The sequence below is a fragment of the Pararhodonellum marinum genome (assembly GCF_015354735.1).
Classification (GTDB): Bacteria; Bacteroidota; Bacteroidia; order Cytophagales; family Cyclobacteriaceae; genus Pararhodonellum; species Pararhodonellum marinum.
In genome coordinates this window covers 1-57,671 of sequence record NZ_JACEFJ010000001.1, presented here as the reverse complement: position 1 = coordinate 57,671, position 57,671 = coordinate 1, and the positions used below count along the sequence as shown (strand labels likewise).

Genomic DNA, 57,671 nt, shown 5'->3' with positions numbered 1-57,671 from the left:
ATAAATTCGGTTCTGGACCGGGTTTGGAAGACAGAGCTCATGCCTCTTAGTGTCAACAACCATTGATCATTGGGCCTGAATTGCAGGGTTGGATTCAGATTGAAGTCCCTTCGGTTTCCCTCCATGCGACCTGTTTGGATCAAGCCATCCTGCATGATACCGAGGGTATTTTCAGCATCTTCTGTATACGTTCTGGTGAAAATCCTGGCATCCCAGTGGTCACTGAATTTTTTGCCCATCTTCAATTGACCGGTATGAGCGGTGTAGGGGGTCTGGGTCCTGCCGATAACCTCCGGATTCAGGTCATACCCAGCAGTGGAAAACCGGTTGTAGTAAGCCAGTGCCTGCCAGTCATTTTCATTAAATCCTACTTCTGTACTGAGATCAAAGGTTTGGAAAGACCGGAACCTGCTTTCAATGGTAGCCGAACGTTTTTCCGTACTGTTTTTGGTGATGATGTTGATGATTCCTGCCATGGCTTCACTACCGTAAATGGCGCTGGATGGACCTCTTAGAATCTCAATTCTTTCAATATTGGATACCGCCAGTCTATCCAGGTCAAAGGTGCCTGCCGTTCTGCCGATCAGCGGCTCTCCATCCAAAAGGATCAAAATGTAATCCGAGGATAAGCCTTGCATCTGCAAACCTGCCCCATGGTTGGCGACCACCTGAAGTCCGGTTTGTTCCCGCAACACATCAGACAGTCTCATACCACCTGTTTCCCTGATTTTTTCCTGACTGATCACCGTTACCGGCATGGGCAGATTCTCCACGCTTCTATCCGTACGGGTAGCCGCGACGACCACTTCTCCCAACTGACCGATTTTCTCCTGCAGCACCACCACGGATTTTTTGATCAGGTCTCGCACAATGACAGTCTGGCTGTCATATCCCATGGCATGGATCTCAATTTTGGTATTTTCGTCCCAAGCTTCACTCAGGTGAAAATATCCCGATCCATCAACTCCAATCGCCTGGTTTTCTCCCCAAATCACCAGGGCATGGATAATGGGTTTGCCTTTGCTGTCCAAGACATGAACTATATGATTTTCATTTCCGTAGAGTTCACAAGTGAAGAACATCAGCAATCCAGTAATGATGACACTTCCTTTATTTAGATTAAATCTAATCATGTGGTAAAAATTTTTAATCGATAGAGCAGATCAATGGCCTAAAGGTCATCGATCAAGCTTTTCCATCTTTCATTTTGGGGCAACCCCGGTTTTCTTAAGCCAAAGAATTGGGCGATCATCTCTCTGTCCGAATCGAATAGTTCCAAAGAAGAGACCAATCCATCTTCCGTGTGCTTGTGAACCACCCAGGCGGAATGGATGCAATCCTCATTCAAGTGCATGTTGAAATCAGGATCCATGACATTGAGCCAGTTCCCCATTTGCCGGATGGTCCTTACTTTACCCTGATGGATTTGGATATTGCCCCTGTTGCCCACAAATACCATGATAGCCATCTTTTCAGCAGCGGCCACTTCAAGGATCCTTCTTGCGGACAAGCGGTCCACTTCCCTGGCCCATTTGTCATCGATCCATTTGATGGCATCCAATCGGTGTACCTTGTATTTTCTGAGCATGCCAAAAAAGTCATGGGTATCTTTCATCTGCTCCCACTCAGCCGTAAAGGCCTGCATATCGATTTCTTGGGCATATTCCGGTTTATCATAAGTGGTGAGTTCAATTTCAGCACTTTGATCCGAATGCTCAAATTGTTGGATCAGTCTGGAAAAGGCATCCAGATTGCTTTTCTCCTGAAGGTAAATCTTCAAGACCGCTACTCCTTCCCCATCAAAAAACTGCAGGCTTTTCATGCTCCCTCTTGGCGTTTCCTGAATGACCGCAAAACCATGCGCCCAGTTTTGGAAAAACACCCTTTGCTCAATGGGACCAATCACGGTAGCCATCTGTCTGGGTGCGGTACCATGAACGCTGATCTTTTGAAAATTTCCTTTGTGTTCCAAAACACACCCATCATTTCGGGTAAGCGCCATCACTTTACCCAGTTCCTTACAAGACAAAAGGATTTCTGACCAATCTGCTTTTAGCCTGATGATATTGGGTCCCATACCCGTTGCCAAAAGTTCCAGTTCGGAGACTTCAAGGGCCTTAGCGGCATCTCTGATTCTAAGATGGGGCTGTTCGGCTTTCAATGCGTCCCAAGCTGCCTTTAGCATTGTATTGGAGGTTTGATTCAATGTACTTTCCATGATGATGCAATTTTTAATGTTGATTGATGATGATGAAATGAAGGAAGGCTTCCTATGACCATGCTGCCATGGCGCTCATCCCGCCAGATCCTGATGGGATAATCAAAAACTGCTTCCAGTAAATCTTCTGTCATGACTTCCTCTACTGTACCTTGCCGCAGGATCAAACCATTCTTCATCAGCACAATTTGATCTGCGTACTGACTGGCTAGGTTGAGGTCATGTAGGATGGCTAGTACGCCAATGTTTCTCTTTTTTAGCTGGCTTACGATTTCCAGTACATGGTGCTGCTGTGAAATGTCCATGCTGGAGGTAGGTTCATCCAGCAACAGATACCTGGGATAAGGTTTGATCTCCCAAATCTGGGTCAACACCCTTGCCAGTTGCACCCTTTGCTTTTCTCCCCCGGAAAGCTGTCCGTACAATTGGTTCCTCAGGTCCCAAGTATGGGTAGCTTTCATCACCCTTTCCAAAAGATCAGGACTATAAGTGTGCCCCAAGGGCATAAGACCCAAAGCCACTACCTCATGGGCTGTGAAAGGAAAGGTCAAGCTGCTGTGCTGCGGCATGACAGCCCTCACTTCTGCAAGCTGTCTGGGTTTAAACTGGCATAAAATGCGGTCATTGTATTTGACAGACCCATATTTACAGGGTATTTCCCCCGAAAGGATCTTAAACAAGGTAGATTTTCCTGCTCCATTGGGTCCAAGGATCACCGTCAGTTCCCCTGCTCTGAGACTGAGGTTTGCTTGGTCCAAAATAGGCCTGTTTTGGATACAGAAATGGATGTTTTGCGCTTCTAACATATCAAGTCCTGATTTTTTTTACGTTCATGATCAACCAAATGAAAAAGGGAGCCCCGATCATGGCCGTGATGATGCCGATCGGCATTTCGGCAGGCATCACTACAGTTCTGGCCAGCAAATCCGCCAAGGTCAATAAAATGGCACCCAGCAAGAAAGCGCCGGGTAAGACAAGCCTGTGGTCAGCTCCGTACAGCAAACGGATCAAATGGGGAACCACAAGACCCACAAAGCCAATGGTTCCGGTCATGGACACCCCTGTGCCCACAATCAGGGCACTCATCAACAGGAGGATGTATTTGACCTTCTGAACATCTACCCCCATATGGAAGGCCTCACTTTCGCCGATGGCCAGGGCATTTAGACTTTTAAATTGCCAACTGACCAAAACCGCAGGCCCAAGAATCAGGAGGGATGCCACCTGTACCTTTGCCCAAGTAGCCCCACCCACATCGCCTAAAGTCCAAAAGGTGAAATTCCGCAAAGCCGCATCATCCGCATAAAATATCGCCAGACCAATCAAGGCCCCACATAAGGCATTTAATGCAACACCAGCCAGGATCAACAAAGAAATATCAGTTTTACCGGATTTACTCGCCAGATGATAGACCAAAACGGTATTGATCAATCCACCCATAAAAGCAAAGAGCGGCAATCCAAAAACACCCATTATCGCTTCCAGCCAAACGAAGCTGCTTCCAAAAACAAGGAAAATTACCGCAAACAAAGCTCCTCCACTGCTCACCCCAATCAATCCCGGCTCTACCAAAGGATTGCGAAAGAGCCCCTGTAGTGCAGCACCTGCTATTCCCAGTCCCCCGCCCACCAGCATCGCCAAAACAATCCTCGGCAATCTGATTTGCAACAATACATTGGCTTCCTGTTGGGTAAATGTACCCAAGTCCCATCCAAATTGATGCATGAAAATGGATAAGGCATGGCTGAATGGAATCTGAAAGGCCCCAAGGCAAATGGAACAGAACCCCAAAATCAACAACCCCAGGAACAGAATTATCAAAAGCCTGTTCTGTTTTTTGGTTTTGGGTGCTACAAGGGTCTGCGTACTCATGATCCACTAATGGTCTTGGCAATTTCATAAGCTGCTTTCCCTACCCTGGGACCAAAGCCCGATAAATAAAGCCCATCATAAGCTAAAATCCGGTCTTTTTGAAAGGCCGACGTGCTTTCCAATCCCCTGATTTTTTTCAATCCTTCCTTACCACCCAAGGAAGCTATCCCTGAATCAAAAAACAAGAGGTACTCTGGATCCATGGAAACCAGGGATTCCGGGGTCAAGGGAATAAAATCCTTAAATCCTTTTCCTGTGGATTGGGCGCCAGCAAGCCGGATCAGCTCATCCGCAAAAGTATCTTCTCCGGCAAGAAATACAGTCTCCTGTCCCCTAGCCATGACAAAGGCCATGGACGGGCGAACAGAAAACCCAGCCGTAAAAGCCTCCAGCTTATCCATATCTGCCTTTAGCATTTCTGAAAGCTGATTGCCTATATCCGGCACATCCAGATATTTGGCCAGTGAATGGATCAGCTGATAGGTTTCGGATACGTTTTTGGGTTTGTCAAATAGGTGGATTTCCAGTCCGGTGGCGGTAAGTTGGGTCAGCACCTCATCGCTGAGATAACCGGTTTCTGCCAGGAGTAAATCCGGACCCAAGGCCAGAATGCCTTCAGCCTTGATCTGATTTCTATAGCCTATGGAAGGCAATTCCTGCATGGTCTTGGGATAGGTTGAAGTAATGTCCGTGGCAATAATTTGATCTCCAAAACCCAATTCATAGACAATTTCTGTAATCGTACCTCCTGCCGTAATCAACCGTCGCTGCCCTCCTTGCTGTTCTACTACCGCAGAATTGCACGCCCCCAACATTCCCAGAAAGATTAAAAGACCCTTGATTTTCATTATTTAGAATAATTATAAATAGATACGCAAATATCTACCTAATTAGATTTAATCCAAATAAAATTCAATTGATTTTTTCTACCTGAATAGGTTTTTGATTGAGGGAATAATGAATATGGTAAGGGATAGACAAAATCTATTACCAAAGCGATAAATAATACCGATTAAATTCCCAAACATCCTTTGGTATTCAGCTTTATTAATTAATTTTGCATCCGAATTAAAAAGCATAATTCCTTTTTACATCAACATAAAAAAATGGCAAATACTGGAAAGATAACGCAGGTCATTGGGCCTGTTATTGACATTTCCTTCGAAGGAGGTAATTTACCCAAGATTCTAGATGCATTGGAAGTGACCAAAGAAAACGGTCAGCGGGTAGTTTTGGAAGTGCAACAACACCTTGGCGAAGACCGGGTAAGGACCATCGCCATGGATTCCTCAGAAGGAATGGTCAGAGGCATGGAAGTCAGAAACTTGGGCGAACCCATCTCTGTTCCTACCGGTGAAGCCATCAAAGGCCGCTTGTTCAATGTGATCGGGGAAGCCATTGACGGATTACCGGAAGTTCCGGCAGGTAAAAGATTGCCGATTCACCGTTCTGCGCCTTTATTTGAAAATCTGTCTACTTCGACTGAAGTGCTTTATACCGGAATCAAAGTCATTGACCTGATAGAGCCCTACGCCAAAGGAGGTAAAATCGGTCTCTTCGGTGGAGCCGGAGTTGGCAAAACGGTATTGATTCAGGAATTGATCAACAACATCGCCAAAGCCTATGCCGGTCTTTCAGTGTTTGCAGGTGTAGGTGAAAGAACCCGTGAGGGTAACGACCTACTGAGAGAAATGATCGAATCAGGGATTGTTACTTACGGAGATGAATTTGTAGAAAGCCTGGAAAAAGAAGGAGGTTGGGATTTGTCCAAAGTGGACATCAAAAACCTGGAAGATTCTAAAGCTACTTTTGTATTCGGTCAAATGAACGAACCTCCGGGAGCCCGTGCAAGGGTGGCCCTTACCGGACTTACACTAGCGGAGTATTACCGTGATGGGGAAGGCGAAGGTGCTGGAAAAGACATCCTTTTCTTTATTGATAATATTTTCCGGTTTACACAGGCAGGTTCTGAAGTATCTGCCCTTTTGGGTCGTATGCCTTCTGCAGTGGGTTACCAGCCTACTTTGGCAACAGAAATGGGTGCCATGCAAGAACGAATTACATCTACCAAGAATGGATCCATCACCTCAGTACAGGCTGTTTATGTCCCTGCTGATGACTTGACGGATCCGGCACCGGCCACGACATTTGCTCACTTGGATGCCACTACCGTACTTTCCAGAAAAATCTCTGAACTGGGTATTTATCCTGCTGTGGATCCTTTGGATTCTACTTCCAGGATATTATCTCCGGATATTTTGGGTGACGAGCATTACAACTGTGCCCAGAGGGTTAAAGAGATCCTGCAACGGTACAAGGAACTTCAGGATATCATTGCCATCCTAGGTATGGAAGAACTTTCGGAAGAGGATAAATTGATCGTACATAGAGCAAGAAGGGTACAACGTTTCCTTTCTCAGCCTTTCCACGTAGCTGAGCAGTTTACAGGGCTTAAAGGTGTGCTTGTGGACATCAAAGACACCATCCGAGGATTTAACATGATCATGGACGGTGAATTGGATCACTTGCCCGAAGCAGCATTCAACTTGGTAGGGGGCATAGAAGATGCCATTGCCAAAGGGGAAAAAATGCTGGCGGAAGTAAAATAAGCCATCGCTTTCGGAGTGGCTTTCCTCCAAAATGAAAAACATACAAATCGCATAACATGCATTTAGAAATAGTAACTCCGGACAAAAAAGTGTTTCAAGGAGAAGTTACAGAAGCAAGTTTTCCTGGCGCAAATGGTTCCTTCCAGGTCTTAAAAAACCATGCCCCACTCGTTTCGGCACTTTCCAAAGGTGCCATTTCCTACACCACCAAAGATGGTAGATTCAATCTGGTTGTTGACGGTGGCGTGGTGGAAGTCAAAGATGACCACATCATCGTATTGGCAGAAAAAGTGGTGGGCTGAAAGCAGCAGAGCAGGATAATATGATAAGTCAAAAGTCGGACCTTTAAAAAGGTCCGACTTTTTTTATGGTTTGCTTATACCATTCCTCCAGCTCCCAGCAAGAGGTAAATCCCTGCAGCGAGGGAGGCACCCAATAATGGGCCCAATATAGGCACCCAACTGTAGCCCCAGTCACTACTCCCTTTGCCTTTGATGGGAAGAAGTTGATGCATGAGTCTAGGCCCGAAATCCCTGGCAGGATTGATGGCATAGCCTGTGGTACCACCCAAAGACAATCCGATCACCCAAACCAAAAAAGCCACCGGCAATGCCCCCAAAGACCCTAAACCGATCGGAGTTCCTATTCCGTCTTCGATGATCGGATCTGTGGAATAAAGGATCACAATGATCAATACAGAGGTTCCCACGATTTCCGAAATGAGGTTGGACGGAAGATTTCTGATGGCTGGAACCGTGCCAAACGGGGCAAATTTCAGGGCAGCATCATTGGTGGCATCAAAATGGTCTTTGTATACGAGCCAGGCAACAAAAGCGCCAAACATAGCACCCAAAACCTGTCCCAATACATACTTGGGTACCAAAGCCCAGGCAAAATCCCCAGTGATGGCCAAACCCACACTGACCGCGGGATTGAGGTGTGCCCCGCTGTGAGGACCTGCGACCACTACACCAATAAAAACGCCCAAGGCCCAAGCCGTGGTAATCACAATCCATCCGCTGTTAAATCCTTTGGTTTTGTTCAAAACCACATTGGCCACCACTCCGGAACCCATGGCCAAAAGCAAAGAAGTACCGACAAATTCTGCTACAAATGCATCCATATTATTCTTCTATCCAATTTTTTGCCCTGTCTACCGCTTTGTGCCAAAAATGAAGGTAATGCTCCACCTTGCTGTTGTCCATCTGAGGACCAAAGGTCTTGTCCGTTTCCCAAAGCTGTTGGATTTCCTCCACGCTCTCCCAATAACCCACAGCCAAACCTGCTAAATAGGCAGCTCCCAAGGCTGTAGTTTCGGTGATTTTGGGCCGTTTGATATTACACTGCAGAATATCAGATTGGAACTGCATCAAAAAATTATTGGCAGAGGCTCCTCCGTCAACCCGCATTTCTATGGTTTTGGCACCACTGTCCTTTTCCATTGCTTTGAGCACATCACAGACTTGATAGGCGATGGCTTCCAGGGCCGCCCGGGTCATGTGGGCAATGGAGGTGCCTCTTGTGATGCCAAAAAACGCCCCTCTTGCATTTTGATCCCAATGGGGTGCGCCTAATCCTGTTAGGGCAGGTACAAAATACACCCCTTCATTGTCTTCCAGTTGCATGGCCAACTTTTCACTTTCCTTGGCATGTCCAAAAAACTCAATCCCATCCCTCAACCACTGGATGGCGGCACCTCCGATAAAGACACTGCCCTCCAAGGCATAATTCACTTCCTCACCTATTTGCCATGCCACAGTAGTAAGCAATTGATTATTGGACTTTACCGGCTGTGTACCCGTATTCATCACCAGAAAGCACCCCGTCCCATAAGTGGTCTTGGCCATCCCGGGTTCGGTGCACATCTGTCCAAAAAGTGCTGCCTGTTGATCACCAGCAATGCCGGCAATGGGTATTTTGTCATTTAGAATATCACCTGCCGTTTGGCAATACACCTCACTGCAGGACTTCACTTCCGGTAAAATCGCTTTCGGAATATCAAACAGTTGCAGCAATTCATCATCCCACTTTTTTTCATGGATATTGAAAATCATCGTCCGGCTCGCATTGGTCATGTCAGTCAGGTGTTCTTCACCACCAGTCAATTTCCATATCAACCAAGTATCTATCGTCCCAAAACAGATTTCTCCCTTTTCGGCCTTTTCCCTAGCCCCTTCTACATGATCCAAAATCCATTTGATCTTGGTGGCAGAGAAATAGGCGTCGATGATCAGCCCGGTTTTGTCATTGATCTTTTCAGATAAACCTGCTTGCTCTTTCAACTGATTGCAAAAATTCGCCGTCCTCCTGTCTTGCCATACTATGGCTGGATAGATGGGTTTACCACTGCTTCTCTCCCAAAGAACGGTGGTTTCTCTCTGGTTGGTAATTCCGATGGCTGCCAGTTGGTTCGGATGGATATCCTGCTGGGTCATCACCTCAATCATTACCGCCGATTGGCTATCCCAGATTTCTTTGGGATCATGTTCCACCCAACCTGGTTTGGGGAAATGCTGCTTGAAATCTTTTTGGGAAATGCCAACGATCTTGCCATTCCGGTCAAAAATAATGGCCCTAGAGCTGGTGGTACCCTGATCTAAGGCCATGATGTATTGGTTATTTTGTGTCATGGGTCTATTTTTTGATCCTATACTTTTTGGTTAATCGCTCAAAATCCTCCAATTCAGCTTTCTTGGTGGCTGCATCCCATCCCAATTCCTCTGCCATAAGTTCTCCAACTTTAGGGGCCATTTGCAAGGCAGCTTCTGCGTCCAGCATCAGGATACGGATTCTTCGGGACAACACATCTTCGATCCTAAATGCCATTTCCTCCCGCACAGCCCAAACTGCTTCAGCGGCAGTATAAGGATACTTCGGATGAAGCAATTCTCCCAATTTAGCATTTTCACTGATCAATTGTTTGATTTTTGTTGCATCCGATCCGTAAACTGCCCAGTGACCTTTTATTTTTTCTTGGGTGTGACCATGGATTTTTTGTAGATGAGAGGTGCTTTTTTCTTTTTTTGCTCCGGTAAGTTGAAAATAATGATTGACGGTATCCTCACCCATTTTTCTAAATGTGGTCCACTTACCACCGGTCAAGGTAATCAGATTGCTGTCAGAAACGATGACTTTATGGCTCCTACTGATTTCTTTGGTTTTGGTAGAACCTTCCTTAGGTGCAGCCAAAGGCCTGAGTCCCGCGTAAACTGACAATACGTCGGCTCGTGTTGGTACTTTGCTAAGGTATCCTTTAGCGGTTTCCAAGATAAAGTCTATTTCTTTTTCCAAAGCCTCAGGCTCCAGTTTCGCCTTTTCCTTAAGGGTATCAGTGGTTCCCACGACCAATTTGTTGTGCCATGGAACAGCAAACAACACCCTGCCATCAGAGGTTTTGGGAATCATGAGGGCATCCTCCCCGCCCAAAAAAGACCGGTCCATCACCAAATGGATCCCCTGACTCGGCTGTATCATCTTAGGCGCCTCAGGATGGTCCATCTGAAGTATTTTGTCCGCAAATACCCCTGTTGCATTCACCACCATCTTCGCCTGTACCACATGCGTTTTTTTACCAACTGTATCCCTCACTTTCAATCCGGTCACCATGCCCTCCTGATCTTTGATCAAGCCGTTTACTTTCATGTAATTCAGCATACAGCCTCCAAGGCTATCACAGGTTTGCGCAATATTCAAAGCCAGTCGGGCATCATCAAACTGCCCATCATGATAGACCACTCCCCCCATCAAACCTTCCTGCCTGATAGCTGGTAACCTTTTGACAGTATCCTTTTTGGAAATGAACCGGGATCTTCCCAATCTCAACCTGCCTGCCATCCAATCGTATAATTTTAGACCCACCGTGTATTGAAGCCGGTCATATAGCCTGTAAATAGGGATGATAAATGGCTGATCATGGGCCAGATGAGGAGCATTTTTCAATAACCTCCCCCTTTCTTTCAAGGCCTCCAAAACCAGTCCCACATCACCCTGGGCCAGATACCTGACCCCTCCATGGACCAGTTTGGTACTCCGGCTGGATGTCCCCTTGGCAAAATCGGCTTTCTCAAACAATGCCACGCTCAGGCCCCTTGATAGGGCATCCAAAGCCACTCCCAAGCCCGAAGCCCCTCCACCGATCACCACAATGTCCCAGACTTTTTCCTTCTCAGAAAGTTGCTTTAAATTTTCTTTCCTATTCATACTTTACTTAATTAAACCCTAAAGTAAGACAAAAAGAAACAAAAGAGAACAAAAACAAATAAAAAAATAGATTTTACTTTCTTTTAATTTACTTTTTACCCAGATTTGCTTCATCATCATACCTTAGGGACCATGACCATTGCAGAAAGACATAAATTTATCTTAGACCGGTTGCAGGCAACAGGTTTTGTATCTGTAGCGGAATTGAGCCATGAAATGGATGTGACCATGGTTACCGTCAGAAAAGACCTTAAAGTCTTGGAAGAAAAAAGCTTGCTTTACCGCTCCCATGGCAGTGCAACTTCCATTTCCCCTTACGTCAACGACCGCTCAGTAAGTGAAAAAAAGCTTGTCCATGTAGAAGAGAAAAAGCGGATTGCACAGGAGGCAGCCAAATTGATTCAAGAAAATCAGGCCATCATCATTGGTTCGGGCACGACGGTTTTGGCTTTTGCCCAAGCCATTCCGAAAAATATTCCACTAACCGTATTGACTGGCGCAATGAACGTCACACTGGCATTGATGGAAGCTTCAGAAATAGAGGTGGTGCAGCTAGGAGGTGTGGTGCGCAAAAGCAGCAGTTCAGTGGTAGGCCATTTTGCTGAGGAAATGCTTGCCCATTTTGCCTGTTCTCAGCTTTTTCTCAGTGTAGATGGCATCAGTTTGGACCATGGCCTCACTACCTCCAACATGATGGAGGCCCATTTGAACACCGCTATGATTGGGTCAACCCAGAAAACCATCATACTGGCAGATTCGAGTAAATTTGGAAGAAAAGGCTTTGGCAAAATCGCACAATTGGAAGACATCGATCTCATCATTACAGACAGCGGATTGTCAGTGCATTATAAAGAAAGAATTGAAGCCATGGGCATAGAATTGATTTTGGCCTAAGCTTTAAGTATCCATTAGAAAAAATAATACATCAATAGCCATATTTTTCTCCCCAAAGCTGTTTCAGGTATTTTCTCAAATCATTCTCACGGGCGTTCTGACTGGGGTCATACAGCTTGGTGTTTTTGATTTTGTCAGGTAAAAATTCCTGCTGGACAAAATTTTGCTCAAAATCATGCGCATACTGATAGCCCTTGCCATAGTTCAGGTCTTTCATCAGCTTGGTCGGTGCATTGCGTAAATGCAGGGGGACTGGAAGATCACCTTCCTGCCGCACCAATTCCTGGGCTTTGTTGATGGCCATGTAGGAGGCATTGCTTTTGGGAGAACTGGCCAGATAGGTGACACATTGGGAAAGGATGATCCTAGACTCGGGGTAACCGATCATTTTAACCGCCTCAAAACAATTGGTTGCCAACAAAAGCGCATTCGGATTGGCATTGCCGATGTCCTCCGATGCCAAAATCACCAGTCTTCTGGCTATAAATTTGACATCCTCCCCTCCTTCTATCATCCTGGCCAACCAATAGACGGCCGCATTGGGATCTGAACCTCGAATCGATTTGATAAAAGCAGAAATGATGTCGTAATGCTGCTCACCTGATTTGTCATACAAGGCGATCTTCTGCTGGGCAATTTCCACCACTTTGTCATTGGTCAGGACACAGGGCCGCTCTGAAATGGCCTCCACCACTATCTCAAGCAGATTCAACAACTTGCGTCCATCTCCCCCGGAAAGTCGCAAAAGTGCCTCTGTTTCTGTGAGCCTTACGTCCTGTTTCTTTAGCCAATTGTCTTTTTCCATCGCCTGCTGAAGTATGGCTTCTAAATCAGCCTTCCCCAAAGCATTGAGCGTGTAAACCTGACAACGGGAAAGCAAGGCCGCGTTCACTTCGAAGGAGGGATTTTCTGTGGTAGCACCGATGAGCCTTATGGTACCTTTTTCCACAGCACCCAACAAGGCATCCTGTTGGGATTTGTTGAACCGGTGAATCTCGTCAATGAAAAGCACCACACCCATCTGATATTTTGCCTTTTGGATCACCTCTCTGATGTCTTTCACCCCTGCACTGATGGCACTTAGGGTATAAAAAGGAGCCTTGATCTCATTGGCGATGATGTTGGCGATGGTTGTCTTGCCGACTCCCGGAGGTCCCCAAAGGATGATGGAAGGAACATTTCCGGATTTGATGGCTTTGAAAAGAAATGAGGTGGGAGCCGAAAGATGTTCCTGCCCGATAAGTTCTTCCAATCGGCTTGGACGCATGCGTTCGGCTAAAGGAATGCTGTTCATGGTTTGAATTTATGACAATTGAATAGGAAAAGGGCATACTTGGCCTACTTCTTCTTTTATTGGACTATTGGATTGCTCTCAATCTTACACCAAATTCCTCCAGCATTTGGTCATTGAAATCCATATGGGTAACAAAACGGATCTGATCTGAACCAAATTTAACCGCTTTGATGCCTTTCTCAGTTAATTTTTGCAGCATGGCCGCGGGAGAGGTTCCCTTAAGCTTGGCTATCACGATATTGGTGGCTACTGGAAATACCTCTGAAACCAAGGGATGGACAGCAAGCATCTCACCGATTTTTTTGGCCCGAACATGGTCTTCTTTCAAGCGGTCCACCTGATGATCCAATGCATAGATACCCGCCGCAGCCAAAAATCCAGCTTGACGCATGCCTCCCCCAAAGGCTTTTCTTACTTTCCTGGCTCTTTTGATATCCGACTTGCTTCCTAGGAGAACGGAACCTACCGGGCAGCCCAGCCCTTTACTCAGGCAAATGGATATGGTATCAAATTGAGCTCCCCAATCTTTGGGATTTTCTCCAGTTTCTACCAAGGCATTGAAAAGCCTTGCGCCATCCAGATGGAGCTTGAGTTCATGTTGCTTGCAAATGGCTTTGATCGGCCTGATTTCCTCCAAACGATAAATACTTCCCCCGCCTTTGTTCATGGTGTTTTCCAGTGAAACCAACGTCGTCTCCGGTGCATGAACATCATCAGGATTGATGGCCTCCAGGATATCTTCTTGGGAAATCTTTCCATAAGCCCCATCCAACAACTTCACGGAGGCAAGGGAATTGGACATGATTCCCCCACCTTCATACAGGTAGATGTGGGAATACTTGTGGCAGATCACCTCAGTCTGAATCTGAGTATGCAGGCGAATGGCAATCTGATTGGTCATGGTGCCGGATGGACAAAATAAACCTGCCTCCATACCAAACCTGTCAGCCAGTTTTTGCTCAAGCAGTTGGACGGTTGGATCCTCATTGAACACATCATCCCCCACTTTTGCTTGAAACATGGCCTCAAGCATTCCCTTACTGGGTTTGGTCAGCGTATCACTCCTTAGATCTATGTTCATTTTTGGGTTCTTTTTTGAAGATAAAATCAAGGCTGCTTTTCTTTTCCAAGAAGACTTCCATATCACTCAATTCCAAATTAAGGGCACGGGTTGAAATGAGTATTTCGACCATGGATATGGCTAGCGAGATCAACAAAGCCAACATACTCAACATAAATACAATCCCAGCGGCAAGGGTTTGTTCGCGGTAGATCAAAAACATACAGATCACACAGAAAAGAAAACTAAGGACGCCAAAAAGCTGCATGTATTTGATCATGTTCAGTCTCTTTCTCAGGTTGTGGATTTGTTCGATGATGATGCCTTCTTTTGGGTCCTCCATGTATTTCTTATGCAAGCCACGAATCAGGCTGGCAATAGCCAAAAAACGGTTGGTAAAGGCCAACATCATCAAGGTGATGGCAGAAAACAACAAGGCAGGAGTAGAGAGGGTCAGTTCCATTGGAGTCTATTAGGCAACCAAATTCATCAAATATACATAAAAACTAAGCAGCCTTTCCATAGGTTGCTTAAACAGAAGTGGTCTGGATTTTTAGTTTCCAGACCACCTTTTGATATCATTATTCCATTGAACAGATGAACAGGGGCATTAAATATGCAATGCCCTATTGTCTGTGGCGGCAAGACACGCTTCTTTGAAAGCTTCTGTATAGGTAGGGTGTGCATGGGACATTCGGGCAATGTCTTCGGCGGATGCCCTATATTCCATAGCAACCACCGCTTCCGCGATCATGTCAGCCGTTCTAGGTCCTATCATATGTACACCAAGAATTTCGTCCGTCTCAGCATCGGCCAGAACTTTGACCAAACCATCGGTATCCATGGAAGCTCTTGCCCTTCCGGATGCCATAAAGGGGAATTTACCGGTTTTGTATTTGATCCCTCTTTCCTTCAGTTGCTCTTCGGTATAACCGACTGAGGCCACCTCAGGCCAGGTATAAACCACACCCGGGATGAGCAGGTAATTGATGTGGGGCTTTTGCCCGGCAATGACTTCAGCAACAAAGGATCCCTCCTCTTCCGCTTTGTGTGCCAGCATGGCACCTTTCACCACATCTCCGATGGCGTAAATATTTTTTACATTGGTTCTGAGGTGTTCGTCTACTTCCACCTGTCCTTTGTCATTGATTTTGATACCTACAGCTTCGGCATTTAAGCCAGTGGTATAAGGTTTTCTACCGATAGAAACCAGTACATAATCCCCTTTCAACTCTACGGTTTCCCCTTTGCTGTTTTCGGTTTTTACGGTGACTTCCTTACCTTTTCGCTCCACACCTACCACCTTGTGCTTGAGGTAAAACTCAAACCCAAGCTTTTTAAGGGATTTTTGCAGCTCTTTTCCCATGGTTTTGTCCATGGTGGGAATCAGTGAGTCCAGATACTCCACCACGGAAACTTTGGCTCCCATCCGGCCAAAAACAGAACCCATCTCCATACCGATAATCCCGCCTCCGATCACAATCATGTGTTTGGGGATTTCCTTGAGATTCAAAGCCTCAGTGGAAGTAATCACCCTTTCTTTGTCCAGTTCTACAAATGGCAAATTGGCTGGTTTGGAACCTGTGGCAATGATGATGTTTTTGCCCTTGATTTCTTCGGTGGATCCGTCATCTTTGCTGACTTTCACGGTGTTGGCATCTACAAAAGACCCCAAGCCATGGTGCACATCAATTTTGTTTTTCTTCATCAGAAACTGAATCCCATCCACATTCTGCTTGACCACGTCATTTTTACGGGCAATCATCTGCTTCAGGTCTACCTTGAGGTTGCTCAGGTTGATGCCATGGGTTTTGAAGGTATGGGCCGCATTGTGATAATGCTCTGAAGAATCAAGGAGGGCTTTGGAAGGAATACAGCCTACGTTCAAACAGGTACCGCCCAGTGTGGCATACTTTTCTACAATGGCTGTTTTCATACCCAGTTGGGCAGCCCGGATGGCTGCCACATATCCTCCTGGTCCGGAGCCGATTACGATTACGTCGTACATGTTGATTTTTGTAAATGGTGGCGGACAAAGGGAATGGTGCCTTCATTTCCTCCACCCGTTAGTTAAAATTTATTTATAGGTCCGCCAAAAAACGGACTTCAATTAGTTGAATAATGGAATAGGTCATTTGACCGGATCAAACCCCAAACAACAGCCTGGTAGGATCTTCAAGCAACTGTTTTACCCTAACCAAAAAGCTCACAGATTCTCTTCCATCGATGATCCTGTGGTCATAGGACAAGGCCAGGTACATCATGGGGAGGATTTTCACCTCACCGTTGACAGCCATGGGACGTTCTACGATATTGTGCATCCCAAGAATGGCGGACTGCGGGGCATTGATGATCGGGGTAGACATCATGGAACCAAAGATCCCACCATTGGTCAGGGTAAAGGTACCTCCGGTCATTTCTTCAATCGACAATTTATTATCACGGGCTTTGGTCGCCAAGCGAACAACTTCTTTTTCAATTTCATCAAATGACAAAGATTCAGCGTTTCGGATCACGGGTACTACTAGTCCTTTTGGTGCGGAAACCGCGATGGAAATGTCACAAAAATCATTGTAGATGATCTCATTGCCATCTATCTGCGCATTTACAGCAGGCCATTCCTGGAGTGCGACACAGACCGCTTTGGTGAAAAAGGACATAAAGCCAAGATTTACTCCATGCTTTTCTTTGAATTGGTCTTTGAATTTTTTTCTCAATTCCATGATCGGACCCATGTTTACCTCATTGAAAGTGGTCAACATGGCTGTCTCATTCTTCACGGAAACCAGTCTTCTGGAGACTGTTCTCCTCAAAGAGGAGATTTTTTCTCTTCGACTATCTCTGGTCCCGGATTTTTTAGGAGCTTCTTGTGCCTTGGATTGGTTTGATGCCGCTGTGCTGGCAGGTTTGGCTGCTTCCTTGGCTGGTTTTTCAGCCTTTTCGGCATCTTCTTTGGTGATTCTGCCGTCTTTTCCCGAACCGCTGACAGACTGGGGGTCAATGCCTTTTTCTGAAAGGATCTTAGCTGCAGCAGGTGAGGCATGTCCGGTGGCATAGGTTGCTTTATCAGAGGTTTTCTTTGCTTCCTCCTCACTTGATGCGGATTCCGGTACTTCTTCGGAAGAAGTCGGGGCCCCACCTTCCGTTACTTCTATTTTGCAGATTAGGCCACCTATTTCAAGGGTATCACCCTCTTGGGCCACATGCCGAAGGATTCCGTTTGCCTCTGCTGGCAGTTCAAAAGTAGCTTTGTCAGAATCCACCTCGGCGATGATTTCATCCAATTCCACGTAATCTCCATCCGACTTCAACCAACTGGCCAAAGTAACCTCAGTAATGGATTCTCCTACAGTAGGTACAATCATTTCCTTAACCTCTCCCGTGGATTTGCTTTTGGAAGTTTCAGGCGCTTTGGGTGAACCATTGGAGGGTGATTGGTTTTTCTTTTCGGAAGAACCTCCATCAGAAGCTGATGCATTGGTGTCTATTTCGCAGATAACTGCCCCTATGTCCAAGGTATCGCCTTCTTCGGCTTTAATCTTTAACACACCAGAGGCTTCTGCAGTCAATTCAAAAGTGGCTTTATCAGATTCCAGTTCACAGATGACTTCATCCATTTCCACATATTCTCCGTCTTTTTTGAACCATTGTCCTATGGTCACTTCAGTAATGGATTCCCCGACGGTGGGGACTTTGATTTCTAGGCTCATTGTTGATTTTTTTTATCCCCAAGCCTGCCTTGGCAGACCTAAGGTAAATTTAACTTGTTTTATTTAAATTAAACCTAAACAGAATAGGCCGAAAAACATATGGCCCATTCTGTTCGGGGATTTAAGAAATATTTAAAGCTTTGTTGATGATTTGGGCCTGTTCCTGGACATGCACCTTGTGGTAACCTGTGGCGGGTGAAGCACTGGATTTTCTGGCAATGACTTCCATGGGGAATTCCCTGTATAGGGCCCGCATCATGTAAGTCCAGTATCCCATGTTCTCAGGTTCTTCCTGAACCCAGATCACCTCAGCGTTTTTGTAAGCTTTGAGGGCGTTCATGATTTGCTTTTTGGGAAGTGGGTGCAATTGTTCTATCCTCACAATTGCCACATCCTGAATTTTTTCCTTTTCCCGGACTTCATCCAAATCATAATAAATCTTACCTGAGCAAAGCAACACCCTTTTCACTTTCTTGGGTTCCACGGTTTTATCTGAAATCACTTCCTTGAAGCTCCCTGAGGTAAACTCCTCCAGCGGTGACATCACTTTGGGATGCCGCAGCAGGGATTTTGGAGACATGACAATACAGGGTTTTCTAAACTCCCAAGCCAATTGCCTTCTCAAAAGGTGAAAGAAATTGGAAGGCTCTGTGATGTTGGCCACAACCATGTTGTATTCCGCGGAAAGCTGCAAAAAGCGCTCTGGCCTTGCATTGGAATGTTCCGGTCCCTGCCCTTCATACCCATGGGGCAATAGCATGACCAGGCCATTCATTTTTTGCCATTTGGATTCACCTGAGGAGATAAATTGGTCAATCATGGTCTGCGCTCCATTGGCAAAATCCCCAAATTGGGCTTCCCAAATCGTCAAAGCGTGGGGATTGGCCATCCCATACCCATATTCAAATCCCAAAACAGCATATTCAGAGAGCAATGAATTGTAGATGCTGAATTGCCCATCATGTCCTTTCAACTCCTTCAGAAAATTGTAGGGCTTGTTGGTGCTGGCATCATGCACTACGGCATGGCGGTGGGAAAAGGTACCCCGCTGACAGTCCTGTCCTGTAATTCGCACCGTCTTATCTTCCAACAGCAAGGATCCATAGGCCAACAACTCGGCAGCTGCCCAGTTGAGGTTTTTGGACTGGAAATACATGTCCTTACGTTGTTTGAGCTGTACCTCGATCTGCTTGATGGGCTTGAAACCCTTTGGTACCACGGTCAGGGCTTCTGCTACTTTTTGGATGTTTTCTGCAGGTATGCCTGTCTCCGGAGACTGGTCAAAATCTTCAGGTGTGGAGCGCCTAAGTGATTGCCACGCTTGCTCAAATTTGGTGAATTGATAGGGAAGTGGTTTTTCCTTGACCATGTTGAGCCTGTCCTGCAACAACTGACGGAATTCCTTGTCCATCTGTTTGGCGATTTTGGCATCCAGGTCTCCCCTTTCGCCTAGCCTCTTGACATAGATCTCCCGGGGATTGGGATGTTTGGAAATGATGTTGTACAATTCAGGCTGGGTGAATTTTGGTTCGTCGGATTCATTGTGGCCATGTCTCCGGTAACAAACCATGTCTACAAAAATGTCCTTTTGAAACTTGTGCCTGTATTCTGCTGCCAGGTGGGCTGCAAAAACCACAGCTTCGGCATCATCTCCATTGACGTGAATAACCGGTGCATCAATGATTTTAGCCACATCGGTACAGTATATGGATGATCTGGCATCATCAAAATCAGTGGTAAACCCTACTTGGTTATTGATCACAAAATGGATGGTGCCTCCAGTATTGTATCCTTTAAGACCCGCCATCTGAGTTACTTCATAGACGATCCCCTGACCGGCCACAGCCGCATCACCGTGGATCAAAATAGGAAGGGCTTTGTTGGAATCCCCTTTGTGCTCTGAATCGATTTTTGCTCTTATAAAGCCTTCAACCACCGGATTGACCGCTTCCAAGTGAGAAGGATTGGGCGCCAATTTCAGGTTCACTTTAGCCCCGCTGGTGGTGACTATATCACTGGAATAACCCATGTGGTATTTGACGTCTCCATCTCCCATGGTAAGGTCGGGTTTGGCAGTTCCCTCAAATTCCGAAAAAATCTGTTCATAGGTTTTTCCCATGATGTTGGCCAATACATTCAGACGGCCCCTGTGGGCCATTCCGATCATGACCTCATTGGCTCCCAAAGAAGCACTGTGGTTGATGACTGCATCCAAAAAAGGAATGGTGCTTTCGCCACCTTCCAATGAAAACCTTTTCTGACCCAGGTATTTGGTATGGAGAAAATTTTCAAAAACAACCGCTTCATTAAGCTTGGAAAGTATGCGCTTTTTCTCTTCAGTAGGCGGGTTAAATTCGAGGGCTTCTTTTTCTACCTTTGTTTTGAACCAGTCCAGGATGTATGGATCCCTCATGTAAAGGTATTCGAAACCCATCGGCCCTTCATAGATCTTCTTGAGCGATTCCACTATTTTGGATAGCTTGGAAGGACCTATGCCTATTTCATTTCCTGCTTGAAATTCGGTTTGCAAATCCTGTTCTCCCAAACCAAAATCTTCCAAATCGATCATCGCCTTCCTGTCTCTTCTTTCCCTCACCGGGTTGGTTTTTGACCTGAGGTGTGCTCTTGAGCGATGGGCATGGATAAGGGCTCTTACTTTGATTTCTTTTGGCAACTGCTCCATGTCCATGATGGTTCCTTTCGTTGCCAAGGAACCATTTTTAGCAGGTGCTGTCGAACTTGATTCTTGGTTAGGGGTCGCCACCTCCGATCCCTCTTCCCCGTATTTGGTGATGGCAAAGTCAAATCCATCGAAAAAAGTCTTCCAGCTTGGGTCTATGGATTCAGGATCATTTTTATAGTCTTCGTAAAGCTCATCAATGTAAGCCACATGAGCATTGGCGATGTAGGAATATTTATCCATTTTTTAGCAGGTTATTTAGACAAAGATAACCAGATACATATTCTTAAAAAAATTTGATATTCGCATAGGCAAATTGAACTGATTATCAGTATCTTTCAATAACTAAGCAAAATTTTATTTTAAAAATTCTTATCTGATAATATAATATTGAGGCATTCTGGAAATAAGGGAAGCAACTATTGTTCAAGTCTTTGACTTAGAGGATTTTCAGAGAAAAAAACACTAAAAAATCAAAGATTTTGACTTATTGGAGTTTTGATTTAGGACTATTCCAACTCTTTTTCTTGTTAATCATGATAGTATTCAAATTGAAGTGGATCGGGAAATTTAAAGGTAAATCCAGTTTCAAGGATCTTTTCTGCAGAAATCGCTTTCCAGTTTGTTTTACCGGAAACTGCGTAACTTTTTGGCGGATCAAAACCCAAATCTTGGGCATTTCGCTCGTATACCTCTTTCCTCTTGGGATGGAGGGGGGCGACTCCATTGAGGGTTAGATTCCATAACTGTTCTTTCAACACCCATTCTACCAACCTAACCGCATCCTCCCTATGGATATAATTCACCGGGGTGTCTCCGACCACCTCCGTCTTCCCTCTGAAATACCGCCCAGGAATCCGATCTACTCCCAATAACCCCCCAAATCTGATCACCGTAAGGTCATAGGATTTGTTCCGCCAAAGTTCTTGCTCTGCTTCCCAAAGCGCAGCATTGCCGTTGCTGTTGTCTGTTAAATGATCCTCTTCCTTGGCCAACTGATTTTCGTCAGGATAGACTGAAGTAGAACTGATATAGATGATTTTTTTTACTCCAGCCTTTTCTGCCAAAGCTTTGACCTGACGGATTTGTTCCGGATGAAAAGTTGATGGTTTTGACCGGCTTTGAGGCGGGATGTTGATAAAAAGTACATCTGTATCAAAAAACCAATCCACCGAATGACCAAAAGGTTCCGGATCAAACCTGATTTGGCAAACCTTAAAACCTTCCTCTTTTAATTGGACTTCCTTTTCAGAAGATGTGGTGCTTCCTTTTACTTCATAACCTTTTGAAATCAATTGCTCAGCCAATGGTTTTCCTAGCCAACCCAAGCCTAAAATCGATACTTTTTGCATAGGGAAATAATTTACAGCCAATTTAAGGGCTATCTGTTTATCAAACAACCTATCCAGATATTAAGGTATACTATTGCTTTTTTTGGACTTTTGAACCTTCATTAAATTATTCCATGAATGGATGGCTGTAAATTGAAATTTTAGTTTAGTTTTGAGCAACTTTAATTTTAACAGAATAAAAATGAAAAAATGTTTTGTATTGGCCCTTTTGGGCATGTTTATGAGTAGCGCTGGGTTATTTGCCCAAGAAAGCACTTTTGGAGTAAGGGTGGGACCCAGTTTTACAACCCTAGGGGGTGAGGAAGGAGGAGATGGAAGCAAATTCCGTATAGGCTACCATTTTGGGGTTTATGGAAATTTTGCTGTTTCGGAAAGCTTCAGCTTTGAGCCAGGGCTTCAATTTGCCAGCAAAGGGGCAAGTGCAGATGAGGGTCTTGGACCTGGCGTAACCGCATCCATCAGAAACGGATACCTAGACATTCCTCTACTTTTGAAGTTTCAGGTTGCTGAACAGTTTTTTCTTTTCTTTGGTCCTCAACCTTCTTTTTTATTGGCTTCTGCTTTTGAAATCAAGGACGGGAACAATAATATAACCATATCAGGCAGTGAGGCCAAAAATCTCTGGAAGGATTTTGATTTTGCAGGCGTTGTTGGATTCGGCTCCAACTTTGGGGATGGATTCAACATTCAATTAAGTTATGAACATGGTTTTGCCAACATCAGTGACATTTCAGATTCATTCTATAACAGGGGCTTTAAATTGTCACTTGGAAAAAGTTTCTGATCTAAAAGTTATATTAGTGACAAAATGCCATAAAAAAAGCCTCTATTGCTAGAGGCTTTTTTTACTTTTCTTTTTTGGGCATGGTTCCCAATATGATGTCCCATAGTGGGGAACTTACTCCAAAGGCAACATCCGGATCTTTGTAATGGTGTATGGCATGATTTACCCAAAGGATTTTGAGGAAATTCTTTGGGGGTTGAAAGGCATGCACGATAAAATGAACCCCTAAATACAATGCATAGCCTATCAAAAATCCCGGAAGAAAATACAAAGCGTAATCTCCCATGATAAAGGTGAACACAAAATAAAAGATGGCGGCATACAAGGCACTCACAAAAGGAGGCATCGCTAACCTGTCTTTATCTTTAGGGTAATCATGGTGTACACCATGGATGGAATACTGCAATTTATCTTTCCACTTAGAATCCGGGATCATGTGGTAAAGGTGTTTATGCATCATGTATTCCACAAAGGTAAATACCAAGAACCCAACAAGCATCAGTAACAATCCGGTACTGAGTGGGATTGCTGTGACAGTAAGTGCAAAATATAGGGAAACGACTCCTATACCTAAAAACATGGTTATGGGTATGCTGATGTGTGTCCTGGAAATTTTTTCCAGGACAGGATTATCAAACATATGGGCAGTCCCGTTGTTATCCGGCCTGTCTAATCTTCCAATTTTTTTCATCCAATTTCATTTAAAGCTTCTAAATCCCTTCTATTTACGACAAAAACCTTTCATAGGATTTGAAAACCAGTGCCTAAAGTTAATGGATTTGAAATAAAAAAGAATCTTTAAGTCCAACAAATTAAAATGATTAATGTCATTGTATCATTTGGATAGGCTTAATGTCCTTTCTATTGTCTTTTTGTAAAAGTTTTCGTACAGTGGCAATATTTTGCTGACATCAAATGTTTTTGCCCTTTCCAAAGCCCTTAACTTGAAACCGGGAAGGTTTTCATCAGACAAAATTCGAAGCGCCTTTTGGGTCATGTCTGCCACATCTCCTACCTCACAGACATACCCGGTTTCTCCGTCTATGTTGAGTTCAGGGATACCCCCGGCATTTGAACTCAATATAGGTACTTCGCAGGCCATTGCTTCAAGTGCGGCCAAACCAAAACTTTCTTTTTCCGAAGGCATCAGAAACAGATCTGCCACAGACAATACCTCCTCCACGGCTTCCAATTTTCCTAGAAAACGAATATCATCGCAGGTGCCCAAACTTCTGCAAAGGCGTTCCATTTTGTCTCTTTCGGGTCCGTCCCCAACCAAAAGGAGCTTGACAGGAATGACTTTTCTCACCTCAAAAAACACCTGTATGACATCCTCTACCCTCTTCACTTTTCTAAAGTTGGAGGTATGAACCATCAGTTTTTCACCATTTGGACAAATTGCCAATTTGAAATGCTCTTTCTTTTGTTTTTTGAATCTTTCCAAATCGATAAAATTCGGTATCACTTCAATATCTTTGAAAACCTTAAACAATTTGTAGGTGTCTTCCTTCAGAGACTCCGAGACTGCCGTAACTCCATCGGATTGATTGATGCTAAAAGTAACCACAGGTTCATAGGTGGGGTCTTTTCCTACCAAAGTGATATCTGTACCGTGTAAGGTGGTGACCACGGGAATTTGAATGCCCTCTTCTTTTAGAATCTGCTTAGCCATATAAGCGGCAGAGGCATGCGGGATGGCATAATGAACATGAAGCAAATCCAGATTTTCGTATTTGACCACATTCACCATCTTACTGGCCAAGGCCAGTTCGTAAGGAGCATGCTCAAAAAGTGGATAACTTTTGATGTCAACCTCGTGATAAAATAAATTGGCACTAAAAAAGTCTAAGCGGGTAGGTTGACGGTAGGTAATGAAATGAACTTCATTGCCTTCTTTGGCGAGGGCTTTACCCAATTCCGTGGCGACTACACCACTCCCTCCAAAGGTTGGGTAACAGACAATCCCTATTTTCATCTTGAAAGATTTATGTTATGATGGGTCAGTTGACAGGCTTTAAACAACAATCGCGTACATATTTGTTCACATGATGGGTTTAATTTTTCAATGCTTGGTAAATGATGTCATGGATTTCAGTCCTTACCCCATCTTTGAGCAAGCCATTGTTGTTGGCATTGGGATGAACCCGGTTGGATAAAAACACATAGACCAATTCGTTTTCCGGATCCGCCCATACACAGGTTCCGGTAAATCCCGTATGCCCAAAACTGCTCTTCGGGGCTAATTTACCGGCACTTCCCCCTTTGCCCCTCTCAGGTTCAGGTTTATCCCAGCCCCATGCTCTTCTGCTTTGGGTACTCTGACGCTTGGTGAATTCTGTGATGGTTTTTCTGTCAATCAAATTGATGCCCCCATAGTTGCCCCCCTGCAACATCATCTGCATCATGATAGCGAGGTCATTGGCTGTACCAAAAAGGCCGGCATGTCCAGCTACACCCCCGTACATGGCAGAACCGGGGTCATGGACATATCCTCGAACAAGCCTCTTTCTAAAAGTGATATCATCTTCTGTAGGGGCAATGCGATCTTTAGGGAATTTTTCCAGCGGTTTGAAGGTCAGTGTGTATATCCCTAAGGGAGCATAATAATTCTGTTCCAGAAATTCATCTATCGATTGGTTCAAAAGCCTTTCCGTTAATTTTTGCATCAAGTACATCCCTAAATCGGAATAGGTGTAATCATGCCTTGACCGGCCCGGAGGAAGTCTTTTGAGATCTGATTTAACCGTCCATGCCCAAAGGCTATCCGGAAGAGAATTGACTGCATACATGTTTTCAGCCACTTCCAACTGAAAACCAGGTTCTGGATTTTCCCTAAAAAATTCTTTTTTCCACCCGGTTCCATCCACAGTCTTGGCATAATGAGGAATCCAGGCCACAAGACCTGACTCATGCATCATGATGTCCCGAATGACCAAGTTGCCTTTATTGGTATTCCGTAGTTCGGGAAGATAATGGCCAATGGTCCTATCCATGTCAACCAACCGTCTGCTGACCAAAAACATTAGGGCTTGTGTGGTAGCCATCACTTTGGTAATGGAAGCGAGATCGTAAATGGTTTCTGGGTTGACTTTGGCTGATTTCTGCCAATCCAGATAGCCATAGGATCGCTCAAAGACCACTTTACCATTTTTGGCTACCAAAACAGTTCCTCCCGGGGTGTGTTTGAGGACGATGGCTTTTTCCATAACCCTGTCAATTTGGTCCAAAACCTGGATATCTAAGCCCACATTCTCTGGCCTTCCGTAGGAGAGGCGGTCCAGCTTTTCTAGGTATCCACCGGTGCCGATTTGAAAATTGTCACTAACAGAAACAGGAAGTGAACCTGTTGCTGCTCTTCCTCCAAAAATAATCTGAGGAGTTAATTTTTCTGTCCATTGATTTTGCTCATAAGCTACAAGCACATGAGGAAGATCATCCAGGAACTTGGCACCATAGGCATTTCCGAACATCACTACGATGACATTGTTTTCTCTGCTCAGGTTTTTGATAAACTGAACATCACTTTCTTTCAAGCCGAAATCCCGCTTGGAATTGTTGGTCATGCCCATGAGCCCGACTACAATGGTGTTGAAATTCTTGGCCTTTTGATTCAGACTGGCATAACTTTCCCCGTCTTTGTTCAAAGTGAAATGTTGAAATGGTCCATATCGGTCGAGTTGGCCCTTAAAATCCACTCCATCGCCTCCTATCGAGATGGATGCCATTTTAAGCAAGTCCAGGTTGCGTAAAGGAAGAAAATTGTTTTTGTTGGTTAAAACCGAAATGGAATTGGCATATAAATCTTCAATGTTGAGGGCAGCTGAGGGGGCATTTAACTTGGCTAGAAGATTCCGGGTATCTACATATGGTTTCTCGTGTAGGCCTGCCCAGTACTTTGCCTTAAGCACTTTTCTGATCCTTCGGTCCACCTCTTCTTCTGTTATTTTTCCCTCCTGAATGGCCTGTAAGATCATGGCCTTTGATTTGGGCACATCTTCAGAATAAAGAAGGATGTCATTGCCTGCCATTAAGGCCAGTAGATCTACCTCTCCCGGTTTGTAATGGCTGCTTACTCCCCGCATATTCAGGGCATCTGTAAAAATCAAACCTTTAAAGCCCATGTCTTCCTGAAGAAGGTTGGTAACCACATTTGGGGTCAAGGTCGTAGGATTTTTGGCAGAAGTACCCAAGCTCGGCACATGTAGATGGGCTACCATCACACTCATCAAATCCTCCTTGATGAGTTCGCGGAAAGGATAAAGGTCAATGTCCTCTATTTTTGCAAAAGAATTGTTAATGACAGGGGTGGTATAATGGGAATCTGAGTCAGTATCTCCGTGTCCGGGAAAATGCTTCGCATTGGCCATGACACCATGGTCTTGAAGCCCTTTCATGTAGGCCAAAGACTTTCTGGCCACCAATCTTTTTTCTTCGCCAAAGGCTCTATAACCGATGACGGGATTTTGTGGGTTGGAATTGACATCCACCACCGGGGCAAAATTGATGTGCATGCCCAAGGCTTTAAATTGCCCGGCAATTTCTTTGCCCATTTCATAGATCAGTTCATCATCCTGAATGGCTCCCAAGGTCATCTGCTTCGGAAATTGTATGACAGAATCCAGGCGCATGCTCACTCCCCATTCTGCATCCATGGCAATAAACAAGGGTGTCTTGGAAATGGATTGGTAATAATTGGTTAGGTTGGCCTGCCTGATAGGGCCTCCCTGAAAAAAAATCAGGCCACCCAACTGCTGTTCCTGAATCAATTTCGCAATTTGCTGTCGGTGTTTGTCATCTTTGTTGGAATAAGCCGCTACCATAAATAGCTGCCCCAGACGTTCCTCAAAACTGAGGCTATTGAACACAGAGTCTACCCAAAGCATTTGTCTCCTATCATCTTTGGAAGAAAGTGGATCACGATCTTCCTTGACTGGCGAATGGGCGTAGGCTGCCCAGAGGACCATAAACAGAATTGAAAGAATGGCGTAAACTTTTGGCTTCATGCAAACGTTAAGTTTTTATTGCTTAAAATTTAAAATAACTTTGTGGTAGGGCTTGAGATCAAATTCAAACTTACAACAAAATCCGATCCTTGTCCTACCAATTATTGATAAAAAGGGACAGGTTTATATCAATAAACGTATATTTCTTTCAACTGCATTTAAATCCCCGAAAAAATATTCCAAGTGGCAGTTTTAGAAAGATCAAAATCGGAACAATCGTGAAAAAAATGGCTACAATCAAATAAGCCTCTTCAGCAATTTGATAATTGGCTCCCAAAAACAACAGACAACAGCATGAAATTTCCATCCATATTCAGATCCGCCAAACCTATGCGATTTGACATTCAGCCCAGGTACTATGATCCTATAAAGGAAGACATAGACCAACGTACGGCTAAAATCCGAAGACAGCTAGAAGCAGAAGGAATCATTTCTTCAGAGGAGCAAGACATGGAAATGCTCAGAAGGGATTATGGAGCTTCTTCTCTGCGTGGGGCCTTTACCAAAGGCAGTCCCATCAAGAAATCTCCTTCCGCGATATTTGACAATGCAGGAATGCTCAGAACGATCATATTTATTCTTCTGGTTGGAGGTGTTTTCGGATACCTTTATTACGGCAATCTCGCACTCTACATCATGCTTTATACCTCATTGACCATTTTGGGACTGGTATTTTTATTTAGGCTGAGAGGGAGGTCTCCCAAATGAGTGATGTCATTCAGTTGTTGCCGGACGCCATCGCCAATCAAATAGCTGCCGGAGAAGTAGTCCAAAGACCTGCTTCTGCACTGAAAGAATTGTTGGAAAATGCCATTGATGCAGGCGCTGACCATGTGCAGGTTTGGGTGAAGGAAGCGGGCAAAACGCTTATTCAGGTCACAGATAACGGGAAAGGCATGTCCATGACAGACGCTAGAATGAGCTTTGAAAGGCACGCTACCTCCAAAATCCGCAATGCACAAGACCTCTTTTCTATCAAGACTTTTGGCTTCAGGGGAGAAGCCATGGCTTCCATTGCCGCAGTGGCACAGGTAGAAATGAAAACCAGGCTTCAAGGTCATGAACTTGGCACTTTGATTTGTATTGAAGGGTCCGAAATCAAAAAACAAGAGCCTATCGCCTGCCCCGAAGGTACCTCAATCTCAGTCAAAAATCTGTTTTTCAATGTGCCTGCACGCCGCAACTTCCTGAAATCCAACCCTGTGGAAATGCGACATGTGGTAGAGGAATTTCAGCGAGTGGCGCTATCCTATCCAGAAGTGGCTTTCACATTGATGCAGCATGACATGGAATTATACCGGCTCAGCCCCGGAAAACTGAGTAAACGCATCGTGGAACTCTTCGGTAAAAACTACCAAGGTCAATTGGTGACCTGTCAGGAAGAGACGCCCCTTCTGAACATCATGGGCTATGTGGGAAAGCCGGAAAATGCGAAAAAAACAAGAGGGGAACAATTTCTTTTCGTCAATCACCGCTACATAAAAAGTAATTATCTGCACCATGCGGTTGTCAATGCCTATGAGGGCCTTATGCCAGCGGACATGCACCCTTTTTATGTGTTGTTTCTGGACATAGATCCAAGCCACATCGACATCAATGTCCATCCCACCAAAACGGAGATCAAATTTGATGATGAGCGGACAATTTATGGCTTGATACGCTCTGCCATCAAGCAGTCCCTTGGTGCCCATAATGTGGTCCCTTCCCTGGATTTCTCTTTGGATGTGAATTTTGCGGAGAATTGGAAAAGTGATCCTACGCAAAAAGAAAAACTCAATCAGGAAGACACCTACAAGCGTTTTTCCTTTCCTGAATTCAAAAAGCAAGATGTCTCAGGCTGGGAAAAAATGTTTGAAAGAAATCAGACAGAGTTGGTAGATCAAAAAGATCCCAGATCCCACCATTTGGAAAACAATAACCTGAAGACCTTTCCAAGCAAGGTCAACAACAGCGGACCTGAGTTTCCTAACTCAAATCTACCCTCTAGAGATGAAACAGGGAGTACTTTTCAGGTAGAATTGGCCTACATCGTGGCGCAAATGTCCAATGGTCTCCTGATCATTGATCAGCAGATGGCGCACGAAAGGATCCTTTACGAACGCTATTTTCGACAGCTCAGCCAGAATAGCGGAGCCTCTCAACAGGTGCTTTTTCCTCAGAGCATCCCCCTAAATCCTGCTGATTTTGCTCTGGTAATGGGCATGAAAGCTGAATTAACCCAATTGGGATTCGTTTTGGAGGATTTTGGGCAGCAGACTTTGGTCATTCAGGGGATTCCAGCAGATCTAGGCATTTCTAACGAAAAAGTGTTATTTGAGGGCCTGCTGGAACAATTCAAACACTTCAAAAAAGAACTTTCTCTGGACAAAAAAGAAAACCTTGCACGTTCTCTGGCCAAACGCTCCGCCATTCGCAAGGGCAACAGGCTCAGCACACAGGAAATGGAAAATTTAGTCGGACAATTATTTGCCTGTCAAAACCCTAATTTTGGTCCTTCCGGGAACAAAACCTTTATCAAATTGGATTTACATCAAATACATCGTTTTTTTAATGCCTAACTTGCCATATGTTTAGATCTCTGACGCCAATTGTAAAAAACCTGCTGCTGATTACCATCGGCATCCATGTAGTGGCCAGTTTCCTAATTCCCAACTTGAAGGATTATTTTGCACTCTATAATATTCAAAGCAATAAATTCGTCCCCTATCAATTTCTGACATACATGCTCATGCATGCCGACTTCTGGCACCTTTTCAGCAACATGTTCGGGCTGTTTATCTTTGGACCGCTTTTAGAGCAGTTTTTGGGTCCTAAAAAGCTGTTGATTCTTTGGTTGGTATGTGGCATTGGAGCTGGAGTGCTTTACTCAGGATACACTACATTTCAAACCAAAAGGCTGGATAATGAAATAGCTTACTTCCATGAGCATCCAGATCCAGAACTTTTTAATAAATTTGTATCAAATAACAGGAACTTTTTCCGGACTTCGGTGTATGACTTTATAGACGATTACAGCCGAAATCCTGAAAATGATCAATTGATCCAACAAGCCAAGGACAATTTGATCGGGGTCAGGAACCTAAAAGTGGACATCCCCATGGTGGGAGCCTCTGGAGCCCTGTTTGGTGTATTGATAGCTTTCGGGATGCTCTTTCCCAATACACAATTGTTTTTGCTTTTTCCGCCAATGCCGGTCAAAGCAAAATATTTAGTGTTATTTTACGGATTGTATACGGTCTATCAGTTGTTGGCCAATAACCCAACAGACAATGTGGCGCATTTTGCGCATTTGAGCGGCTTACTTATCGGTGCCATTTTGGTTACCGTATGGAAAAAGGACAGAACAACTTTCTACTGATATGTACGGTGGTTTTTGGTATAATTTAAGGAATGCGTTTACACAGAACAACAATAGCTTGTACAAAATACTGGCTATCAACCTTCTGATGTTTTTTGTTTTGCTTTTTTTTCGGGTATTGCTGACCATTGGAGGCGGAGTGGCCACTTATAAAGCCCTGCTTTCCTACTTGATGATGCCTGCCGCCTTGGACAGGTTTATCCTTCAGCCTTGGTCAATCATGACCTACATGTTTTTGCACGAAGGGATATTTCATATTCTTTTCAATATGCTTTTTCTGTATTGGTTTGGATTGCTGATCCATGAATACCTAGGCAGCCGGAAACTGGCCAACCTGTATATTCTCGGCGGACTGGTGGGAGCAATTTTGTATGTGGTGATGTATAACTTGGCCCCCTATTTTAGAGAAAGCGTAGAGGGATCCTTTATGTTGGGAGCAAGTGCTGGAGTCTATGCGATTGTCGTAGGCGCAGCTACCATGAGCCCCAATACCACCTTCAACCTTATTCTGCTGGGTCCTGTAAAAATCAAATACATCGCCATATTTTACGTGGTCATTGCTTTTGCCAACAGCACAGGGGCCAATGCAGGAGGAGAATTGGCACACCTGGGTGGAGCGGCATTGGGTTACTTTTACGTTACCCAACTTCGAAACGGGAAAGATTGGGGTGGCATCATCCAATCCATAGGTCGGTTTTTCGAAAATCTCTTTAAAAACAAGCCCAAGATAAAAGTCACATACCGCAAAAACGCCCCTTACAAATCAGAACCACTGAAATCAGATCCAAGAACCACAAGCAATACCAGAAGTTCCGGTAAGTCTGCTGGACAGACTGCGGTAGCAACCCAGGAGGAAATTGACCTGATATTGGATAAAATTGCAGATAAGGGCTATGACAGCCTCAGCAAGGAAGAAAAAAGGAAACTTTTTGAATTCAGTAACAAATAAGGAGTTGGTTTAGAGCAGATAAACCAAGGCAATTCTGAACACATGCTGCCTGAAATTCTGGCTTTGAAGCTTATATTCGGCATTAACCCCAAACTTAGAAGTGACTTTTACCATGCCGCCAAGTCCTGCATTTCCTCCAGGTCTGCTGACCCTAGTTCCTGCCCCATCTGATTGGGCATTGATCCAGATGTTGCTGTATCCTGCCAGGCCGTAAAATTGAAAAGTCCCTTCAGTGAAATAATACCTTAGGTCTGCATTGAAATTGGTGAACCGGCCCTGCCTGGGAAAGCTGATTGTAAAATTGGGAGCGAGGGAAAAGCGATCAGCAAAAAAATACTCCACACCAAAATTCAACCCGTATTGATCCAGTACAGCCATTCGTTCGCCACCCAACTGAAGCCTTGCCTCTCCTGGAAACTGGGCAAATAGCTGACCTCCACTCAGGAGAATCACAAAGGTAATCAGAAAGGAAATTTTGAAAATAGACTTTTTGGAAACTAACATAAGGAATACTTTAGGTCAATACGCTTGAATCATTCGGTTGGCCAACTCGTGGTTCCACGAAGATAGGGAAAAAAGCCCTATGGAAGACCATGCTTTTTTGAATCTTATCCCTACTCCATCAACTTTTCCAATCTGCCTATCCTGCCGGATGCATCCATTCCTTCTATCACTATGAGGTGTTTTTTGGCAATATCCGAGTTATAAAAAGCAAACTCAACGGATCCATCCACCGAAGTCTGCAGATTGGGTTCCCAATAGAGGGTTGTTCTCTTGTCATTCAAGGCCGTGCTGACACTTTTTTGGTCATATTTAGGATGATAAAATTCCTTCGGAGAGGCATATCCTCCATATCGTGTGACCAATTTGCCCTTGGTTTTGAAATCAGCTATTCCTGAGCCTCTTTTGGTGTAGACAGCAATCGCCCCATTGGCTCCCTGAGCACCAAAAATAGCTGCTCTCGCTGGATCTTTAAACACATCAATCACAGCCACATCCTGGGGATTGACCAAAAGCAGGGTGCCTGCATCCACTGGTTGATTGTCCAATAAATAGAGGGGTTCAGTACCACCCATTAATGAACCTACTCCACGGATTAAGACGGAGGCATTTGGTCCATTGACCAAAACCTGTACACCAGAAACCCTTCCTTGGATCATTTGAAACACATTGGTAAAAGCTATTGCGCCTAGTATTTTTGAAGGATCCAAAGACACATCACCATTTCCATAAATTTTTTGAATGTTTTCCATTTCCACATCGATCCTTTCATCCTGAATCGTCACCGCCTCCAAATCTACCAAATCTGGATCTTCCTGCATGCGCTGCATCAGTTGCCTTTCCCGGTAACCTTCAGCCAGGGATTTGGGGAATTTGAACTCAGGTTTGAAACTCGGTCCTACTCTATCCAAAACAGGCTGGGGGACCTCTACCGAAATTTCCACATTTTCTGAAAGCCTTTTGTCTTTAGCTGTAATGGTGATCTGCATGGTATCCTGATAGTCCATACCCATAAAAATAAAACGGCCATTTTCACCATATTCGGAGGAGATGATCTCAAGCCCTTGACCTACCATGGCAGATACCGCACCACCACCAAGTCCCTTTTTGGAGCCATTGGGATCTACCACATTTCCTTCAAGATTAATGCCCTGTTCGATGAAATGGTCTATGGTGGGAAACTTTTCACTTAACACATCCTCCCACTCAAATCGGGTCCATCCATGGGTCAACATCACAAGGTCCAAGGCTTCCAAAGTTTCTGGTGCACGATCTTTAAAATAATACCCCGGAGAATAAATGTTTCCTTTCAGATCAGAATCCATTAGCAAGGAAGAAAAAATATTTTTGTAGCCATATCCCTCCTCTTCCACCTGGCCAAAATCAATGATGCTGACAGAAAAATTTGCGGGGACTGGCGTATCCTGATGCTGGGACTTGAGACGAAGCTTTACTTCTGCCCTTTCGCCCAGACTTCCCTTTTGGCTTTCATCCAAGCTCAATTGGAGATGTTCATCGGTATGGATGAAAACCAAGCGCTCCATAAGCGCCTGGCCATCTGCGGTCAGTACCGTAATCTGGTTGATTCCACTGATTAAATTAGATCGGGGTATTCTTACACCCCATATGCCATTGTTCAGCGCGCCACCGATCATGTAATTGATGATGCCTCTGGTTTGGCTGACCAGAATAAGGTTTTGATAATCACTATCACCCTGAATGAAAACCGTCACGTAGTTGGCAGCTGGATTATTGGCCACCTGCATGGTCAAACCCTTTGCTTTAGCAGCAGGTAAAACCACCTCCTTTTCCTGACCGCTTTTCTTTTCTTTTAGACGCACTGTGTAGGGTTTGGTTTGTGCAGGTACCATCTCAAATTTACCCATTCCCCCAAACCAGCTCTCCAAAACGACTGCTTGCTCCATACCCTCTACCATCAGTTCCCCGCTAAAATCAGCCGGTTCACCGTCAGGATATACTCCTCTGAAAGCCACGTTGTTTTTCTTCCCCTGCAAGAGCTGACCTCCTTCCGGCAGAAACTGCACATCTGCCAGGGAAAAGGCATAGGGAAGCCGGACACTTTTGATAATGGGAAATGCTTCATCTTCCCAATAGGTGAGCTGTATTTGTTGAAAAGCAAAGGGCTTTTCAGGTATGGAGAAATTGAGATTGGCTTCCCCTTGGGTGTTGAGGGTGATTTTTTCACTGTAAAGGGTTTGATTTTCGCCCATCACATGTACATCAATCTGTTTTTGCCCAAAAGGTTCTCCTTGGGAATCCAATACCAAAAGGGAACTCTGATAGGACACCTTGCTTCCATCAGAAGTGATGGTTTTAAATTCCATAGCAGGCTGAAACACGCCCGCCTCTGCATCCGAGACTTTTATTTTTTCCTGAAAAAAATATTCCTCTCCAAAATTTCTCATCCATGCTGTGTAGGCCTTGATTTGAAATATCCCCTCCTCTGTAAACTGGGGCAGCTTGATTTCTCCATGCCCCGTTCCATTTTCAATTTTGATTTTTTTTTGTTGTATTAAAGCGCCGGTGGCATCAAAAAGATCTACATACAAAGTCCCACTCAGGGGGGTAGGAATCTGCGTGCTTCCTGCAGTTAGGTAGGCTTTAAACCATACATCTTCACCTAAGGTATATTGATGTCGGTCCAGATGCAGATGCACTTTTTCAACCGGAAATTCATCCTGCATTTTTTGGAACCAACCCTGAATCCTTTCGACAACCGGGTTTCTGTCCTGAAAAGGAATTGAAGTAAAGCTTAAAAACAAAAAGCAAAAAGCGACCAAAAAGAAACCATACTTTTTCATAGAATAAACAGTTAGTTTTTCAATATTAGCGAAATATACACTTTATTCATAGTGAAATTTTTAAAGAGTTAATCCTGTAATTAATTCAATAAGTATCAGAAAAGTTGGAGGATGCATGAAAGAAAACCCCGCTTTTTTAAAGCATTTATTTTTTGGAATAAACTTTTTTGAGGATCGAGGAAATTAAACACGGAAAAAACCAAATAGGAACACGCTCCTGGCCAAATTAACTCCAAAAATGTGCCTGGGTATGCTAACCATCTGTTGTATGGTGAAAAAAATCTTTGCTTGTTCAAAGGGCTGCCACTTCATTTTTGTTGGCCAGTTGACCGCAGGCAGCATCGATGTCCTGACCGCGGGATTTACGCACCTTGGCGATGATACCATGATTCTCCAAGATACGCACGTACCTATTTACTGCATCTTGCGAGGCCTGGCGGAATTCCCCCTCATCGATGGGGTTGTATTGAATGATATTCACTTTTGAGGGAATGATTTTGCAAAATTTGGCCAAGGCTACGGCATGCTTTTCATCATCATTGATACCATCCCAGATCACGTATTCATAGGTTACTTTACGCTTGGTTTTTTGGTACCAATACTGTAAGGATTCAGCCAAATCCTCCAAAGGATTGGTTGCATTGATGGGCATCAGGCGGGTCCTGGTTTCATTGATTGCTGCATGCAGAGATACTGCCAAATTGAAACGTACCCCGTCATCGGCCATTTTCCGAATCATTTTGGGAATGCCCACGGTGGAAAGGGTAATTCTCCTGGGAGCCATACCCAAACCTTCCGGTGAGGTGATTTTATCAATAGCAGAAAGAACATTGTTGTAATTCAACAAAGGCTCCCCCATACCCATAAATACAATGTTGGTGAGCGGGCGGCTAAAATAGGTTTCAGCTTCTTCCTTGATGGCCACCACTTGATCATATATTTCATCCGGATTGAGGTTGCGCATCCTCTTCAGGCGTGCTGTGGCACAAAAGTTACAATCCAGACTACATCCCACCTGAGATGAGACACAGGCGGTTATCCTTTTGGAAGTAGGAATAAGAACCGATTCCACGATTTTATCATCAAAAAGTTTGACAGCATTCTTGATGGTACCATCTGTGGAATGCTGCATCAAGTCAACCTGAATATGGTTGATGTCAAAATGCTCCTTAAGCAGTTCACGGGTAGCCTTGGAAATATTGCTCATGTCATCAAAATTCTTCAATGACTTGTGCCACAGCCATTCATACACCTGTTTTGCCCTGAATTTTTTGTCTCCCTTCTCCAGAAAAAAAGTCTCCAACTCTTCCAAGCTCAATTTTCGGATGTCTTGTTTGGTATTGCCTTCCATCTTGCAAAGGTAAGGAAATGTAAGGGGAATTTGATGAGGCAAAAGGCAATATCCCAAATGACTGACTTTCCTTTCTCAGCAAATTCCTTTATCTATTTTAAGTTCTGCTCCAGAAATGCACCTTCTTTTTCTCCAAATCCCGTGATTGTCATTTCCTTAGGTAAAAAATAGACCTAAAGAGGGCCTTAGGGAATAAAAGAATTTAGTCAAAGCACAAAAATCAAGGCATTATTCTCTATTTTTAGGGCTTGAAAAAACCTGTTAAATCATGAAAAAAATTGCAGTTTTCACCTCAGGAGGAGATGCGCCTGGCATGAATGCCTGTGTTAGGTCAGTCGTACGTACCAGCATCTACCATGGGTTGGAGATTTTTGGCATTTATTATGGCTATGATGGCATGATCAAGGGCAACATCAAAAAAATGCAAAGCCATTCGGTCAGCAACATCATACAGCGCGGGGGTACCATATTAAAATCAGCCCGAAGCATGGAGTTCATGACCAAAGAAGGTCGCCAAAAAGCCTATGATCAGCTCAAAAGCCTAGGCATAGAGGGGGTGGTTGCTATCGGTGGTGATGGTACTTTTACAGGAGCTAAGGTATTTTCAGAAGAGTTTGGACTGCCAATCATCGGTTGCCCCGGTACCATAGACAATGATATTTATGGTACAGACTTCACCATTGGATTTGATACAGCCGTCAATACCGCCCTGGAGGCCATAGACAAGATTCGGGACACGGCCGCAGCACATGACAGGATTTTCTTCATAGAAGTGATGGGAAGGGACAGTGGGTACATTGCCGTAGAATGTGGCATCGGTGGCGGGGCAGAATTTGTCATGGTACCGGAAACAAAAACCAGTTTGGACACGGTGGTGAAATCCCTAAAAAACCTTAGAAAAACAAAGACTTCCAGCATCGTAGTGGTAGCCGAAGGAGATGAAGAAGGAAGTGCCAGTGAAATCATGGAAAAAGTGAAGGTCAAGATCAAAGATGACGAAAAAGATTTCAAAGTGACTACTTTGGGTCACATTCAGCGGGGTGGCAACCCTACAGCCAGGGACCGGGTTTTAGGTAGTAGGTGCGGTATGGCAGCAGTAGAGGGGCTGATGGCGGGACATACCAATTGCATGGCAGGGGTGGTCAACGGAGAGGTAGTCTACACGCCCTTCTCGGATTGCATTGGAAAAGATAAGCCCATCAAAAAAGACCACCTTCGGTTGATTGAGATACTTAGCATTTAACCATGGGTTTTGTACCAATTTTCCTCACCCTGAGTGGATTTCTTTTCCTTTTTGTCATGGTTGTCACTCAAACCTTCAAGGCAAAATTAAAACAATACCAAAACAGTTTAGACCATTTGGCCCAAATCCTGGATTCCAAAGATTCAAGTTCCAGGGATTTTTCTGAATTGGAGGCGAATTTCCTATTGCAAAAGCAAAATCAGACGGACCCCGTAGCCGTGGATAAGGTGAATCGCGCCAGACCACATCTGCAGAGTGCCAAGCGCTTGAAAATGGAATACAATAGACTGATCAAAACCAAACCCTATCAGTTTATAGCCAAAGTAATAGGTTACACGCCCATTTGATCTTTAAGGTAGCTTAAGATTTCCTCATATTGATCAGGATGAAACCATTTGATCTCCGGGTTTTTTCTGAACCAGGTCAGTTGTCTCTTCGCATATCGTCTGGAATTCCGCTTCAGCAGCCGGATGGCCTCTTCTTTGTCATACTGAGCCTCAAGATATCCGAAGATTTCGGTGTATCCGACCGTTTGTAAGGCATTTAAATCTCTGTAGGGATATAGCTTTCGGGCTTCTTCAAACAAACCCTTTTCGATCATTTCTTCCATCCTTTGGTCGATCCTTTGATACAGCTCTGCCCTATCCCGATTTAGGCCAACCCAAAGTATCCGGAAGGGCCTTTGGATCTTTTTCTTACTTCTGAAACTGCTGTAGGGTTGACCGGTTGCCAGACATACTTCCAAGGCCCTTATCAGCCTTTGGGGATTTTTCAAATCTACCACCTCATGATAGTCCGGGTCCAATTTTGCCAATTGTTCCTGAAGCGTTGCAAGCCCCTCATTTTCAAAACGCAGATCTAGGGATTTACGGATGTTTTTGGGAATTGGAGGCAGTTCATCTATCCCATGAGCCAATACATCTACAAAAAGCCCCGAACCGCCTGTCACAATGGCGCAGTCATGCTCCCTAAACAATTCACTGAGTAGGGCCAAAGCCTCCCGCTCGAATTGTTTGACATCATAGGGGTCAAAAATGGAAATACTGTTGATAAAATAATGAGGGATCAATTGTAATTCCAGAGCGCTTGGCTTTGCTGTACCCAATTCCAACTCCCGGTAAAATTGCCGACTATCAGAAGAAAGAATTACAGTTTGAAAATTTTTAGCTAGTTTTAAGCACAAGTTTGTTTTGCCCACCGCTGTTGGGCCTACAATACAAATGAGGTTTTTTTTAAGGTCCAAACTGAAAAATATTTTTCGGTAAAAATAGGAATAAAACGGCATGAAAAACAAAAAGATCCTGATTGTCGATGATAATGCACTGAACCGGCAGGTTTTTGAGAACATCATCAGTTATCATTATCCTTATGCCACTGCCAACAACGGCAAGGAGGCCCTTGAAAAACTCAGCCAAGAAGGATTTGACCTAATCCTAATGGACATCCAAATGCCCATGTTAGACGGTATTTCGGCGCTGAAAAAGATCAAAAACGACAACTTGAGCCAAGCGCCGGTCATTGCGATCTCAGCCTACTCCAACCAAGAAGATAAGAATTACTTTCTGTCGGTGGGTTTCGACGATTTTATGGCCAAGCCAGTTAAGCCCAAAACACTCTTGGAAGCCATTCACTTCCATTTGTTGAAAAGAGAAGCCCATTTCGAGCAAAAAGACACGCTAGAGGATGAAATCCTGGATCAAAAGGTCTACTTTCAACTGCTAAAATTCAATTCCAAAGAAAATATCCATGAAGTGTACCAAGATTTTTTGGAGGAGGCGGAGGGTTTGATCGCTGAAATCGGAGAAAGTATCGAAAAGCAGAACTATGAGGATATTGGAGAAAAATTGCATATATTAAAGGGGAATTCAGGGACTTTAGGAGCAACCCAGCTTTTTAAATTTGTGACATTTTTCGAAAAAAAGATCAAAAATGTTCATCTTGAAGATATTTTGGAGAATAATTTAGTATTAAAACAACATTTGAATAACTTTAAAGCTCATCTTAATACACTACAAATTATAACCACTCATGAGTGATACTAAAAAAGTTTTGGTAGCAGAAGACAGCTCAGTCATCATCAACTTGACCAAAAATGTCCTGATGTTTGAAAATTACAACATCACTGCTGTGAAAAACGGAAAACAAGTGATTGATAAACTGAATCAGGAGGATTTTGATTTGATCCTGATGGACATCAACATGCCCATCATGGATGGCATCGAATGTACCAAAGCGATCAGGGCAATGAAAGATGAAAAAAAAGCCAAGGTACCTATCGTAGCCATCACGGGGAATTTTAAAAATTACACCATGGATGACTTTAAAAATGCGGGGTTGGATGATTACATACAAAAACCCTTGGATTATGACCATTTACTAGCCACTGTTAAAAAACACATCACTGCCAAGCAATGATCATTCGGTACTCCAAGCATTATTTAGATAAATTAGAAAACCTGTTTGCTGAGTCTGAGTACATCCTTAGGTACGAAAAGGGAAATTTTAAGTCTGGGTATTGTATCCTTAGAGACACCAAAGTCGTGATCGTCAACAAGTACTACACCTTGGAAGGCAAAATCAATACCCTCGTAGACATCATCAAGGAAATTCAAATGAACCCACAACAGTTCCAAAATAAGAAGAACCAGGATTTTTTGAGTGAGCTACAGCAAATCAAATTGAAGCTTTGACGGTCACTTTTTTAGGAACAGGTACATCCCAAGGGGTTCCTGTGATCGGCTGTTCCTGTGAGGTATGTCTTTCCCTAGATTATCGGGACAAAAGAACCAGGACTTCCCTTCACCTTGATATCGCAGGAAAAAGTTTTGTCATTGACACCGGCCCTGATTTCCGGGCCCAGATGCTCCGGGAAAACATCCAAAGCCTGGATGCGGTCATTTACACCCATGAACACAAAGACCACACCGCTGGTTTGGATGATATCCGTCCTTTTAACTTCCGTCAACAACAGGACATGCCCATTTATGGTCAAAAACCTGTCATAGACCAGATAAAAATGGAGTATGCCTACATTTTTGCGGAACACAAATACCCCGGTATTCCTCAGGTGATGCCCAATTTTATTGAAAACCAGCCTTTTGAGGTATTGGGTGTCACTTTTAACCCCATAGAAGTGATGCACCACAGGTTGCCTGTCTTGGGATTTAGAATTGAGGATTTCACCTATATCACCGATGCAAAAACCATCAGCCAAAAAGAGCTGGAAAAAATCAAAGGGACTAAAACCCTGGTCTTGAATGCCCTACAACTTTCTCCACACATTTCCCATTTTACACTGGAAGAAGCTGTCCGGATGGTAAAATCCATCGATCCGGAGAAAGCTTATTTTACACATATCAGTCATCGACTCGGCAGGCACGCAGCAATACAGGAACAACTCCCTGAAAATATTTTCCTCGCATACGATGGGTTGAAGCTTTACCTTTGAGGGATGCATCTTAATTACCATTTCTTTACCTATCTATGCCCTGAACTCAAAGCCCTTTTGAAAGGGATGCGCGTGGTAACATGCTTTTCTCAAAACAAAGATGAGTTAATCATTGCCCTTGAAAAGGAAGACAAAGAACAATACATTAGAGCCCACCTCAGTCCAGCCAACACCTGCTTGAGTTTTCCCGAAAATTTCCAACGGAAAAAGACCAATACAGCAACCCTTTTTGGTGAGTTGAGTGGCGAGGTGATTGTAGATGTGGTCCTTATTTCATTCGAAAGAGCATTTTACCTTGTGCTGGAGTCCGGCAAAAAGCTGCTTTTTAAGATGCATGGCTCTAGGAGCAATATTTTGCTTTATGAAAAGGATGCTGATTTTCCGGTCAATCTCTTTAGGAAAGGGCTTGTGGATGACAGATCCCTGGAATTGACCTCTCTGGAAAAAAACCTTGATTTGAGCGAGAGTACCTTTAAAAGACTTGAAGGGAATGCCACACAGTTTCTTCCTACCTTAGGTAAGGTACCACGGGCATGGCTAAAGGCAAAAGGCTATCTTGAAGCAGACCTACAAAGCCGCTGGAAACTGATGCAGGATTTAATGGACATGTTGGAGACGCCTTTGTTTCAGATTTATGAGGCAGAAAAAGGGTATATCCTGACCATGCTTCCCATAGATAGGGCAGTTTTCATGACCGAAAGTGCCTTGGAAGCTACCAACGTCTATTTCAAATATGCGGTAATTCAAGGGGCCTTTGAAAAGGAAAAACTGCACTGGCAGAGAGTGCTGGAAGACCAAAGAAAAAAAACCCTGGCCTACCTGAAAAAATCCACCGAAAAATTGAATGCGCTGATCGGAGAAGATCCCCCAAGTCAGTTGGCTGACATCATCATGGCCAACCTGCACCAAATTCCCCAAGAAGCCGAAAAAGTCATGCTATTCGATTTTTACAACAATGAGGAAATTGAAGTTTCACTAAAAAGAGGGGTAAAGCCCCAATTGCAGGCAGAGAACCTTTATCGAAAAAGCAAAAACAGAAACATTGAAATCCAAAAGGTCCAGCAAAATATTGCGGAAAGGGAAAATTACCTTCTGGAAATACAAAGGCAATTGGAGACCCTGGCAGGCATGGAACAATTCAAGGAATTGAGGCAATTCCTCAAGGATGAAAAATTGATTCGGAAACAACAAGATCAGGAAACACAGGTTCCCTTTAAGAAATTTGAAATAGAAGGATTTGAAATTTGGGTAGGTAAATCGGCAAAGGCCAACGATGAAATGCTTCGCAATTTTGCCTGGAAAGATGACTTATGGCTGCATGCAAAGGATGTCTCTGGTTCTCACGTAATCATCAAACAGCGTTCAGGCCTTGCTTTTCCCAAAAACCTGATTGAAAGAGCCGCTGAATTGGCTGCCTACTATTCCAAAAACAAAAATGAAAGCCTTGCTCCGGTCATGTACACCCCCTGCAAATATGTCCGAAAAGTCAAAGGCTCCGCTCCCGGTGCCGTGGCTGTGGACCGTGAAAAAGTAGTGATGGTGGTGCCGAAGGGAGTTGAATGATGAATTGGGATTTACGAGTTACGATTTACGATTTACGAGTTTTGAATGATGAATGATGAATTGGGAGTTACGAGTTACGAATCTTTCAGCTTCACACTTTTACCCTGTCCCTTAAACCCCTTCAGGGTTTCATTTCTTCCAGATATTCTTTTCTACCCGGGTTGCCACCCGGGGCTAATAACCTCTCGGTATTAAATCTCTACCTAGTCGGTAGACAGCCCTCCGGGATTTTTATTCAAATGGCCATGATTATTGAATTACGAGTTTTGAATGATGAATTTAGAATGATGAATGATGAATTGGGAGAATTACAAAGCTTTCACCTTTCAGCTTGAAACTTTTACCCTATCCATTAAACCCTTTCAGGGTTTTATTTCTATTCGACATTCTATTCTACCCGGGTTGCCACCCGGGGCTAATAACCTCTCGGTATTAAATCTCTATCTAGTCGGTAGACAGGCCTTCGGGATTTCTCAATGGATATGTTTGACTCAGTTTACGTCCCACCTACCACCTCTTACCTTTCACTTCTTACAATTTTCACATCCGTCATCCGTCATCCAACATCTGTCAAATCCTCTCTACTTCCAACTTCCCACTTCCAACTTCCAATACTTACCATTTACATCTCACCTACCACCTCTTACCTTTCACTTCTTACCATTTTCTCATCCGACATCCGACATCCGTCTTCAACTTCAAACTTCCAACTTCCCACTTCCAATACTTACCATTTACATCCCACCTACCACCTCTTACCTTTCACTTCTTACCATTTTCACATCCGTCATCCGTCATCCGACAAATTTTCCAACTTCAAACTTCAAACTTCCAACTTCCAACTTCCAACTTCCAACTTCCAATACTTACCATTTACATCCCATCTCCAACTAGCTACAACAAATCAACTTACTTCATGTATTTTCAGCATGTTGGTTCTGCCTTTGGATTTAAGGGGCATGCTGGCTGTATTGATGATCACATCGCCGGTCTTGACAAATCCGTCCTCTTTTAACTGGTCTTCTATGTCTTGGAAGGTACCGTCGGTAGAGGTCGCATTGTCATAAAAATAGGGTCTGACACCCCAGACCAAACTCAACTGGGTGATCAGCTGGGGGTTGCTGGTAAAAATAAAGATATCTGCCTGCGGTCGGTGGGAAGCCAGTCGGAAGGCGGTGAAACCTGACATGGTAATGCCTACGACTGCTTTGGCTTTCACATTTCTTGAAAGCCGGCTGGCCATCAAAAGCACGTTATTGCTTTTAAAAGTATCGTCGTCTTCCGGGATTTTATAAAGGTTGTGGTATATGTCGGCGTTTTTTTCTATATAGTCTATGACACTGTTCATGGCCTTCACAGCCAAAATAGGGAAATTGCCGGAAGCTGTCTCTGCTGAAAGCATCACCGCATCAGCACCATCAAGTACAGCATTGGCCACATCATTGGTTTCTGCTCGGGTAGGTCTTGGATTGAGGATCATGCTCTCCATCATCTGGGTTGCAATGATGACCGGCTTGCAGGCAATTTTACATTTTTCCACCATTTTCTTCTGCCAGATGGGCACGATTTCCATGGGCACTTCTACACCCAGATCTCCTCTTGCCACCATCAGGGCATCCGTTGCTTCGATGATGGAATCTATATTTTCCAGGGCCTCAGGTTTTTCAATTTTGGCAACGATCTTGCATTTTTTTCCCGCTTTTTCTATTCGCTGACGAAGATCAATGATATCCTCAGCAGATCTCACGAAAGACAAGGCAATCCAATCGACTTCATTGGCCAATCCAAATTCGAGGTCCTCCAGGTCTTTTTCTGTCAAAGATGGGGCACTGACCTTGGTACTCGGCAGGTTAATTCCTTTTCGTGATTTCAATAAACCCCCATGTACCACGGTGCAGTTGACATTGGTATGCCCATCGGTGTCCATTACGATCAATTCCAAATTGCCGTCGTCTATCAAAATCCTGTCGCCTGTGACCACGTCATTGGGGAGATTTTGGTAGACCGTACTGATGAGGGATGCATTGCCTATCACCGGGTCATTGGTGATGGTAATGAAAGCACCTGGCTCGATCAACACCCCGTTGTTTTCCACTTCACCAACCCTGATTTTTGGACCCTGCAAATCCTGAAGAATACCAATGTTCAATTTCTGCTCCTTGTTGATGCTGCGGATCAATTCAATCACCTCGGCATGAATGGCATGGGTCCCATGTGAAAAATTCAGTCTGAATACATCCACTCCGGACATAACCAGCTCGGTAAGCGTTTCACGGTTATTGGAGGCTGGGCCTATGGTAGCAAGGATCTTTGTTTTATTAAAGACGGGTACTCTCATTTTTGATGGGTGTTTTAATAGGTTAAAAGGTTTTCTTTTGACTTTAATTTCGAGACTTCCAGTTTGACCACATTCTGAATGTATTGGTTGTCGGAAAGGGCCTCAATATACGTATTAATATTCATTTCGAAGGTCATATCCTGAAGCAGTAGAAAATAATCCATGATCTTTAGCTCAGGAACAAGGTAAAGCGCCTGGTCTACCGGGGACAATGACCGGTTGCGAAGCAATTGTATAAAACCGTGTTCTTTTTCCAGTGCAAACTGGGAAATCAACAGGTTGGGCTGGTTGAGAAATTCAAGTTCAAAGTCCCTCGATTTGGTCAACTTCACTCCCAAGGAATTATTGATTACCCACGCCATTTTATAATCTTTGAGGGGAGCGACAATTCCTAAAAGTTCGAATTCATAATGGTGTTCAACCAGGAGTTTGGTTTTCTTCATTGAGGAAGAATTTTGAAAAGCAAATTTAAAAATAATATCAGAACTTCTAAGTTTGGGGAGAATATCTTAAATTTAGTTTAATGTTTTTTTTGACATTAAGACTTTAAATGCATTTCTTTGCGGAGTGTTTAAACAAAACTGATCACAACATGTCTGAAATTGCTCAAAAAGTAAAAGCCATTATCGTAGATAAATTAGGCGTAGAAGAGTCTGAAGTAACCCCTGAGGCCAGCTTCACCAATGATTTAGGTGCTGATTCTTTGGACACCGTGGAACTCATCATGGAATTTGAAAAAGAATTCAACATCTCTATTCCAGATGACCAGGCGGAGCAAATCGGGACCGTTGGTCAAGCGATCAGCTACCTGGAAGCAAACGTGAAATAATAAATCACCAAAATTCATTTATGAATTTAAAAAGAGTTGTAGTAACGGGTTTAGGCGCACTTACACCAATCGGCAAAACTGTCCCGGAATTCTGGGAAGGATTGAAGAATGGAGTGAGTGGCGCTGCTCCTATTACTAGATTCGACGCTTCCCTTTTCAAGACCCAATTTGCCTGCGAAGTCAAAGACTTTGACGCTGAGCAATACCTCGATAGAAAAGAAGCACGTAAAATGGACCCCTTCACCCAGTATGCCATGATTGCAGCGGATGAAGCCATTTTGGACTCTGGCTTGGACCTGGAAAAAATCAACCTGCTTAGGGCTGGCGTGATCTGGGGATCAGGAATAGGAGGCCTAAAGACTTTTCAGGATGAAGTCAGTGACTTTGTCCGGGGGGATGGAACTCCCCGGTTCAATCCTTTCTTTATTCCCAAAATGATTGCGGATATCAGTACTGGTTTCATTTCCATCAAGTATGGATTTAAGGGACCTAATTTCGTAACTGTTTCCGCCTGTGCCTCTGGCACCAATGCCCTCATCGATGCTTTCAATTATATCCGTCTGGGAAAAGCTGATGTCTTCATCAGTGGTGGCTCAGAAGCAGCTGTTACCGAGGCGGGAATTGGTGGATTCAACGCCATGAAGGCTTTATCCCAAAGAAATGATGCTCCGGAAACCGCTTCCAGACCTTTCGATAAAGACCGTGATGGTTTTGTTTTGGGAGAAGGTGCAGGCGCTATCATTCTCGAAGAATACGAGCATGCCAAAGCCCGTGGAGCAAAAATATACGCAGAATTAGTTGGCGGCGGTATGACAGCCGATGCACACCACATCACGGCTCCCCATCCTGACGGTGAAGGTGCAAGCAATGTCATGCAGCTCGCCCTTGAAGATGCCGGCCTCAAGCCGGAAGATATCGATTACATCAATGTACACGGCACCTCCACTCCTTTAGGGGACGTAAGTGAGGTAAAGGCCATCCAAAAGGTATTTGGGGACCATGCCTACAAACTCAACATCAGTAGCACCAAGTCGATGACTGGTCACCTGTTGGGTGCAGCAGGAGCCATTGAGGCCATTGCTTCCATCTTGGCAGTTCAAAACGGGATAGTTCCTCCCACCATCAACCACTTCACGGACGATGAAAACCTGGATGTACATCTTAACCTGACCTTTAACAAAGCCCAAAAAAGAGAAGTAAGAGCAGCTTTGAGCAATACTTTTGGATTTGGTGGACACAATTGCTCCATTATCTTCAAAAAAATAGCAGGATAACCTTGAAAATCTTAAGACTTCTCCGATTACAAGAGCTTACCTACAACAAAAAAGAAAAAAGGCTTGCCTCCGATATCAAAATGATGGTCGGGCGCAAGCCTTTAAATTTATCCCTCTACAAACTTGCCCTCAAGCATTCATCTGCGGCCGAAGAACTCAAAAACGGAATCAAAATTTCCAATGAGCGCCTGGAGTACTTGGGTGATGCTGTCTTAGGCACCATCATAGCAGAGTATCTCTTCCATAAATTCCCTTACAGAGATGAAGGATTTCTGACTGAAACCAGGTCAAGAATCGTCAACCGCGAAGCCCTAAATCAAGTGGGTCTTAAAATAGGCCTATCCAAACTGATGCAATCCGAAATTTCCATCAAAGGCTTACATGCCCACAAATCCATTTATGGGGATACCCTGGAAGCACTTGTTGGAGCCGTGTACCTGGACCGGGGTTATGGCTTTTGTAGACGTTTTGTGATCAAAAGGATAATGATGAACCATTTTGACCTGGACAACATCATCAGCACCACCATCAATTTCAAAAGCAAAGTCATAGAATGGGCCCAAAAAGAAAATGTCGAGGTGGACTTTCAACTCAAGTCGGTCAGTGGGGGGCAGCGTTTCAAGGAATTTCTGGTGGAACTTTGGATCAAAGGAGAAAAATTCACCGAGGGAAAGGGTTCTACCAAGAAAAAAGCCGAGCAGGAGGCTGCCCAAAATGCCTGTGAAAAATTAAATCTGAGCATCTAGAACACTATTGTCCTTGGTTGTGTTTTTCATGGTAAGTTATTCACTATGTCCCAAATAAAAATCGCAGGTGCTACCGTAAACCAAACCCCGCTGGATTGGTCCGGAAATTTTCAGCACATCCTTTCAGCCATTAAGGAGGCCCAATCCCAAGAAGTAGATGTGTTGTGTCTCCCAGAACTTTCCATCACGGGTTACGGATCGGAGGACCTTTTTTTAAGCAATTGGTATCCCCGAAAAGCCCTGGAACAAGTACAAGAACTCATACCCCATTGTGAGAACATCACTGTAGCAGTAGGCACACCGGTACGGCTGGGCAAAGAAGTTTTCAACGGGATGGCCATTATCGAAAACCAGACCCTGATCGGTATAGTGGCCAAGCAATTTATGGCCATTGATGGGGTTCATTATGAATTCAGATGGTTTACCCCTTGGCCGGCTGGCAAGGTGGTGGATTTGGATTTTTTTGGTCAAAAAATTCCCTTAGGGGACCTTACCTTTGAGAAAAAAGGCTACAAATATGGCTTTGAAATCTGTGAGGATGCCTGGAGGGGGGAAATCCGTCCCGGATACCGACTTCAAGCCCGTGGAATGGATTTGATTTTTAACCCTAGTGCAAGCCATTTTGCCATGGGAAAAAGCCTGCTTCGTGAAAACCTGGTTAGGGAGAGCTCAGAACTGCTCAATGCCCATTATTTCTATGTGAACCTGCTAGGCAATGAATCGGGCAGGATGATTTTTGACGGGGAGATTTTATTGGCCTCGAAAGGAAAACTATTGGCCAAAAACGAACTGCTTTCCTTTAAGGATTTTCAATTGTTGGTGGAAACACTTGATGAACAAACCGGAAACCGAGCTCCGCTTATTTCCCAACACGTCAAAAAAGAAGAGTTTACCGCAGCGGCCACCTTGGGGTTGTTTGATTACCTGAGAAAAAGCCGAAGCAAAGGCTTTGTCCTTTCCCTAAGTGGCGGGGCGGATAGCGCTACCATTGCTGTCTTGGTCGCAGAGATGGTCAAGCGAGGTACTGAGGAATTGGGGCTAAGCAGATTCATGGAAAAGCTTGGGTTGGAAATGGAACTCCCCGAGAAGAATGCCCAACAGGCCTTGGTTCACCAACTTTTGAGCACAGCTTACCAAGCATCTGTCAATTCATCCAAAGACACCTATGATAGTGCTCGATTGCTTGCCAATAGCTTGGGGGCCCGGTTTTACCATTGGCAGATTGCCGATGAGGTGCAGTCCTACACCCGCAAAATCGAACAGGCCATCGGAAGAAAACTTACTTGGGAAAAGGATGACATCACTCTGCAAAACATACAGGCAAGGGCCCGATCTCCCATTATCTGGATGCTTGCCAACCTTGAAAATGCCTTGCTGTTGACCACTTCTAACAGGAGCGAAGGCGATGTGGGCTATACCACCATGGATGGAGATACGAGCGGAAGCATCTCTCCCATTGCCGCGGTAGATAAGTTTTTTATCCTACAATGGCTGAAATGGGCAGAAATCACCCTGGGATACGAGGGGCTAAAAGGGGTAAATGCGCTTCAACCTACCGCAGAACTAAGGCCAGGCGCACAACATCAAACCGATGAAGATGACCTGATGCCCTATGCAATCATTGTGGAGATTGAAAAACTGGCCATTCGTGATAGGCTTTCTCCTATGGATGTCTACCATCAACTCAAGTCCAAATTGGATTTGGATCCTCAAATTTTGAAGACCTATATCAGCAAGTTTTTCCGGCTTTGGTCTAGAAATCAATGGAAGAGGGAACGCCTTGCCCCTGCTTTCCATTTGGATGAATTCAACGTAGACCCCAAAACCTGGTATCGTTTCCCTATTTTATCCGGCGGATACGAGGAAGAACTTAAAGCCCTTGCAGAAATTTAATTTGGTTTATTAAAGCGAATTGGGCTTGGATATTGGCTATCCATTTCAATAAAAAGATAGGTTTTAAAGGTCTCGGGTTTAAATAAATCAAAATATTTATGATGCTTTTCGTTTCATATTGGTGAGGTTCATGTCATGTATTTACAACTAACTATCCACCATTAATTCCAATATCCGGTTAATTATTAAAAAACATTAGGTATTGCGCAAGAATCATAGAAATTTGCGGGAATGTAATTTTAGATCCAAATCCTTTTGGTGATAGATCGAGCCTTAACGGCCTAAATGTAGGATGAAAAATGATTGAAAATATATTGAATTATGTGGTCTGGAGTCCCAATCCAGCCGTTTTTTCGGGATTTGAAAGGCTCAGGTGGTACAGCCTCCTCTTTGCATTAGGCTTTATCATTTCCCAACAGATCATGATTTACATGTTCAAACAGGAAGGACATGATGAAAAATGGGTGGATAAACTGACCATCTATATGGTCATTGCCACCATCATCGGCGCAAGATTGGGTCATGTGCTTTTTTATGAACCAGACAAATACCTGAGCAACCCCATTGACATTTTGAAGGTCTGGGAGGGAGGCTTGGCGAGTCACGGTGCTGCCATTGCCATCCTGATTGCACTATGGATGTATGCGAGAAAAGCACCCGGTCAAAGTTACCTTTGGATAGTGGATCGCATTGTGATCGTGACCGCCATGACAGGGGCCATGATTCGGGTTGGTAACCTGATGAACTCGGAGATCGGTGGGAAACCGACTGATACAGACAGTGGCTTTGTGTTTGCCCGCGATTCTGAAGAATTGATCCAAAACCTATTGAAAGTTGAGGTCCTTGATGTCAGTGCCTACAAACCGGAAGACCGACAAAATGAACTGAAAGGGGAAGGCATTGTACCGGTCAATTTTGACATCAGCATCCAAAAAGGGTATCAGGAAGAAGACCTAAGAAAAGTGATTGAAACGGATGTCAAGTACCTGCTTACAAGATACAATTCCTCCCTTAAAAACCTGATGGAAGATCCTTCCCAACCTTTGAATTATGAGCTCATGGACAAGGGAGACCACTTTTTGGCCAGAGTCAATACTTTTGGCATCACCAAATACCCTACCCAGATTTATGAAGCCATATCTTATCTTTTGATCTTTCTCCTGCTTCTGATGATTTGGATCCGCTACAAGGAGCGCATCCCGGACGGCCTATTACTGGGTTTGTTTTTGGTTACGGTTTTCGGAATGCGCTTTGTTTGGGAGTTTTTGAAAGAAAACCAAGTGGATTTTGAAGAGGACCTGGCTTTTAACATGGGGCAAGTACTGAGTATTCCCTTGGTAATCGGGGGACTGGCTTTAATCGTATATGCTTTAAAAAAAGGATTTAAGCCTGTGAAAGCTTAAGGAACCGGGTCATGTCCATGTCCGCCCCATGGATGACAACGGCCTATTCGCTTGATGCCTAAATATCCTCCTTTTAGGACCCCATGTTTCAGGATTGCCTCCTTCATGTATTGGCTGCAGGTAGGCGAGAACCGGCAGGATCTTGGGATCAAAGGGGAAATGAGGTACTGATACATCAAAACCGGAAATATTGCTATCTTTCGAACGATGGTTTTCAACGAAATTCAATTTGACTTTAGAATCAATGTCAGGCGCAGTTAGTTCCTGAAACCGGTATGTGTGCGTCAATAATTAGAAAAATACCTTGTTTTTTTTACCTGCTGCTTTTTTGGGTGGGATGGGTACCCATTTCCTGGTCTCAGATACAAGACCCGGAAATGCTACGGGACAGCCTTGAAAAGGTGGAAACTCCTGAACAGATCACCATCAACAGTATTTTCATTGTAGGCAATGAAAAAACCCAAAAAAACATCATCCAACGGGAAATGGACCTTTCCGAAGGCATCACCTACGATTGGGATGAATTTGTTGAGCTTTTGGTGGCTGACCAAAAAAAAATTTACAATTTACAGCTATTCACCTCTGTGGAAGTCCTTCCCATCATGGTGGCGGAAGATCAGGCGGAGGTATTGGTTACCATCAAAGAAAGATGGTATATCCTGCCCGCACCCATTTTTTCCCTGGCAGATAGAAACTTCACTGAGTGGTGGGTCAACCAAAACCGTGACTTTTCAAGGGTCAACTATGGCCTGAGGCTGGATCATGCCAATGTGGGAGGAAGAAATGAAAAATTGAAAGTTGCCGGCCAATTGGGCTTTACCCAGGCTTTTCTTTTGAATTACAGCAAACCATACATAGACAAACAACAATTACATGGTCTTGCTTTCTCCTTCCTTTATTTTACCAACAAAACCATTCCGATCCGATCGGTTGACAACAAACAAGTCTTCTATACCAATGAAAATGAAGAAGTCTTGCGGCGAACCCTTTCCACGGCATTGCGGTATACCTACAGAGGAAGTTTTTATAATTTCCACTATTTCAGCCTGGGTTTTCACAACACATTGATCAATGAAGATGTGTTGTTGCAAAATCCCAATTTCTTTATCCATGATGACAACCGACTGAGGTACTTCTTTGCCTCCTATTCCTACCGCCATGACAAGCGGGACAACGTGGCCTATGCAAGACAGGGGCAGTTGTTGCAACTGGGTCTGAACCGCTATGGGCTTTTCAGTACCGATGATGTCAATGAGACAGAGTTTACTGTTTTGGCCAATAAATATACCCGGCTGAACAGGGCCTTCCATTTCGTGACGGGACTTTCTTCCTCTTTTTACCTTAGCCCTCAGCAACCTTATACTCTGGTCAAAGGAATTGGATATCAGCCTGACTTTATCCGGGGTTATGAACTGAATGTCATTGAAGGGCAACAACTTTTTGCCCATAAAAACTCTCTTCGGTTTCAGTTTCTTAATGTGGCATACGACATGTCGGACTTTATGCCCATCGATGAGTTATCGGTCTTCCCTTTCCAGGCGTACCTGAGTTTGAACTTTGACCATGGGTTCGTAAGGGATCGGAACAACCTCCCTGAAAATGCTGCCCTAACCAACAGCTACCTTTATGGTTATGGCCTTGGTTTAGATCTGGTGACTTTTTATGATTTGGTATTCCGGTTTGAGTATTCCATCAACAGTCAGGGGATGGGGAATTTCTTTATCAATTTAAGGGCGCCGTTTTAAACTCTATTACTTTCACCTTTGAGTTTTTTGCTGTTCATCTGTTCAACTGCTCCACGGTTCTCCCTTATGTCCGTCTTCCCTCAGCTTCGCTTTGTTGTCATGTTATCTCTCCCCACCTGCGGGGGCTGTTGTCCTGCTTCTGGCTTTGAGCTTTAGCCTTTTTCATGTGGTCCTGTTTTTCTGATACCCAGTTGTCATGTTGTCTGGACCCACCTTCAGGGTCCTGTTGTCAGGTCTTGTGCTTGCGGTTGTCAGACTTCCTTCCTTATTACTTACCCCATATTACTTCTAACCTACACCCGTTGTCCAGTTGTAACGCTCCACCTTCGGGGGTTGTTGTCGGACCTGTCTACCTAAGGTAGGTTGTCGGTTACTTCGTTTCAGAAATGCCCACTTTCAGCTTCCGGCTTTGAGCTAATTTACTCCTAACCTGTTCTCTGATCTTCAGTTTATCTGTTCTCTGTTTATCAACTTCCAGCTTCGAATTCATTCCCTATGACCCTGAATTCTGACAACAATAACAACTCTGACAACCTTCGCTCTCCCGTCAGCTTGGCTATGTTGTCACGTTGTCACGCCCCACCTGCGGGGGCTGTTGTCAGGCATGTCTACCTAAGGTAGGTTGTCCCGTTGTCCTGCTTCCGGCTTTCAGCTTTCAAATTTGAGCTAAATTACTAATATCCTAATGTTCCATTCTTAAATCAAAATTCTTCATTCATCATTCCCAATTCGTAACTCGTAACTCGTAAATCCCAATTCCCTTACTAGTTATAACTAGGCTCCATGACTTTCAGCTTTGAGCTGTTATCTAATTTACTGATATCCTGTTTATCCATGCTCCAATTCCCAATTCCCAATCCGTAAATTGCAAATCGTAAATTCTTCACTCAGCATTAAAAAAATCCCACTAATCTTTTCTTTTCAAAAAGAATTCTTTATTTTTAGTTACAGCGTTTGATTTTTAACCTACTTTTTCATGAACAGGTTGTTGCTTTTTTGCTGGCTGGGAATGATGACCCAAGGTCCACTTGCATGGGCACAGAATGGCACAGAGACCTTACCTCAAGGTGCCCGCAGTCTCGGCATGGCCAATGCCCATGTCACCATAGCAGATGCCTGGAGCATTTTCAACAACATAGGCGCACTGGGACGAGTCACTACAAGCGAGGTGTTCTTTGGGTATGACCATAGGCTTGATCTTCAGGAACTGACCACACTGGCCGCAGGCGGTACCTGGGTGCAGGAATTCGGCGTGCTGGGCCTGAGTCTCTCTCATTTTGGGGGAGAACATTTTAACCAGCAAAATTTGGGATTGGGCTTTTCCAATACCTTAGGCATTGTCAGCTTTGGGGTCAAAGTCAATTATTTTCAAACCAACATAGAGGGTTTCGGAAGACATGCTGCTCCCTTATTTGAATTTGGCGGGGTGGCTGAACTCAGTCCTCAGTTTTTCTTTGGCGCCCATGTGTACAACTTTACCCGGGCCAAAATGGGGCGGATCTCAGAAGCCTATCTGCCCACAGTGGTAAAGGCTGGGATTTCCTATCGCCATGAGGAGAAATTGATGTTGAATGTGGAAGCAGAAAAAGATGTCATTTTGGATCCACGGCTCAAGGTCGGGTTAGAGTACAATCTTTTGGACCGGTTTTGGGGTAGAACGGGCATACAGAGCAATCCCAATAACGTCTTTTTTGGCATTGGTTTCAGGCCTGGGAAATTTCACCTCGATTATGCCTTGAGCCAGAATTACCAACTAGGCTTTACCCACCATTTTTCCTTCAATTACCTGCTCACTCAGCCATGAAATCCCGGGTCACCCTCATCGCAATCTTGTTTTTTGGGCTTGTGCATGCAGCCCAGACCCAGCAAATTCGGAAAGGAGACATCGACATGGAGGCATTTATGGAAGAACTATTCAGCCAAGGCGAAATGGACGTGGATTATGAAGACCTTTTCGAAAGCCTCCTTCAGGTATTACTCAACCCCATTCATCTCAATAAAGCCAACGAGGAGGCCCTGCAGTCCCTTTACATTCTGTCTCCGATGCAGGTCAATGAAATCTTGAAACACAGAGCAAAGTTTGGTGATTTTTTATCCATCTATGAATTGCAGGCCGTGCCTGAAATGGATTTGCCTACAATCTACAAACTGATACCCTTTGTTACCCTGGAAGATGGGGAAAATAAATCCACCACTCCCCTATTGACGCGCATTCTGGAAGAAAAGGATGGCTATCTAATCGCAAGGCATCGGCGCTTTTGGGAAGAAAGGAGGGGTTTTACTCCCCCTGACACGCTTTCCGGTGGTCGGATCAGCAGTCGGTACCTGGGAGACCCCAATGACCTTTATGTGCGTTTCAGAATACAACATGCGAGAGATTTTAGTTTGGGGTTTACTTTGGACAAAGATGCCGGAGAACAATTTATCTGGGATCCAAGAACCAAGCGGTATGGCTTCAATTTTTTCTCCTACCACTTCACTTTGTACAACCAAGGGAAGTGGAAGGCCATTACCTTGGGAGATTATCAGATGCAATTTGGACAGGGCTTGGTTTTTGGGGCGGGATTTTCGGTGGGCAAAGGAGCCGAGACCATCACCACGGTTCGAAGGAGTTCCATCGGACTCCGACCTTTTACCTCCGCCATGGAATTCGGCTTTTTTAGAGGGGTCTCCGCAACCTATGAAACCGGCCGATTCAGTACCACCCTGATGCTATCCGATGCACCTAGGGACGGCAATGTCCAATTGGCACAGGATACCTTGAGTCAGGAGGAAGCCTTTATTTCCACTTTGCTGCTCAGTGGCTTGCACCGAACTCCAACGGAAATCTCCTATAAAAATCAGATCAGGGAAAGAAACCTTGGAGCCAACATCCACTACAAAAGCCGTGATCGAAACCTGCAATGGGGGATCAACAGCCTTTTTACTCAATTCAGTCAACCGCTAATCCGGCAACAGCGGATATACAATACCCATGAGTTTGCTGGCCGGGAAAACCATCTCCACAGCCTCTATTTTACTTACAATTTCCAAAATTACTTTTTTTTCGGAGAGTCGGCGATTTCCCAAAGCGGAGGCACCGCCAACATCCTGGGCATGATGGCCAGCCTCAATTCACATATTAACCTGGCTGTACTATGGCGGGATTATGAAAAAAATTTTCATAGTTTTTCTGGCAATGCATTTGCCGAAGGCAGCCGCCCCATCAATGAAAAAGGCCTCTACCTGGGCTTACAGGTGAGGCCTACTTCCAAATGGACCTGGTCAGGGTATTATGACCGTTTTTCTTTTCCATGGATGCGGTACCGGGTGTATCGACCTTCTTCAGGTAGGGAATGGTTGCAGCGCCTTCATTTCCGCCCCAACAAAACGATCAATGCTTTTGTCCAATACCGGGACGAAAGCAAAGACAGGAATCTCAGCGCCTCGGAACAGGTCTCCAACACCTACCTATTGTCCACGGGCAGACGCCGAAACTACGTGATCAACCTTGATTATGCCATTTCCAGACGCTGGAGCATCAAATCCAGGGTGCAGGGCAGCAGTTTTGGTTTTAATGGGGTGAAAACCAGAGGATATACCCTACTTCAAGACATCAACATGGATTTGGGCAATTGGCGGTGGAGCACCCGATTTGCCCTTTTTGACACCGATGATTATGACAACAGGCAGTTTGTCTACGAAAAAAACGTGCTTTGGGCCTTCGGTTTCCCCCAATATTATGGGCAGGGGATCCGGTTTTATTTTCTCACCCAATACCGGGTCAATCCCAAGCTTATCCTCTATGCCCGCTGGGCCCGGACGACCTACACAGATCGGGACGAGATCGGTTCCGGTCTTCAGCAGGTGCAGGGAAACAAGCTGTCAGAGACGACCTTGCAGGTGAAGTATCAGTTTAATCGGTGAGCAGTCGGGTTGTCTTGTTGTCAGGTTGTCAAGGCCCACCTGCGGGGGCTGTTGTCGGGCTTGCCTGCCTTAGGTAAGTTGTCGGGTCAATTGCGCTTGTGAGGAATGATGAATTGGGATTTACGAATTACGAGGCTTTCAACATGCCATAGGCAGCGGACAAACTATAAGAACAAGACAAGCTGACAACTTAGATAACGATTCCTTATTCATTGTTCACAGCAAGGTTGTCAAGTTGTCCCAAAAGGGCTACGCCTTTTGTGTTTTCAGGTTATCGGGAATAATTAAAGTCAAAAACAAAAAACCGATATTGGGATATTCATCGAAGAAACGACAACTTGACAACCTCAGTGACAACACTGAGAACAAGAATGATGAATTTAGAATTTCGAATAATGAATCATGATTTGGGATTTACGAGTTACGAATGACGATTTACGAAGCTTTCGACATTCCATAGGCAGCAGCCAAACTATAAGAACAAGACAAGCTGACAACTTAGATATCGATTCCTTAACCATTGTTCCCAGCAAGGTTGTCAAGTTGTCCCAAAAGAGCTACGCCTTTTGTGTTTTCAGGTTATCGGGAATAATTAAGGTAAAAAAACAGAAAACCGATATTCGGAA

Annotated in this window: 49 protein-coding genes (1 of these 49 running past the window's edge); 24 read left to right on the top strand and 25 right to left on the bottom strand. The window is 44.4% G+C overall.

The features are described from left to right. The 5 genes in view from H1A14_RS00240 to H1A14_RS00220 are tightly spaced (at most 38 nt apart) and all read right to left on the bottom strand, a layout consistent with a single transcriptional unit that may run on beyond the window. Window positions 1-1,133, bottom strand: partial view of a TonB-dependent receptor plug domain-containing protein gene (locus tag H1A14_RS00240; protein WP_194774196.1) — the beginning only. 1,183 nt of this gene lie to the left of the window's left edge; only the first 1,133 of its 2,316 coding nucleotides appear in the window; the start codon lies at window positions 1,131-1,133; its stop codon lies beyond the left edge, outside the window. 38 nt (window positions 1,134-1,171) lie between these two features. Beyond that, window positions 1,172-2,218: a hemin-degrading factor gene (locus H1A14_RS00235; protein WP_194774195.1), complete on the bottom strand. Its 1,047-nt coding sequence runs from the start codon at window positions 2,216-2,218 to the stop codon at window positions 1,172-1,174. After that, window positions 2,203-3,024 carry a heme ABC transporter ATP-binding protein gene (locus H1A14_RS00230; protein WP_194774194.1) on the bottom strand — a complete coding sequence of 274 codons (822 nt, stop codon included), beginning with the start codon at window positions 3,022-3,024 and terminating at the stop codon, window positions 2,203-2,205. Before H1A14_RS00230 ends, H1A14_RS00235 begins: the two co-directional genes overlap by 16 nt. 1 nt (window position 3,025) lies before the next feature. Further along, window positions 3,026-4,090 carry a FecCD family ABC transporter permease gene (locus H1A14_RS00225; RefSeq protein ID WP_194774193.1) on the bottom strand — a complete coding sequence of 355 codons (1,065 nt, stop codon included), beginning with the start codon at window positions 4,088-4,090 and terminating at the stop codon, window positions 3,026-3,028. Further along, the gene (locus H1A14_RS00220; RefSeq protein ID WP_194774192.1) at window positions 4,087-4,938 is read right to left on the bottom strand and encodes a heme/hemin ABC transporter substrate-binding protein; all 852 of its coding nucleotides are present in this window, start codon (window positions 4,936-4,938) and stop codon (window positions 4,087-4,089) included. The genes H1A14_RS00225 and H1A14_RS00220 overlap by 4 nt, the downstream gene beginning before the upstream one ends. 258 nt (window positions 4,939-5,196) lie before the next feature. Between H1A14_RS00220 and atpD the strand changes: the two genes are divergently transcribed. Both atpD and atpC read left to right on the top strand, forming a co-directional pair. Next, window positions 5,197-6,699 carry a F0F1 ATP synthase subunit beta gene (gene atpD / locus H1A14_RS00215; RefSeq protein WP_194774191.1) on the top strand — a complete coding sequence of 501 codons (1,503 nt, stop codon included), beginning with the start codon at window positions 5,197-5,199 and terminating at the stop codon, window positions 6,697-6,699. 56 nt (window positions 6,700-6,755) lie between these two features. Next, window positions 6,756-7,001: an ATP synthase F1 subunit epsilon gene (atpC, locus tag H1A14_RS00210; RefSeq protein ID WP_194774190.1), complete on the top strand. Its 246-nt coding sequence runs from the start codon at window positions 6,756-6,758 to the stop codon at window positions 6,999-7,001. A 74-nt stretch (window positions 7,002-7,075) separates the two neighbouring features. On the opposite strand, the gene H1A14_RS00205 is transcribed toward atpC, so the two are convergent. From H1A14_RS00205 to H1A14_RS00195, 3 genes are read right to left on the bottom strand one after another with little or no spacing between them, the layout of a single operon-like run. Beyond that, window positions 7,076-7,822, bottom strand: a complete 747-nt coding sequence (locus H1A14_RS00205) for an MIP/aquaporin family protein (RefSeq protein WP_194774189.1) — start codon at window positions 7,820-7,822, stop codon at window positions 7,076-7,078. Window position 7,823: 1 nt separating this feature from the next. Next, on the bottom strand, window positions 7,824-9,329 hold the full coding sequence (gene glpK / locus H1A14_RS00200; RefSeq protein WP_194774188.1) for a glycerol kinase GlpK: 1,506 nt from the start codon (window positions 9,327-9,329) through the stop codon (window positions 7,824-7,826). A 4-nt stretch (window positions 9,330-9,333) separates the two neighbouring features. Next, window positions 9,334-10,899 carry a glycerol-3-phosphate dehydrogenase/oxidase gene (locus tag H1A14_RS00195; RefSeq protein WP_194774187.1) on the bottom strand — a complete coding sequence of 522 codons (1,566 nt, stop codon included), beginning with the start codon at window positions 10,897-10,899 and terminating at the stop codon, window positions 9,334-9,336. A 132-nt stretch (window positions 10,900-11,031) separates the two neighbouring features. On the opposite strand from H1A14_RS00195, the gene H1A14_RS00190 reads away from it, so the two are divergent. Next, window positions 11,032-11,793: a DeoR/GlpR family DNA-binding transcription regulator gene (locus H1A14_RS00190; protein WP_194774186.1), complete on the top strand. Its 762-nt coding sequence runs from the start codon at window positions 11,032-11,034 to the stop codon at window positions 11,791-11,793. A 31-nt stretch (window positions 11,794-11,824) separates the two neighbouring features. Here H1A14_RS00190 and H1A14_RS00185 read toward each other — a convergent pair whose 3' ends face one another. From H1A14_RS00185 to H1A14_RS00155, 7 genes are all read right to left on the bottom strand, one after another. After that, a complete protein-coding gene (locus H1A14_RS00185; protein WP_194774185.1) occupies window positions 11,825-13,087 on the bottom strand; it encodes a replication-associated recombination protein A in 1,263 nt (420 codons plus the stop codon). A 64-nt stretch (window positions 13,088-13,151) separates the two neighbouring features. Further along, window positions 13,152-14,168, bottom strand: a complete 1,017-nt coding sequence (locus tag H1A14_RS00180; RefSeq protein WP_194774184.1) for a threonine aldolase family protein — start codon at window positions 14,166-14,168, stop codon at window positions 13,152-13,154. Beyond that, the gene (locus H1A14_RS00175; protein ID WP_194774183.1) at window positions 14,146-14,610 is read right to left on the bottom strand and encodes a DUF2721 domain-containing protein; all 465 of its coding nucleotides are present in this window, start codon (window positions 14,608-14,610) and stop codon (window positions 14,146-14,148) included. The genes H1A14_RS00180 and H1A14_RS00175 overlap by 23 nt, the downstream gene beginning before the upstream one ends. 147 nt (window positions 14,611-14,757) lie before the next feature. Then, window positions 14,758-16,155 carry a dihydrolipoyl dehydrogenase gene (gene lpdA / locus H1A14_RS00170; RefSeq protein ID WP_194774182.1) on the bottom strand — a complete coding sequence of 466 codons (1,398 nt, stop codon included), beginning with the start codon at window positions 16,153-16,155 and terminating at the stop codon, window positions 14,758-14,760. A 136-nt stretch (window positions 16,156-16,291) separates the two neighbouring features. Next, entirely contained in the window at window positions 16,292-17,857 is a 1,566-nt protein-coding gene (gene odhB, locus H1A14_RS00165; protein WP_194774181.1) for a 2-oxoglutarate dehydrogenase complex dihydrolipoyllysine-residue succinyltransferase, read from the bottom strand. 121 nt (window positions 17,858-17,978) lie between these two features. Continuing rightward, window positions 17,979-20,780, bottom strand: a complete 2,802-nt coding sequence (locus H1A14_RS00160; RefSeq protein ID WP_194774180.1) for a 2-oxoglutarate dehydrogenase E1 component — start codon at window positions 20,778-20,780, stop codon at window positions 17,979-17,981. Between the two features lie 287 nt (window positions 20,781-21,067). After that, the gene (locus H1A14_RS00155) at window positions 21,068-21,889 is read right to left on the bottom strand and encodes an NAD(P)H-binding protein (RefSeq protein WP_194774179.1); all 822 of its coding nucleotides are present in this window, start codon (window positions 21,887-21,889) and stop codon (window positions 21,068-21,070) included. A 181-nt stretch (window positions 21,890-22,070) separates the two neighbouring features. On the opposite strand from H1A14_RS00155, the gene H1A14_RS00150 reads away from it, so the two are divergent. Beyond that, entirely contained in the window at window positions 22,071-22,673 is a 603-nt protein-coding gene (locus H1A14_RS00150) for a porin family protein (protein WP_194774178.1), read from the top strand. A 61-nt stretch (window positions 22,674-22,734) separates the two neighbouring features. Here H1A14_RS00150 and H1A14_RS00145 read toward each other — a convergent pair whose 3' ends face one another. The 3 genes from H1A14_RS00145 to H1A14_RS00135 form a co-directional block, all read right to left on the bottom strand. Continuing rightward, a complete protein-coding gene (locus H1A14_RS00145) occupies window positions 22,735-23,364 on the bottom strand; it encodes a sterol desaturase family protein (RefSeq protein WP_194774177.1) in 630 nt (209 codons plus the stop codon). 144 nt (window positions 23,365-23,508) lie between these two features. Next, complete coding sequence (bshA, locus tag H1A14_RS00140) at window positions 23,509-24,648, bottom strand: N-acetyl-alpha-D-glucosaminyl L-malate synthase BshA (protein WP_194774176.1); 1,140 nt, start codon at window positions 24,646-24,648, stop codon at window positions 23,509-23,511. A 79-nt stretch (window positions 24,649-24,727) separates the two neighbouring features. After that, window positions 24,728-27,676, bottom strand: a complete 2,949-nt coding sequence (locus tag H1A14_RS00135) for a glycoside hydrolase family 3 N-terminal domain-containing protein (RefSeq protein ID WP_194774175.1) — start codon at window positions 27,674-27,676, stop codon at window positions 24,728-24,730. A 294-nt stretch (window positions 27,677-27,970) separates the two neighbouring features. On the opposite strand from H1A14_RS00135, the gene H1A14_RS00130 reads away from it, so the two are divergent. From H1A14_RS00130 to H1A14_RS00115, 4 genes are read left to right on the top strand one after another with little or no spacing between them, the layout of a single operon-like run. Further along, window positions 27,971-28,384 (top strand): hypothetical protein, encoded by a 414-nt coding sequence (locus H1A14_RS00130; RefSeq protein WP_194774174.1) that lies wholly within the window; start codon window positions 27,971-27,973, stop codon window positions 28,382-28,384. Beyond that, the gene (mutL, locus tag H1A14_RS00125; RefSeq protein WP_194774173.1) at window positions 28,381-30,234 is read left to right on the top strand and encodes a DNA mismatch repair endonuclease MutL; all 1,854 of its coding nucleotides are present in this window, start codon (window positions 28,381-28,383) and stop codon (window positions 30,232-30,234) included. Before H1A14_RS00130 ends, mutL begins: the two co-directional genes overlap by 4 nt. A gap of 8 nt (window positions 30,235-30,242) precedes the next feature. Continuing rightward, entirely contained in the window at window positions 30,243-31,034 is a 792-nt protein-coding gene (locus tag H1A14_RS00120) for a rhomboid family intramembrane serine protease (protein ID WP_194774172.1), read from the top strand. 1 nt (window position 31,035) lies between these two features. Further along, window positions 31,036-31,983, top strand: coding sequence for a rhomboid family protein (locus H1A14_RS00115; RefSeq protein WP_194774171.1), 948 nt, complete (start codon window positions 31,036-31,038; stop codon window positions 31,981-31,983). A gap of 9 nt (window positions 31,984-31,992) precedes the next feature. On the opposite strand, the gene H1A14_RS00110 is transcribed toward H1A14_RS00115, so the two are convergent. From H1A14_RS00110 to rlmN, 3 genes are all read right to left on the bottom strand, one after another. Further along, window positions 31,993-32,487, bottom strand: a complete 495-nt coding sequence (locus H1A14_RS00110; protein WP_194774170.1) for a porin family protein — start codon at window positions 32,485-32,487, stop codon at window positions 31,993-31,995. A 110-nt stretch (window positions 32,488-32,597) separates the two neighbouring features. Next, on the bottom strand, window positions 32,598-35,306 hold the full coding sequence (locus tag H1A14_RS00105; RefSeq protein ID WP_194774169.1) for a TonB-dependent receptor plug domain-containing protein: 2,709 nt from the start codon (window positions 35,304-35,306) through the stop codon (window positions 32,598-32,600). 292 nt (window positions 35,307-35,598) lie between these two features. Further along, entirely contained in the window at window positions 35,599-36,657 is a 1,059-nt protein-coding gene (rlmN, locus tag H1A14_RS00100; protein ID WP_194774168.1) for a 23S rRNA (adenine(2503)-C(2))-methyltransferase RlmN, read from the bottom strand. 268 nt (window positions 36,658-36,925) lie between these two features. Between rlmN and pfkA the strand changes: the two genes are divergently transcribed. Together pfkA and H1A14_RS00090 are read left to right on the top strand one after the other, a co-directional pair. Next, window positions 36,926-37,900 carry a 6-phosphofructokinase gene (gene pfkA / locus H1A14_RS00095; protein ID WP_194774167.1) on the top strand — a complete coding sequence of 325 codons (975 nt, stop codon included), beginning with the start codon at window positions 36,926-36,928 and terminating at the stop codon, window positions 37,898-37,900. Between the two features lie 2 nt (window positions 37,901-37,902). Next, on the top strand, window positions 37,903-38,247 hold the full coding sequence (locus H1A14_RS00090) for a hypothetical protein (protein WP_194774166.1): 345 nt from the start codon (window positions 37,903-37,905) through the stop codon (window positions 38,245-38,247). Here the strand turns inward: H1A14_RS00090 and miaA are convergent. After that, a complete protein-coding gene (miaA, locus tag H1A14_RS00085) occupies window positions 38,232-39,185 on the bottom strand; it encodes a tRNA (adenosine(37)-N6)-dimethylallyltransferase MiaA (protein ID WP_194774165.1) in 954 nt (317 codons plus the stop codon). The two genes, H1A14_RS00090 and miaA, sit on opposite strands and share 16 nt — an antisense overlap. Here miaA and H1A14_RS00080 point away from each other — a divergent pair. Genes H1A14_RS00080 through H1A14_RS00060 form a run of 5 tightly spaced genes read left to right on the top strand, consistent with a single transcriptional unit; the run spans window position 39,184 to window position 42,911 of the window. Continuing rightward, window positions 39,184-39,936 (top strand): response regulator, encoded by a 753-nt coding sequence (locus H1A14_RS00080; RefSeq protein WP_194774164.1) that lies wholly within the window; start codon window positions 39,184-39,186, stop codon window positions 39,934-39,936. The two genes, miaA and H1A14_RS00080, sit on opposite strands and share 2 nt — an antisense overlap. Continuing rightward, entirely contained in the window at window positions 39,929-40,315 is a 387-nt protein-coding gene (locus H1A14_RS00075) for a response regulator (RefSeq protein ID WP_194774163.1), read from the top strand. The genes H1A14_RS00080 and H1A14_RS00075 overlap by 8 nt, the downstream gene beginning before the upstream one ends. Continuing rightward, window positions 40,312-40,590, top strand: coding sequence for a hypothetical protein (locus tag H1A14_RS00070; RefSeq protein WP_194774162.1), 279 nt, complete (start codon window positions 40,312-40,314; stop codon window positions 40,588-40,590). Before H1A14_RS00075 ends, H1A14_RS00070 begins: the two co-directional genes overlap by 4 nt. Further along, on the top strand, window positions 40,587-41,348 hold the full coding sequence (locus H1A14_RS00065; RefSeq protein ID WP_194774161.1) for an MBL fold metallo-hydrolase: 762 nt from the start codon (window positions 40,587-40,589) through the stop codon (window positions 41,346-41,348). Before H1A14_RS00070 ends, H1A14_RS00065 begins: the two co-directional genes overlap by 4 nt. A gap of 3 nt (window positions 41,349-41,351) precedes the next feature. Then, window positions 41,352-42,911 (top strand): NFACT RNA binding domain-containing protein, encoded by a 1,560-nt coding sequence (locus H1A14_RS00060; RefSeq protein ID WP_194774160.1) that lies wholly within the window; start codon window positions 41,352-41,354, stop codon window positions 42,909-42,911. 904 nt (window positions 42,912-43,815) lie between these two features. Here H1A14_RS00060 and pyk read toward each other — a convergent pair. Both pyk and H1A14_RS00050 read right to left on the bottom strand, forming a co-directional pair. Then, window positions 43,816-45,249, bottom strand: coding sequence for a pyruvate kinase (gene pyk, locus H1A14_RS00055; protein WP_194774159.1), 1,434 nt, complete (start codon window positions 45,247-45,249; stop codon window positions 43,816-43,818). Between the two features lie 14 nt (window positions 45,250-45,263). Then, the gene (locus H1A14_RS00050; RefSeq protein ID WP_194774158.1) at window positions 45,264-45,692 is read right to left on the bottom strand and encodes an IPExxxVDY family protein; all 429 of its coding nucleotides are present in this window, start codon (window positions 45,690-45,692) and stop codon (window positions 45,264-45,266) included. Window positions 45,693-45,841: 149 nt separating this feature from the next. Between H1A14_RS00050 and H1A14_RS00045 the strand changes: the two genes are divergently transcribed. From H1A14_RS00045 to H1A14_RS00025, 5 genes are all read left to right on the top strand, one after another. Then, window positions 45,842-46,078, top strand: coding sequence for an acyl carrier protein (locus H1A14_RS00045; protein WP_008629501.1), 237 nt, complete (start codon window positions 45,842-45,844; stop codon window positions 46,076-46,078). A 20-nt stretch (window positions 46,079-46,098) separates the two neighbouring features. Continuing rightward, window positions 46,099-47,352 carry a beta-ketoacyl-ACP synthase II gene (gene fabF / locus H1A14_RS00040; RefSeq protein ID WP_194774157.1) on the top strand — a complete coding sequence of 418 codons (1,254 nt, stop codon included), beginning with the start codon at window positions 46,099-46,101 and terminating at the stop codon, window positions 47,350-47,352. A gap of 2 nt (window positions 47,353-47,354) precedes the next feature. Continuing rightward, on the top strand, window positions 47,355-48,098 hold the full coding sequence (gene rnc / locus H1A14_RS00035) for a ribonuclease III (protein ID WP_194774156.1): 744 nt from the start codon (window positions 47,355-47,357) through the stop codon (window positions 48,096-48,098). 45 nt (window positions 48,099-48,143) lie between these two features. Further along, window positions 48,144-49,991 (top strand): NAD(+) synthase, encoded by a 1,848-nt coding sequence (nadE, locus tag H1A14_RS00030; RefSeq protein WP_194774155.1) that lies wholly within the window; start codon window positions 48,144-48,146, stop codon window positions 49,989-49,991. Between the two features lie 299 nt (window positions 49,992-50,290). Next, on the top strand, window positions 50,291-51,394 hold the full coding sequence (locus tag H1A14_RS00025) for a prolipoprotein diacylglyceryl transferase (RefSeq protein WP_194774154.1): 1,104 nt from the start codon (window positions 50,291-50,293) through the stop codon (window positions 51,392-51,394). Here H1A14_RS00025 and yidD read toward each other — a convergent pair. Beyond that, a complete protein-coding gene (gene yidD, locus H1A14_RS00020) occupies window positions 51,391-51,612 on the bottom strand; it encodes a membrane protein insertion efficiency factor YidD (RefSeq protein ID WP_194774153.1) in 222 nt (73 codons plus the stop codon). The genes H1A14_RS00025 and yidD overlap by 4 nt on opposite strands. Before the next feature lie 57 nt (window positions 51,613-51,669). On the opposite strand from yidD, the gene H1A14_RS00015 reads away from it, so the two are divergent. The 4 genes from H1A14_RS00015 to H1A14_RS23115 all read left to right on the top strand — a co-directional run. Then, window positions 51,670-53,139, top strand: a complete 1,470-nt coding sequence (locus H1A14_RS00015; RefSeq protein ID WP_228527474.1) for a POTRA domain-containing protein — start codon at window positions 51,670-51,672, stop codon at window positions 53,137-53,139. Window positions 53,140-54,115: 976 nt separating this feature from the next. After that, window positions 54,116-54,943, top strand: coding sequence for a PorV/PorQ family protein (locus H1A14_RS00010; protein WP_228527473.1), 828 nt, complete (start codon window positions 54,116-54,118; stop codon window positions 54,941-54,943). Next, the gene (locus H1A14_RS00005) at window positions 54,940-57,045 is read left to right on the top strand and encodes a ComEA family DNA-binding protein (protein ID WP_194774152.1); all 2,106 of its coding nucleotides are present in this window, start codon (window positions 54,940-54,942) and stop codon (window positions 57,043-57,045) included. Before H1A14_RS00010 ends, H1A14_RS00005 begins: the two co-directional genes overlap by 4 nt. Window positions 57,046-57,447: 402 nt before the next feature. Beyond that, window positions 57,448-57,671 (top strand): hypothetical protein (locus tag H1A14_RS23115; protein WP_228527472.1); only part of this gene is annotated, 224 nt, incomplete at its 3' end.

Excerpts from the sequence above, each read along its gene's own strand:
- H1A14_RS00060 (WP_194774160.1), top strand. The coding sequence starts at position 41,352 with ATGCATCTTAATTACCATTTCTTTACCTATCTATGCCCTGAACTCAAA.
- H1A14_RS00230 (WP_194774194.1), bottom strand. The coding sequence starts at position 3,024 with ATGTTAGAAGCGCAAAACATCCATTTCTGTATCCAAAACAGGCCTATT.
- H1A14_RS00115 (WP_194774171.1), top strand. The coding sequence starts at position 31,036 with ATGTACGGTGGTTTTTGGTATAATTTAAGGAATGCGTTTACACAGAAC.
- pyk (WP_194774159.1), bottom strand. The coding sequence starts at position 45,249 with ATGAGAGTACCCGTCTTTAATAAAACAAAGATCCTTGCTACCATAGGC.
- bshA (WP_194774176.1), bottom strand. The coding sequence starts at position 24,648 with ATGAAAATAGGGATTGTCTGTTACCCAACCTTTGGAGGGAGTGGTGTA.
- H1A14_RS00175 (WP_194774183.1), bottom strand. The coding sequence starts at position 14,610 with ATGGAACTGACCCTCTCTACTCCTGCCTTGTTGTTTTCTGCCATCACC.
- H1A14_RS00015 (WP_228527474.1), top strand. The coding sequence starts at position 51,670 with ATGTGTGCGTCAATAATTAGAAAAATACCTTGTTTTTTTTACCTGCTG.
- H1A14_RS00150 (WP_194774178.1), top strand. The coding sequence starts at position 22,071 with ATGAAAAAATGTTTTGTATTGGCCCTTTTGGGCATGTTTATGAGTAGC.
- H1A14_RS00105 (WP_194774169.1), bottom strand. The coding sequence starts at position 35,306 with ATGAAAAAGTATGGTTTCTTTTTGGTCGCTTTTTGCTTTTTGTTTTTA.
- H1A14_RS00185 (WP_194774185.1), bottom strand. The coding sequence starts at position 13,087 with ATGAACAGCATTCCTTTAGCCGAACGCATGCGTCCAAGCCGATTGGAA.
- H1A14_RS00225 (WP_194774193.1), bottom strand. The coding sequence starts at position 4,090 with ATGAGTACGCAGACCCTTGTAGCACCCAAAACCAAAAAACAGAACAGG.
- H1A14_RS00080 (WP_194774164.1), top strand. The coding sequence starts at position 39,184 with ATGAAAAACAAAAAGATCCTGATTGTCGATGATAATGCACTGAACCGG.
- H1A14_RS00195 (WP_194774187.1), bottom strand. The coding sequence starts at position 10,899 with ATGAATAGGAAAGAAAATTTAAAGCAACTTTCTGAGAAGGAAAAAGTC.
- H1A14_RS00130 (WP_194774174.1), top strand. The coding sequence starts at position 27,971 with ATGAAATTTCCATCCATATTCAGATCCGCCAAACCTATGCGATTTGAC.
- H1A14_RS00180 (WP_194774184.1), bottom strand. The coding sequence starts at position 14,168 with ATGAACATAGATCTAAGGAGTGATACGCTGACCAAACCCAGTAAGGGA.
- H1A14_RS00120 (WP_194774172.1), top strand. The coding sequence starts at position 30,243 with ATGTTTAGATCTCTGACGCCAATTGTAAAAAACCTGCTGCTGATTACC.
- pfkA (WP_194774167.1), top strand. The coding sequence starts at position 36,926 with ATGAAAAAAATTGCAGTTTTCACCTCAGGAGGAGATGCGCCTGGCATG.
- mutL (WP_194774173.1), top strand. The coding sequence starts at position 28,381 with ATGAGTGATGTCATTCAGTTGTTGCCGGACGCCATCGCCAATCAAATA.
- H1A14_RS00045 (WP_008629501.1), top strand. The coding sequence starts at position 45,842 with ATGTCTGAAATTGCTCAAAAAGTAAAAGCCATTATCGTAGATAAATTA.
- H1A14_RS00025 (WP_194774154.1), top strand. The coding sequence starts at position 50,291 with ATGATTGAAAATATATTGAATTATGTGGTCTGGAGTCCCAATCCAGCC.
- nadE (WP_194774155.1), top strand. The coding sequence starts at position 48,144 with ATGTCCCAAATAAAAATCGCAGGTGCTACCGTAAACCAAACCCCGCTG.
- H1A14_RS00205 (WP_194774189.1), bottom strand. The coding sequence starts at position 7,822 with ATGGATGCATTTGTAGCAGAATTTGTCGGTACTTCTTTGCTTTTGGCC.
- H1A14_RS00235 (WP_194774195.1), bottom strand. The coding sequence starts at position 2,218 with ATGGAAAGTACATTGAATCAAACCTCCAATACAATGCTAAAGGCAGCT.
- H1A14_RS00010 (WP_228527473.1), top strand. The coding sequence starts at position 54,116 with ATGAACAGGTTGTTGCTTTTTTGCTGGCTGGGAATGATGACCCAAGGT.
- H1A14_RS00220 (WP_194774192.1), bottom strand. The coding sequence starts at position 4,938 with ATGAAAATCAAGGGTCTTTTAATCTTTCTGGGAATGTTGGGGGCGTGC.
- H1A14_RS00090 (WP_194774166.1), top strand. The coding sequence starts at position 37,903 with ATGGGTTTTGTACCAATTTTCCTCACCCTGAGTGGATTTCTTTTCCTT.
- H1A14_RS00160 (WP_194774180.1), bottom strand. The coding sequence starts at position 20,780 with ATGGATAAATATTCCTACATCGCCAATGCTCATGTGGCTTACATTGAT.
- H1A14_RS00190 (WP_194774186.1), top strand. The coding sequence starts at position 11,032 with ATGACCATTGCAGAAAGACATAAATTTATCTTAGACCGGTTGCAGGCA.
- glpK (WP_194774188.1), bottom strand. The coding sequence starts at position 9,329 with ATGACACAAAATAACCAATACATCATGGCCTTAGATCAGGGTACCACC.
- H1A14_RS00005 (WP_194774152.1), top strand. The coding sequence starts at position 54,940 with ATGAAATCCCGGGTCACCCTCATCGCAATCTTGTTTTTTGGGCTTGTG.
- atpC (WP_194774190.1), top strand. The coding sequence starts at position 6,756 with ATGCATTTAGAAATAGTAACTCCGGACAAAAAAGTGTTTCAAGGAGAA.
- H1A14_RS00070 (WP_194774162.1), top strand. The coding sequence starts at position 40,312 with ATGATCATTCGGTACTCCAAGCATTATTTAGATAAATTAGAAAACCTG.
- atpD (WP_194774191.1), top strand. The coding sequence starts at position 5,197 with ATGGCAAATACTGGAAAGATAACGCAGGTCATTGGGCCTGTTATTGAC.
- miaA (WP_194774165.1), bottom strand. The coding sequence starts at position 39,185 with ATGCCGTTTTATTCCTATTTTTACCGAAAAATATTTTTCAGTTTGGAC.
- H1A14_RS00110 (WP_194774170.1), bottom strand. The coding sequence starts at position 32,487 with ATGTTAGTTTCCAAAAAGTCTATTTTCAAAATTTCCTTTCTGATTACC.
- H1A14_RS00145 (WP_194774177.1), bottom strand. The coding sequence starts at position 23,364 with ATGAAAAAAATTGGAAGATTAGACAGGCCGGATAACAACGGGACTGCC.
- H1A14_RS00135 (WP_194774175.1), bottom strand. The coding sequence starts at position 27,676 with ATGAAGCCAAAAGTTTACGCCATTCTTTCAATTCTGTTTATGGTCCTC.
- H1A14_RS00050 (WP_194774158.1), bottom strand. The coding sequence starts at position 45,692 with ATGAAGAAAACCAAACTCCTGGTTGAACACCATTATGAATTCGAACTT.
- odhB (WP_194774181.1), bottom strand. The coding sequence starts at position 17,857 with ATGAGCCTAGAAATCAAAGTCCCCACCGTCGGGGAATCCATTACTGAA.
- rlmN (WP_194774168.1), bottom strand. The coding sequence starts at position 36,657 with ATGGAAGGCAATACCAAACAAGACATCCGAAAATTGAGCTTGGAAGAG.
- lpdA (WP_194774182.1), bottom strand. The coding sequence starts at position 16,155 with ATGTACGACGTAATCGTAATCGGCTCCGGACCAGGAGGATATGTGGCA.
- H1A14_RS00155 (WP_194774179.1), bottom strand. The coding sequence starts at position 21,889 with ATGCAAAAAGTATCGATTTTAGGCTTGGGTTGGCTAGGAAAACCATTG.
- fabF (WP_194774157.1), top strand. The coding sequence starts at position 46,099 with ATGAATTTAAAAAGAGTTGTAGTAACGGGTTTAGGCGCACTTACACCA.
- H1A14_RS00075 (WP_194774163.1), top strand. The coding sequence starts at position 39,929 with ATGAGTGATACTAAAAAAGTTTTGGTAGCAGAAGACAGCTCAGTCATC.